Annotated in this window: 52 protein-coding genes (1 of these 52 only partly in view); 28 read left to right on the top strand and 24 right to left on the bottom strand. The window is 62.6% G+C overall.

Going from position 1 to position 56,544, the window contains the following annotated elements:
* Positions 1 to 422, top strand: partial view of an aldo/keto reductase gene (locus tag NKI18_RS12770; RefSeq protein ID WP_353019830.1) — the 3' portion only. 613 nt of this gene lie to the left of the window's left edge; 422 of the gene's 1,035 nt are visible here — the last part of the coding sequence; the start codon falls outside the window, past its left edge; its stop codon occupies positions 420 to 422.
* A 45-nt stretch (positions 423 to 467) separates the two neighbouring features.
* Here NKI18_RS12770 and NKI18_RS12765 read toward each other — a convergent pair whose 3' ends face one another.
* The gene (locus NKI18_RS12765; RefSeq protein WP_023678111.1) at positions 468 to 740 is read right to left on the bottom strand and encodes an usg protein; all 273 of its coding nucleotides are present in this window, start codon (positions 738 to 740) and stop codon (positions 468 to 470) included.
* Positions 741 to 1,045: 305 nt separating this feature from the next.
* Here NKI18_RS12765 and acs point away from each other — a divergent pair, with 305 nt between their 5' ends.
* Positions 1,046 to 3,001 carry an acetate--CoA ligase gene (gene acs, locus NKI18_RS12760; RefSeq protein WP_352618177.1) on the top strand — a complete coding sequence of 652 codons (1,956 nt, stop codon included), beginning with the start codon at positions 1,046 to 1,048 and terminating at the stop codon, positions 2,999 to 3,001.
* Positions 3,001 to 3,744, top strand: a complete 744-nt coding sequence (locus NKI18_RS12755; RefSeq protein ID WP_352618180.1) for an MOSC domain-containing protein — start codon at positions 3,001 to 3,003, stop codon at positions 3,742 to 3,744. The genes acs and NKI18_RS12755 overlap by 1 nt, the downstream gene beginning before the upstream one ends.
* Here NKI18_RS12755 and NKI18_RS12750 read toward each other — a convergent pair whose 3' ends face one another.
* From NKI18_RS12750 to NKI18_RS12740, 3 genes are all read right to left on the bottom strand, one after another.
* A complete protein-coding gene (locus NKI18_RS12750) occupies positions 3,745 to 5,013 on the bottom strand; it encodes a class I SAM-dependent methyltransferase (RefSeq protein WP_352569511.1) in 1,269 nt (422 codons plus the stop codon).
* Positions 5,014 to 5,400: 387 nt separating this feature from the next.
* Positions 5,401 to 6,762, bottom strand: coding sequence for a pilus assembly protein TadG-related protein (locus NKI18_RS12745; RefSeq protein WP_352618183.1), 1,362 nt, complete (start codon positions 6,760 to 6,762; stop codon positions 5,401 to 5,403).
* A gap of 316 nt (positions 6,763 to 7,078) precedes the next feature.
* A complete protein-coding gene (locus NKI18_RS12740; protein ID WP_352618185.1) occupies positions 7,079 to 7,948 on the bottom strand; it encodes a transglutaminase-like domain-containing protein in 870 nt (289 codons plus the stop codon).
* 177 nt (positions 7,949 to 8,125) lie between these two features.
* On the opposite strand from NKI18_RS12740, the gene NKI18_RS12735 reads away from it, so the two are divergent.
* Positions 8,126 to 8,797 carry an HAD-IA family hydrolase gene (locus tag NKI18_RS12735; protein WP_353019827.1) on the top strand — a complete coding sequence of 224 codons (672 nt, stop codon included), beginning with the start codon at positions 8,126 to 8,128 and terminating at the stop codon, positions 8,795 to 8,797.
* A gap of 17 nt (positions 8,798 to 8,814) precedes the next feature.
* Here NKI18_RS12735 and NKI18_RS12730 read toward each other — a convergent pair whose 3' ends face one another.
* Entirely contained in the window at positions 8,815 to 9,027 is a 213-nt protein-coding gene (locus NKI18_RS12730; protein ID WP_352451229.1) for a DUF1674 domain-containing protein, read from the bottom strand.
* Between the two features lie 116 nt (positions 9,028 to 9,143).
* Between NKI18_RS12730 and htpX the strand changes: the two genes are divergently transcribed.
* From htpX to purH, 5 genes are all read left to right on the top strand, one after another.
* Positions 9,144 to 10,160: a zinc metalloprotease HtpX gene (gene htpX, locus NKI18_RS12725; protein ID WP_352618190.1), complete on the top strand. Its 1,017-nt coding sequence runs from the start codon at positions 9,144 to 9,146 to the stop codon at positions 10,158 to 10,160.
* Positions 10,157 to 10,483 (top strand): hypothetical protein, encoded by a 327-nt coding sequence (locus NKI18_RS12720; RefSeq protein WP_352451231.1) that lies wholly within the window; start codon positions 10,157 to 10,159, stop codon positions 10,481 to 10,483. Before htpX ends, NKI18_RS12720 begins: the two co-directional genes overlap by 4 nt.
* Positions 10,480 to 11,826, top strand: a complete 1,347-nt coding sequence (locus NKI18_RS12715; protein WP_352618193.1) for an RsmB/NOP family class I SAM-dependent RNA methyltransferase — start codon at positions 10,480 to 10,482, stop codon at positions 11,824 to 11,826. Before NKI18_RS12720 ends, NKI18_RS12715 begins: the two co-directional genes overlap by 4 nt.
* Positions 11,827 to 11,972: 146 nt before the next feature.
* Complete coding sequence (locus NKI18_RS12710) at positions 11,973 to 13,721, top strand: heparinase II/III family protein (protein WP_353019824.1); 1,749 nt, start codon at positions 11,973 to 11,975, stop codon at positions 13,719 to 13,721.
* A gap of 84 nt (positions 13,722 to 13,805) precedes the next feature.
* Positions 13,806 to 15,422, top strand: coding sequence for a bifunctional phosphoribosylaminoimidazolecarboxamide formyltransferase/IMP cyclohydrolase (gene purH, locus NKI18_RS12705; RefSeq protein WP_352618197.1), 1,617 nt, complete (start codon positions 13,806 to 13,808; stop codon positions 15,420 to 15,422).
* Positions 15,423 to 15,461: 39 nt separating this feature from the next.
* Here purH and NKI18_RS12700 read toward each other — a convergent pair whose 3' ends face one another.
* Together NKI18_RS12700 and NKI18_RS12695 are read right to left on the bottom strand one after the other, a co-directional pair.
* A complete protein-coding gene (locus tag NKI18_RS12700) occupies positions 15,462 to 16,838 on the bottom strand; it encodes an MFS transporter (protein WP_352618200.1) in 1,377 nt (458 codons plus the stop codon).
* 188 nt (positions 16,839 to 17,026) lie between these two features.
* Positions 17,027 to 21,847, bottom strand: a complete 4,821-nt coding sequence (locus NKI18_RS12695; RefSeq protein WP_353019822.1) for an NAD-glutamate dehydrogenase — start codon at positions 21,845 to 21,847, stop codon at positions 17,027 to 17,029.
* A gap of 130 nt (positions 21,848 to 21,977) precedes the next feature.
* On the opposite strand from NKI18_RS12695, the gene NKI18_RS12690 reads away from it, so the two are divergent.
* Both NKI18_RS12690 and NKI18_RS12685 read left to right on the top strand, forming a co-directional pair.
* Positions 21,978 to 22,541 (top strand): peroxidase-related enzyme, encoded by a 564-nt coding sequence (locus NKI18_RS12690; protein WP_352618206.1) that lies wholly within the window; start codon positions 21,978 to 21,980, stop codon positions 22,539 to 22,541.
* A gap of 137 nt (positions 22,542 to 22,678) precedes the next feature.
* Positions 22,679 to 23,002 carry a YciI family protein gene (locus NKI18_RS12685; protein WP_023678126.1) on the top strand — a complete coding sequence of 108 codons (324 nt, stop codon included), beginning with the start codon at positions 22,679 to 22,681 and terminating at the stop codon, positions 23,000 to 23,002.
* A 9-nt stretch (positions 23,003 to 23,011) separates the two neighbouring features.
* Here the strand turns inward: NKI18_RS12685 and NKI18_RS12680 are convergent, their stop codons facing one another.
* Positions 23,012 to 23,626, bottom strand: a complete 615-nt coding sequence (locus NKI18_RS12680) for a LysE family translocator (protein ID WP_352618209.1) — start codon at positions 23,624 to 23,626, stop codon at positions 23,012 to 23,014.
* Positions 23,627 to 24,019: 393 nt separating this feature from the next.
* Here NKI18_RS12680 and NKI18_RS12675 point away from each other — a divergent pair, with 393 nt between their 5' ends.
* Complete coding sequence (locus NKI18_RS12675) at positions 24,020 to 24,646, top strand: DUF1062 domain-containing protein (RefSeq protein ID WP_352618212.1); 627 nt, start codon at positions 24,020 to 24,022, stop codon at positions 24,644 to 24,646.
* 110 nt (positions 24,647 to 24,756) lie between these two features.
* Here NKI18_RS12675 and NKI18_RS12670 read toward each other — a convergent pair whose 3' ends face one another.
* Together NKI18_RS12670 and typA are read right to left on the bottom strand one after the other, a co-directional pair.
* Positions 24,757 to 25,503, bottom strand: a complete 747-nt coding sequence (locus tag NKI18_RS12670) for a M48 family metalloprotease (RefSeq protein WP_353019819.1) — start codon at positions 25,501 to 25,503, stop codon at positions 24,757 to 24,759.
* Between the two features lie 241 nt (positions 25,504 to 25,744).
* Positions 25,745 to 27,574: a translational GTPase TypA gene (gene typA, locus NKI18_RS12665; protein WP_352618218.1), complete on the bottom strand. Its 1,830-nt coding sequence runs from the start codon at positions 27,572 to 27,574 to the stop codon at positions 25,745 to 25,747.
* 198 nt (positions 27,575 to 27,772) lie between these two features.
* Between typA and NKI18_RS12660 the strand changes: the two genes are divergently transcribed.
* Positions 27,773 to 28,054 carry a hypothetical protein gene (locus NKI18_RS12660; RefSeq protein WP_352618221.1) on the top strand — a complete coding sequence of 94 codons (282 nt, stop codon included), beginning with the start codon at positions 27,773 to 27,775 and terminating at the stop codon, positions 28,052 to 28,054.
* Positions 28,055 to 28,100: 46 nt separating this feature from the next.
* Here the strand turns inward: NKI18_RS12660 and NKI18_RS12655 are convergent, their stop codons facing one another.
* A complete protein-coding gene (locus NKI18_RS12655) occupies positions 28,101 to 29,675 on the bottom strand; it encodes an alkaline phosphatase D family protein (protein WP_352618224.1) in 1,575 nt (524 codons plus the stop codon).
* A gap of 276 nt (positions 29,676 to 29,951) precedes the next feature.
* Positions 29,952 to 31,235, bottom strand: a complete 1,284-nt coding sequence (locus NKI18_RS12650) for an MFS transporter (protein WP_352618227.1) — start codon at positions 31,233 to 31,235, stop codon at positions 29,952 to 29,954.
* Between the two features lie 82 nt (positions 31,236 to 31,317).
* Between NKI18_RS12650 and NKI18_RS12645 the strand changes: the two genes are divergently transcribed.
* Together NKI18_RS12645 and NKI18_RS12640 are read left to right on the top strand one after the other, a co-directional pair.
* The gene (locus NKI18_RS12645; protein WP_352540898.1) at positions 31,318 to 31,923 is read left to right on the top strand and encodes a TetR/AcrR family transcriptional regulator; all 606 of its coding nucleotides are present in this window, start codon (positions 31,318 to 31,320) and stop codon (positions 31,921 to 31,923) included.
* A 98-nt stretch (positions 31,924 to 32,021) separates the two neighbouring features.
* Entirely contained in the window at positions 32,022 to 32,612 is a 591-nt protein-coding gene (locus tag NKI18_RS12640) for a hypothetical protein (protein ID WP_353019816.1), read from the top strand.
* 17 nt (positions 32,613 to 32,629) lie between these two features.
* Here NKI18_RS12640 and ppa read toward each other — a convergent pair whose 3' ends face one another.
* The 6 genes from ppa to NKI18_RS12610 form a co-directional block, all read right to left on the bottom strand.
* Positions 32,630 to 33,160: an inorganic diphosphatase gene (ppa, locus tag NKI18_RS12635; RefSeq protein WP_352451245.1), complete on the bottom strand. Its 531-nt coding sequence runs from the start codon at positions 33,158 to 33,160 to the stop codon at positions 32,630 to 32,632.
* A gap of 116 nt (positions 33,161 to 33,276) precedes the next feature.
* A complete protein-coding gene (locus tag NKI18_RS12630) occupies positions 33,277 to 33,783 on the bottom strand; it encodes a GNAT family N-acetyltransferase (RefSeq protein ID WP_023678138.1) in 507 nt (168 codons plus the stop codon).
* Positions 33,784 to 33,899: 116 nt separating this feature from the next.
* Positions 33,900 to 34,538 carry a TPM domain-containing protein gene (locus NKI18_RS12625; protein WP_352618232.1) on the bottom strand — a complete coding sequence of 213 codons (639 nt, stop codon included), beginning with the start codon at positions 34,536 to 34,538 and terminating at the stop codon, positions 33,900 to 33,902.
* A 10-nt stretch (positions 34,539 to 34,548) separates the two neighbouring features.
* On the bottom strand, positions 34,549 to 35,391 hold the full coding sequence (locus NKI18_RS12620; RefSeq protein WP_353019866.1) for a TPM domain-containing protein: 843 nt from the start codon (positions 35,389 to 35,391) through the stop codon (positions 34,549 to 34,551).
* Positions 35,392 to 35,443: 52 nt separating this feature from the next.
* Positions 35,444 to 36,286: a TPM domain-containing protein gene (locus NKI18_RS12615; RefSeq protein WP_352622075.1), complete on the bottom strand. Its 843-nt coding sequence runs from the start codon at positions 36,284 to 36,286 to the stop codon at positions 35,444 to 35,446.
* Positions 36,287 to 36,453: 167 nt separating this feature from the next.
* Positions 36,454 to 37,098: a LemA family protein gene (locus NKI18_RS12610; protein WP_352470713.1), complete on the bottom strand. Its 645-nt coding sequence runs from the start codon at positions 37,096 to 37,098 to the stop codon at positions 36,454 to 36,456.
* A gap of 161 nt (positions 37,099 to 37,259) precedes the next feature.
* Between NKI18_RS12610 and NKI18_RS12605 the strand changes: the two genes are divergently transcribed.
* From NKI18_RS12605 to NKI18_RS12595, 3 genes are all read left to right on the top strand, one after another.
* On the top strand, positions 37,260 to 37,511 hold the full coding sequence (locus tag NKI18_RS12605; protein WP_023678142.1) for a hypothetical protein: 252 nt from the start codon (positions 37,260 to 37,262) through the stop codon (positions 37,509 to 37,511).
* An 8-nt stretch (positions 37,512 to 37,519) separates the two neighbouring features.
* Entirely contained in the window at positions 37,520 to 38,404 is an 885-nt protein-coding gene (pdxY, locus tag NKI18_RS12600) for a pyridoxal kinase PdxY (RefSeq protein ID WP_023678143.1), read from the top strand.
* Between the two features lie 62 nt (positions 38,405 to 38,466).
* A complete protein-coding gene (locus NKI18_RS12595; RefSeq protein WP_352622101.1) occupies positions 38,467 to 39,249 on the top strand; it encodes a DUF429 domain-containing protein in 783 nt (260 codons plus the stop codon).
* 11 nt (positions 39,250 to 39,260) lie between these two features.
* Here NKI18_RS12595 and NKI18_RS12590 read toward each other — a convergent pair whose 3' ends face one another.
* On the bottom strand, positions 39,261 to 40,463 hold the full coding sequence (locus NKI18_RS12590; protein ID WP_352622078.1) for an aromatic ring-hydroxylating oxygenase subunit alpha: 1,203 nt from the start codon (positions 40,461 to 40,463) through the stop codon (positions 39,261 to 39,263).
* A gap of 421 nt (positions 40,464 to 40,884) precedes the next feature.
* On the opposite strand from NKI18_RS12590, the gene NKI18_RS12585 reads away from it, so the two are divergent.
* The gene (locus NKI18_RS12585) at positions 40,885 to 41,289 is read left to right on the top strand and encodes a hypothetical protein (protein WP_023678146.1); all 405 of its coding nucleotides are present in this window, start codon (positions 40,885 to 40,887) and stop codon (positions 41,287 to 41,289) included.
* Positions 41,290 to 41,379: 90 nt separating this feature from the next.
* On the opposite strand, the gene NKI18_RS12580 is transcribed toward NKI18_RS12585, so the two are convergent.
* Both NKI18_RS12580 and NKI18_RS12575 read right to left on the bottom strand, forming a co-directional pair.
* Positions 41,380 to 43,467: a PAS domain S-box protein gene (locus tag NKI18_RS12580; RefSeq protein ID WP_352622080.1), complete on the bottom strand. Its 2,088-nt coding sequence runs from the start codon at positions 43,465 to 43,467 to the stop codon at positions 41,380 to 41,382.
* Between the two features lie 46 nt (positions 43,468 to 43,513).
* Positions 43,514 to 44,293 (bottom strand): response regulator, encoded by a 780-nt coding sequence (locus NKI18_RS12575; protein ID WP_198023578.1) that lies wholly within the window; start codon positions 44,291 to 44,293, stop codon positions 43,514 to 43,516.
* 46 nt (positions 44,294 to 44,339) lie between these two features.
* On the opposite strand from NKI18_RS12575, the gene NKI18_RS12570 reads away from it, so the two are divergent.
* Positions 44,340 to 45,026, top strand: coding sequence for a response regulator transcription factor (locus NKI18_RS12570; protein WP_023678149.1), 687 nt, complete (start codon positions 44,340 to 44,342; stop codon positions 45,024 to 45,026).
* Positions 45,027 to 45,099: 73 nt separating this feature from the next.
* Here NKI18_RS12570 and NKI18_RS12565 read toward each other — a convergent pair whose 3' ends face one another.
* Positions 45,100 to 45,267 (bottom strand): hypothetical protein, encoded by a 168-nt coding sequence (locus NKI18_RS12565; protein ID WP_023678150.1) that lies wholly within the window; start codon positions 45,265 to 45,267, stop codon positions 45,100 to 45,102.
* A gap of 599 nt (positions 45,268 to 45,866) precedes the next feature.
* Here NKI18_RS12565 and NKI18_RS12560 point away from each other — a divergent pair.
* The gene (locus tag NKI18_RS12560; protein ID WP_352458095.1) at positions 45,867 to 46,331 is read left to right on the top strand and encodes a L,D-transpeptidase; all 465 of its coding nucleotides are present in this window, start codon (positions 45,867 to 45,869) and stop codon (positions 46,329 to 46,331) included.
* A gap of 47 nt (positions 46,332 to 46,378) precedes the next feature.
* On the opposite strand, the gene NKI18_RS12555 is transcribed toward NKI18_RS12560, so the two are convergent.
* Entirely contained in the window at positions 46,379 to 49,513 is a 3,135-nt protein-coding gene (locus NKI18_RS12555) for an efflux RND transporter permease subunit (RefSeq protein ID WP_353019813.1), read from the bottom strand.
* On the bottom strand, positions 49,510 to 50,787 hold the full coding sequence (locus NKI18_RS12550; protein WP_502900691.1) for an efflux RND transporter periplasmic adaptor subunit: 1,278 nt from the start codon (positions 50,785 to 50,787) through the stop codon (positions 49,510 to 49,512). The genes NKI18_RS12555 and NKI18_RS12550 overlap by 4 nt, the downstream gene beginning before the upstream one ends.
* A 151-nt stretch (positions 50,788 to 50,938) precedes the next feature.
* Here NKI18_RS12550 and NKI18_RS12545 point away from each other — a divergent pair, with 151 nt between their 5' ends.
* The 7 genes from NKI18_RS12545 to NKI18_RS33385 form a co-directional block, all read left to right on the top strand.
* Positions 50,939 to 51,475: a TetR/AcrR family transcriptional regulator gene (locus tag NKI18_RS12545; RefSeq protein ID WP_352622087.1), complete on the top strand. Its 537-nt coding sequence runs from the start codon at positions 50,939 to 50,941 to the stop codon at positions 51,473 to 51,475.
* 139 nt (positions 51,476 to 51,614) lie between these two features.
* Positions 51,615 to 53,219, top strand: coding sequence for an inorganic phosphate transporter (locus NKI18_RS12540; RefSeq protein ID WP_353019811.1), 1,605 nt, complete (start codon positions 51,615 to 51,617; stop codon positions 53,217 to 53,219).
* Positions 53,220 to 53,305: 86 nt separating this feature from the next.
* The gene (locus NKI18_RS12535; RefSeq protein WP_352622091.1) at positions 53,306 to 54,331 is read left to right on the top strand and encodes a transporter; all 1,026 of its coding nucleotides are present in this window, start codon (positions 53,306 to 53,308) and stop codon (positions 54,329 to 54,331) included.
* Positions 54,332 to 54,500: 169 nt separating this feature from the next.
* Entirely contained in the window at positions 54,501 to 55,145 is a 645-nt protein-coding gene (locus tag NKI18_RS12530; RefSeq protein ID WP_352480025.1) for a carbonic anhydrase, read from the top strand.
* A 13-nt stretch (positions 55,146 to 55,158) separates the two neighbouring features.
* Entirely contained in the window at positions 55,159 to 55,566 is a 408-nt protein-coding gene (locus tag NKI18_RS12525; protein WP_352622093.1) for a nuclear transport factor 2 family protein, read from the top strand.
* 198 nt (positions 55,567 to 55,764) lie between these two features.
* Positions 55,765 to 56,274 carry a hypothetical protein gene (locus NKI18_RS12520; RefSeq protein WP_352622095.1) on the top strand — a complete coding sequence of 170 codons (510 nt, stop codon included), beginning with the start codon at positions 55,765 to 55,767 and terminating at the stop codon, positions 56,272 to 56,274.
* A gap of 150 nt (positions 56,275 to 56,424) precedes the next feature.
* A partial coding sequence (locus NKI18_RS33385; protein WP_502900692.1) for a DUF6959 family protein occupies positions 56,425 to 56,544 on the top strand: 120 nt, incomplete at its 3' end.

Below are 56,544 nucleotides of genomic sequence, written 5' to 3'. Positions count from 1 at the left end.
AGGGTGTCGGTGCGCTGGTGTGGAGCCCGCTCGGCTGGGCCCGCCTGACCGGCAAGATCCGCCGTGGCCAGAAGCTGCCTGAGAAAAGCCGGCTGCACGACACGGCAAGCTTCGGACCGCCCGTCGAGGATGAGCATCTCTATCGGGTCGTCGACGCGCTTGATGTTGTCGCCGAGGAAACCGGCAAGACCATACCGCAGATCGCCATCAATTGGCTGCTGCAGCGGCCGACCGTCGCCTCCGTCATCGTCGGCGCGCGCAACGAGGAGCAGTTGCGCCAGAATCTCGGCGCCGTCGGCTGGTCGTTGACAGCCGAGCAGATGAAGAAGCTCGACACGGCAAGTGAGGTCACCGCACCCTATCCGTATTTTCCCTATCGCCGGCAGGAGGGTTTTGCCCGGCTGAACCCGCCCGCAGTCTGACGCTCCAAAAGCTGGGCGGCGGCTCCCAGGCTGCCGCCCGCCCGGCTAATGCAGAACGAACTCGCCGTCGACCTTGCGCCATTCGTTAGGCGCGATCAACTTCTGGTGCGTGTAGCTGACCGAATGCAGCGGGCCTTCGAGCTTGGCCTTCCAGAACTCGATGAAGCGGATCAGCACCGGGAATTTCGGGGCGATGTCGTAATCCTGCCAGATGAAGCTCTGCAGCAGATGCGGATGATCTGGAAAGTGATAAAGAATCTTGGCCGTGGTCAAGCCATAGCCCTTGAGCATCAGGTCCATTTCGGAATGGTCGCGCATTGCGGTCCCCTGGTTGATTCTCCTTCCTCCCAGCCTGAAATTGTGCACCCCATTTGCTTAATCGTCTATTGATATTTCTGCGATCGAACCAGATTCCTCCCGCAAAAACATGCGCTTAGCAGCCGACTCACGAGAGTGCTGACACGACCCGGCAAAGCACCTGCGGCATCCCGCCGCGCGAATCCAACGTCTAATGTTGCCGTCGCGGCCGAACTGTTAATAATGCGCGCGAATTCGCGGCCGCATCGCCGCGATCCTGCCGGCAGTCAAGCCGGCGGTTTGGTTTTGGGGAGGAAGGCGAAGAAATGTCCGATGTTCATGTCCATCGCGTCCAGCCGGCGTGGAAGAAGAACGCGCTGATTGACAACGACACCTACCTGAAATGGTACGCCGACAGTGTCAAGAACCCGGACAAGTTCTGGGGCAAGCACGGCAAGCGCATCGACTGGTTCAAGCCCTACAGCAAGGTCAAGAACACGTCCTTCGACGGCCAGGTCTCAATCAAATGGTTCGAGGATGGCCAGACCAACGTTTCCTGGAACTGCATCGACCGGCATCTGAAGAAGCGCGGCGAACAGACCGCCATCATCTGGGAAGGCGACAATCCCTACGACGACAGGAAGATCACCTATAACGAGCTTTACGCGCATGTCTGCCGCCTCGCCAATGTGATGAAAAAGCACGGCATCAAGAAGGGCGACCGCGTAACCATCTACATGCCGATGATCCCGGAGGCCGCTTATGCGATGCTCGCCTGCACGCGCATCGGCGCCATTCATTCGGTCGTCTTCGGCGGCTTTTCGCCGGATGCGCTGGCCGGACGCATCGATGACTGCAAGTCGACCTTCGTCATCACCGCCGACGAAGGCCTGCGGGGCGGCAAGCCTATCCCGCTGAAGGAGAACACCGACAAGGCGATCGAGATCGCCGCCAAGGCCGGAACGAAAGTCGAAAAGGTCTTGGTCGTGCGCCGCACCGGCGGCAAGACCGGCTGGGCCGCCGGGCGCGACGTCTGGTACCATGACGAGGTCGCCACGGTTAAGGCCGAATGCAAGCCCGAGAAGATGAATGCCGAGGACCCGCTGTTCATCCTCTACACATCCGGCTCGACCGGCAAGCCAAAGGGCGTGCTGCACACCACCGCCGGCTATCTCGTCTATGTCTCGATGACCCACCAATATGTCTTCGACTATCATGACGGCGATATCTACTGGTGCACCGCCGATGTCGGCTGGGTCACCGGCCACAGCTATATCGTCTACGGGCCGCTCGCCAACGGCGCCACCACGCTGATGTTCGAAGGCGTGCCGAACTACCCGTCGCAGTCGCGTTTCTGGGACGTGATCGACAAGCACAAGGTCAACATCTTCTACACGGCGCCGACGGCGTTGCGCGCGCTGATGGGCGCCGGCGATGCCCATGTCACCAAAACGTCGCGCAAGTCGCTGCGCGTGCTCGGCACCGTCGGCGAGCCGATCAATCCGGAAGCCTGGGAGTGGTATTTCAACGTCGTAGGCAACGGCAAGGTGCCGATCGTCGATACCTGGTGGCAGACCGAGACCGGCGGCATCATGATCACGCCGGTTCCGGGCGCCACCCACCTCAAGGCGGGTTCGGCGACGCGGCCCTTCTTTGGCGTCAAGCCGCAGCTGGTCGATACCGACGGCAAGGTGCTCGAAGGCGAAGCCAGCGGCAATCTTTGTATTGCCGACTCATGGCCGGGCCAGACGCGCACCGTCTATGGCGATCACGACCGCTTCGTGCAGACCTATTTCTCGACCTACAAGGGCAGATACTTCACCGGCGACGGCTGCCGCCGCGATGCTGACGGCTACTACTGGATCACCGGCCGCGTCGACGACGTCATCAACGTCTCCGGCCACCGCATGGGCACCGCCGAGGTCGAATCGGCGCTGGTTTCGCATGAGAAGGTCTCGGAGGCCGCCGTCGTCGGCTACCCGCACGATATCAAGGGCCAGGGCATCTATTGCTATGTCACGCTGATGGCCGGCGAAACGCCAAGCGAGGAATTGCGCCAGGAACTCGTCGCCCATGTCCGCAAGGAGATCGGCGCCATCGCTTCGCCCGACAAGATCCAGTTCGCGCCCGGCCTGCCGAAGACGCGTTCCGGCAAGATCATGCGACGCATCCTGCGCAAGATCGCCGAGGATGATTTTGCCGCGCTCGGCGATACCTCGACGCTGGCCGATCCGGCGGTCGTCGACGACCTTATCGCTAACCGGCAAAACAAGAAGGGCTGATGCAACCCGCATTGGGCGCCGTCACCGAGCTTTGGCGCTATCCCGCGAGCTCGCTCGCCGGCGAGTTTCAGCAGGCGATCTCCGTCGACTGGCATACCGTCGAAGGCGACCGCCTGTTTGGTCTTGTCGATACCTCGACCGATGAAATCGCACGGCCCGACCGCGAAGCGAAATGGCACAAGGTGCCCCGCATCCGCACCCGGCTGTCGCAGGCCGGCAGGCTGGAGGTCGCCATCCCCGACGGACGCTGGCTTTCGGCACCTGGCGCGCAAAGTGATCGCGCCATTTGCGCCTATCTCGGCTTTGCGGCTTCCATCCGGCCGTTCCGTCGGGAAAATGCGGCTCCGGATTACGCCGGCCCTCTGCTGACGGAACGCTACGTCAAAGCCCCTATTCATCTGCTGACCAGCGCCTCACTGGCGCGTTTGAAAGTGCTGCATCCAGAGGGCACCGCCGACGCGCGCCGCTTCCGCCCCAACATCGTCGTCGATATGCCGGAGGTCGAGGGATCGTTCCCCGAGACGGAATGGATCGGGCGCAAGCTGGCAATCGGCGACCTGCTCCTGACCATCTCCGAGCCGTGCCGCCGCTGCGGCTTCACCATCATTGGCCAGGACGGGTTCGACCACGACCCGGCAATCCTGCGCAGCCTGGTCCGCCACAACGCCCATAACCTCGGCGTCTACTGCACCGTCGATCGACCGGCCCGCGTCGAGATCGGCGCCACGATGCGCCTCCTGTAGCTATCGGTACAAATCCGCCCGCGTCGGCGGCAGACCGCTCGGCCCACGCGCGCGCCTTGTGGCGACGGTCTGGAAAACCTGCGCCGAGGCGCGTTCGAAGGTAATCGAGCAGCCGGTGAGATAAAGCAGCCAGAGCCGCGCCTTGGCTTCGCCGACCTCGGCGATAGCTTCGTCGAAGCGTGCGTGGAGGCGCTCGGCCCATAGCCTGCAGGTGCGCGCATAGTGCTCGCGCAAATTTTCGACGTCGTAGACGAGGAAGCCGTGCGCCTCGAGATTGCCGAGCGTCATGCCGATCGTATCGAGTTCGCCGCCCGGAAAAATGTATTTGATCAGCGCCTTGAATTCCGGCCCCTTGCGCAGCGTCTTCTTCAAGCTGCCCTTGTCGCGCCGGGTGATGGCGTGGTGCAGATAGATGCCGCCCGGCTTGAGCAGGCGATGGATCCTCGAGAAATAGGCCGCATGGTTGGCAAGCCCCAGATGCTCGAACATGCCGATCGACGAGATCTTGTCGAAGGAGCCGGACAGCTCGGCATAGGACTTTATCTCGATGGTGATGCGGTCCTCCAGCCCCTCGGCGCGGATGCGTTCACGGGCGAGCTCGGTCTGTGCTTCCGATAGCGAGACGCCGTGGCCGACGACGCCATAATTCTTCACCGCATGGATGAGCATCGCTCCCCAGCCGCAGCCGATGTCGAGCAATCTATCGCCGGGCTTCAGCCGAAGCTTGCGGCAGATATGGTCGAGCTTGTCTCTCTGGGCCTGATCGATATCGTTGGCGAAATCCTTGAAGTAGCCGCAGCTATAGACCATGCGCTCGTCGAGGAAGAGCCGGTAGAATGCGTTGGAAATGTCGTAATGATGCTGGATCGCCTCCTTGCTCGAACCGCTGACGAAAGGATTGCGGCCGGAAAGATCGGTTCGCGTCGTCATCTGTTTTCGCGAAAACAGCACCGCCGGCAGGTCGCGCAGGATCGCCAGCTTCGGCAATGTCTTGAGCTTCGTCCTGAGCTTGCCGTGCGTGGGCAAGGCGTAGAAATCGAACAGCGATCCGTCTTCGACGTCGACCGCCTTGGCAATCCACATCTCGATCAGCGTCGATAAAGAGGGCCGACGTACGATCTGCCAGACGATGTCCTGGTCGTTGATGGTGAGCACCGGGCCGGCAGCCGGGCCGATCCGCTCGCCTGTCCACAGCCTCACCGCAAAACCCGGCTTCAGCGTCTCGATGACCGTCCGAACAATCCGGGCCGCTCTCTCGGCTGCCTCCATCCCCGTCCTCCCTTACCCGGCAAAATAGTGGCCCGGAACAATAGCGGCTCGATCTTGCCTGCCCGATCGGCCGGCCGCAAGCCGCCCGAGTGCACAAGCAGGCTTGTTCAGGATTTTCGGGTGCCGCGCCTTGCCATTTGCCGGATGACACCCCATCATGAGGGAGTGTTCAACAAATCGAAAGGAGGTGATCCGATGTCGAGTGATTTCGTTTTCCAGAACGTGGCCTCAGCGGATCGCACTTTCGGGAAGCAGTCTTCCCGCTAAGGCGCGAGATGCGCGGCTGGCGACCAGGGTCGCCGCCAGGAGCCGCGCCATGGACGGAAACACGGAAGGCCGCCGGCTTCGCGAGAAACGGCGGCCTTTTCTTTTTTGGGCTGTTGTCCCCTATTTGGTTACGGTTAACATCTCGACGTTGCGCGCTATATCCTGGAAAGCCTGGTTGAGTTCCGTTCCATTGGCCGCCTGATAAAAGTGCTTGATCTTGGCGGTGTCCGGGCTCGCGCAATCCTGGAGCGTCGCCTTGGCATTCGTTTCGTTTAGGTCAAACCCAATGGTGAAGACCTCGATGCCCTTGTCGCGCATGGCAGCGCAAAGTTTCTTGGCGGCCGTGCGGGTCGGCTCCTTGCCGGCGTCATTGTAGACGTCGCTCACCGTGCTCGCATCGAAGTAGGACAGGTTGAATTCGCCGTCGGTCATCAGGATCGCGATCTTGGCGACCTTCTTTGGATCCATCTTGGCCGGCCGCTGCGAAGTCCTCATGATGCCCCCCCAGTTCTCCGAGAGCATGTACCAGGTCCACTGCACGCCGATATGGCCGGCGGTGCCGCCGGAGGCGACGAAATTCTTGATGACCGTCTTGAGCGCCGTCGCATCCGCTGTCAGCGGCATCAGCGCGGCGCTCGGGCAGGCGGCGGTGCCGGTTTGCCAGGCGAAGGACGACAGCAGGTAGTCGCGGTTGACCATGCTGGCGTCGGGGCCTGCGTCCGAATATTGATAGATCCCCTTGCGCTCGGTGGCGCAATTATCGGGACGGATAAAGCCCGAGACATACTGCACGGCGTCATTGGCCGGCGCCTGTTTGCGTTGACTGGCGGTGGTTTCCACATAGACGCTGCTGACGGCAAGCGCGCCGGCATTCACCGAATTCGCGTAGGGCACGATGGAGACGCGCACTCGCGGGTTGGCAGGGTCCTGGCCGCCCAGGAAACTGTCGACGGCATTCGCCGCGGCCGCCCGTAGATCGATGATTTTCTGGCCGGCCATCGAACCGGTCACGTCCAGCATCATGGCGACTTCGATCTGCTTGTCCGAATAGAGCGCCATCGTCGATGCGGGGACGCGTTGCATGCCAACCGTGCTGAAAAGCGGGAAATAGTAGTTGACGTTGACATGGACGTCCGCCTGGACAGTCTTGGCTGTCCTGTCGACAACCAGATTGTCGAGGACGATCTGGTTGTCCTGGAGGATACCCGCCGTGCTGTTGGCATCGAGAAAGGCCTGCACCGATTTGCTGGCGTCGGCCTCGCTGATGACGCCGGTTGTCAGGTCGCGGGCCATCGAGGTGACCGCTGCATCGACCACGCCTTGCAGGCTCGATTTTACATTGTAGAGTTGGGACACGTTGACCGCAAAGCCGACACTCAGTGCCAGCACTGAGCCGATTATCCCAAACAGGACCGCGAAATTTCCGCTGCGATCCCCGGCAAAGCCGCCGATCGTCTGACCAAGACCCCCGAAACGCCGCATTCCTCCCGCCTCCATTCGCTACAGCCTGCAGCTGTCCGAACGCGCATTGCAGGAATCCGGCCGGATCGCGCCGCAAGGCCCGGGAAAGCGACCGGCCCGCGATCAGGTCATTGTTTCCAAACGGTTTCGAGCGGCGGCAGGGTAAACAGCGGGTAAACGAAAGCTGCGCCGGCACGGCTTTGATGACAAAGCGCTTACCACGAACAGGCTCGCAATTCAGGACGACTGGACTGCGTCCCAATCCGGTACAGACCCGGTTCAGCACGATCGCGGTGGCGGGAAATGGAAACACGGACTGTGAATGTGTCCCGAAAGACTAGGCCAGCATCCGTGCGCTGACCGTCTTGTCGACGCCACGATAAGGCGGCTTGAACAGATTACCTTCCTGCTCGTGCGTCCAGACCTTGAACAGGGTGAGCCGATGCGGGCCAAAACTGTGCAGCAGCGGCACGTCGGTGGCGTCGCGGCCGCGGGCGATGACGACGCGGCCGATCCTCGGCACATTGTGGCGAGGATCGAAAGTGTACCACCTGCCGTCGAGGAACACTTCCAACCAGGCCGAGAAATCCATCGGCGCCGGATCGGCGGGCACGCCGATATCGCCGAGATAGCCGTTCACGTAGCGGGCCGGGATGTTCATGCAGCGGCAGAGCGTGATCGCCAGATGGGCAAAGTCGCGGCAGACGCCGACGCGTTCCTCATGCGCCTGCGCCGCCGTGCGGGTCGAGCGCGCATAGCCGTAGCCGAAGGACAGGCGGTTGTGGACATAGTCGACGATGGCCTGCACCCGCGCCCAGCCCGGCGGAAGCTGGCCGAAAAGTTGCCAGGCCAGGTCGCCGAGATGGTCGGTCTCGCAGTAACGGCTACCGAGCAGATAGCCGAGCACCTCGTCCGGCAATTCGGCAACCGGGACTTCCCCGGCCAGCGTGTTGACTTCGTCCGTCTCGCCGCTGTCCTCGACCACCGCGTCATAGAGGATGCGAAAGCTTCCGGCCGGCGCCGTGAAGCGGCGGCAGCTATTGCCGAAAAGGTCGTGGTAGACCCTGGTCGGGACCGACGGCGAGGTCAGCACGCGCGTCTGCCGCTTGATGTCGGCCTGGCGATCCCTGTGGATATCGAGCAATGAAACGACCGGCGTTGCTGCAACGCATTCAATGGCAATTTCATAGCCGAGCCGAATCAGCATCGCCCTCCCCTACGATCGTCATGGAAGATAGTGCCGATCAACGCGGGACAGTGCGTGGCGGTTCCTTGTGGTCGTCAAAAACGACGCCTCGCGGCTTCCCATACGGACGCGGCAACGTTACGCTCGATTGACACGCGTCTTTCGAAATAATCCCTCCAAGATGACCCCGGGAAACCAATGTTTGCAGGCAGAAAATTCGCGGCCTTCCTGTTCGATATGGACGGCACGATTCTCAATTCGATCGCCGCGGCGGAAAGGGTCTGGGCAGCGTGGGCGCATCGGCAAGGTCTTGACGTCGCCGCATTCCTGCCGACCATCCACGGCGTGCGGGCGATCGAGACCATCGGCCGGCTGGCGCTCCCAGGCGTCGATCCTGCCCGCGAAGCCGATTCGCTTTTGCAGGCCGAGGCGGCCGATGTCGAGGGCATTCGCCCGATTGCCGGCGCCGCGGCCTTCCTGGTGTCGCTGCCGCCCGGAAGCTGGGCGATCGCCACTTCGGCACCGCGCGAGCTCGCCCTGCTGCGCCTGCAGGCCGCCGGCATTCCGGCTCCCGCCGTGATCGTTGCGGCGGAGGACGTGGCCCGCGGCAAGCCGGCGCCCGACTGCTTCCGGCTGGCGGCCGAACGGCTCGGCGTCGATGTGGGCGACTGCCTCGTCTTCGAGGACGCGCCGGCCGGCATAGCGGCGGCCGAAGCCGCGGGCGCTGCAATCGTGGTGATCAGCGCCACGCACCGGCATCCGTTGGAGACGCCGCATGCCGCCATCACCGGCTATGGCGCGATCGGCATCGCCGTCGATGACAACGGCTGGATTGCCATCGAAGCGGAACGGACCGCACAGCCTGCTTAACTAGCACCCTGCTTGCGCTAAAAGTCGCTGGTCAGGCCCTTGACCTCCCAGTCGCCATAGCGGCCAGGCTCCTTGCCGCCGCGCCCGCCGATCTCCCTCGGCAGCGTGGCTTCCTGCTCGCGATATTTCTCCCGCCGGGCCTCGGCCTCGACCAAGGCGCGCCTGGCTGCCGGGGTCAGCGGCTTTTGCGGCGAGCCGTTAGCATGCGTTTGGCTGGTTTTGTCGATCATGCGATCTTCCGCTAGATTGAAACAGGCCCCGATTGAAACGGGAACCGCTGTTTCCCATCATATAGCGATGGGCCCACAAGGATCGACCCCTTTGTTGGGCCAGAACGGAGCAGACGATGAACACCCTTCGCACCGCCATGCTTTTGGCCGCAATGACGGCCCTGTTCATGGGTGTCGGCTATCTCATCGGCGGATCCGGCGGCATGATGATCGCCTTGCTGATCGCCGCCGGCACCAATTTGTTCAGCTATTGGAACGCCGACAAGATGGTGCTGTCGATGCACCGTGCGATCGAAGTCGACGAACGCAACGCGCCTGAATATTACGCCATCGTGAAGGGTCTCGCGCAACGTGCCGGCCTGCCGATGCCGAGAACCTATCTCATCGACAATCCGCAGCCCAATGCCTTCGCCACCGGCCGCAATCCGCAAAATGCCGCTGTCGCCGCCAGCACCGGCCTGCTCGAGCGGCTATCGCATGAAGAAGTCGCGGCGGTGATGGCACACGAGCTCGCCCATGTGCAGCACCGCGATACGCTGACCATGACGATCGTCGCCACCTTTGCCGGCGCAATTTCGATGCTCGGCAATTTCGCCTTCTTTTTCGGCGGCAACCGCGACAATAACAATTCCTTTGGCATCGTCGGCGTGCTGGTGGCGATGATCGTGGCGCCCCTGGCCGCCATGATCGTGCAGATGGCGGTGAGCCGCACCCGCGAATATGAGGCCGACCGGCGCGGTGCCGAAATCTGTGGACACCCGCTGTGGCTCGCCTCGGCACTTGACAAGATCGCGCGGGGCGCCGAACGCATCCGCAACCCGGATGCCGAGCGCAATCCGGCAACCGCCCATCTCTTCATCATCAATCCTCTTTCCGGCGAGCGCATGGACAGTTTGTTTTCCACTCACCCGAGCACAGAAAACCGCATCGCCGCGTTGCAGAGGATGGCGAGCGAAATGGCCGGCGCACCCGAAGCGGCCGCGACGCCAAGGCCGGCGCCGGAAGGGACCGGGCAGCAGCCGTCTGGTCCGTGGGACAGGGCCGCGCGGCCCGAGAGGCCGCCTGAGCCGGCCAAGCCGAGACCCAATCCCTGGGGACGCAATCCGACCGGACCCAAAGGTCCGTGGTCGTGACGAGCGCGACAGACAAAAAAGGCGGGATCTCGCTGGCGGAAATGCGCGATCTTTGTGCAAGGCACTGGAACCCTATCGGCATACCGATGGCGAGCATAGCAACATCAAGTGATCTGGGCTTTCGCCCACTTCCTGAAGATGAATATGACACCTATCTCCGCCACATCGTCCGACTTGTCGGGGATGGTGCATCTCCAAAGCAAGTCGCGGACTATGTCGGCACGGTTGAAAAAGACTACATTCAGGTGATCTCCCCCCTAGGAAGCAAAGAAGATTTTGTCAGCGCTATATTTAAACTAGTCAACCGATCGCCGACACAATGAGGCCAACTCACAGTGAGGCTTCAGAAGCTCGCGGTCTCGCCGCGCGCAAGGCAGCCGCGCGCCTGCTTGCCGCCGTCATTGACGCGAGGACGCCGCTCGACGGGCTGACCGACCAAGAGAACGGCCATCCGCAGTACAAGGCGCTCGACCTGCGCGACCGCGCCTTGGTGCGCGCCATTCTGGTCACCGCCCTGCGCTACCGCATGACTATATCAGGCCTTTTGGCTCGCCGCCTGGAAAAGCCGCTGCCGCCCAACGCCACGGCGCTTTCGCACATTTTGCATGTGGCGGCAGCGCAGATCCTGTTCCTCGATGTTCCCGACAGCGCCGCCGTCGACCTCGCCGTGACACACGCCAAGTCCGATCCGCGCACGGCGCGCTTTTCCGGCCTCGTCAACGGCGTGCTGCGCACGCTGGCGCGGGCCAAGCAGGACGAGCTCGCCGCAGCACTTGCCGCTACCGACGAGGCGCCAAAATGGTTTTCCGACCGTTTGAAAACGGTCTACGGCCTCGACAAGGCCAGGCAGATACTGCTCGCCCATCGCCATGAGGCACCGGTCGATTTCTCGGTCAAGTCGGACCCGGCGCTGTGGGCCGAACGGCTCGGCGGCTTTGTCTTGCCGACCGGCACGGTGCGGGTGGAAAAGCTCAGCGCTTCCGTGACCGAACTGCCCGGCTTTGGGGAAGGCGCCTGGTGGGTTCAGGATGCAGCGGCCAGCCTGCCGGCCCGGCTGTTCGGCGACATCAATGGTTTGCGAATCGCCGACCTCTGTGCCGCGCCGGGCGGCAAGACCGCCCAGCTGATCCTCGCCGGCGCCCACGTCACCGCGCTCGACATGTCCAAAACGCGGCTGGCACGGCTGACGCAGAACCTCGAACGGCTCGGTCTGGCCGCCGAGATCGTCCAGGCCGATCTGCTCAAATACGAGCCGAAAGACCTCTTCGACGCCGTCCTCCTCGACCCACCATGCTCTTCGACCGGCACGGTGCGGCGGCATCCCGACGTCCCCTGGACGAAGACGGCGGCCGACGTCGAAAAACTGGCCGACCTGCAACGCCGGCTGCTTGCCCGCGCCGTCACCCTGGTCAAGCCTGGTGGACGCATCGTCTTTTCCAACTGTTCGCTCGATCCGCTGGAAGGCGAAGAGCTCTATCGCGACTTTCTCGCCGGCAATGCGGAGATTGTCGACGACCCGCTTCGGCCGGGTGAGATCGCCGGCATCGACCCGTTTCTGACGCCGCAAGGCACGTTGCGCACCACGCCTGCCGATCTGGAGCTAGGCTCGCCGGGCCGCTCCGGGCTGGACGGCTTCTTCGCCGCCCGCATGCGCAGAGCCGGCTAAGGGCCGATCTTGAAGCGCCGTCCGGCTTCTTGGGGCGAGGAGGCATGGAAAACAGGCTGAACGGCCCCACTGCCGCGGAATTCGCCTTCGCACAAGTTCTTGAATCATATAAACTTGTGCCTGGGTGAGGACGATCAGGAGGGGTTTTGGCAATCGCTGCCGGTAACACGACGCGTCTGTGGACGCTTGTCGCGAGGGAGTTCTGGCGCAAGACGCGCCGGCGCTTGCGCGCCGGGCCACTCTATCGCTGGCGCTACTCAGGCCGCACGCCGGAGCGCGTCCTGATCGCCCCACCGGACCTGCGGCTCGCCGATCCTCAGATCGCGCTCGAGATCTATTACGGCCGCTATCCGCTTTCGGGGCATCTGGTCGAGACCGGCGGCAAATCGCCCTTCCAGATCGACGTGCCCAATCCCGGCTGGCAAAAAACGCTGCATGGCTTTCGCTGGCTGCGCCATATGCGTGCCGCCGGTACCGAGCTCGCCGCCGCCAACGCGCGGGCGTTGGTTTCCGACTGGATTGCAATCCATGGCAGCCATATTTCCGGCGTCGCCTGGGAGCCTGGCACGACGGCCAAGCGTGTCATTGCCTGGCTGCAGCATTCCTCGATCGTGTTGCAGGGCGCCGAATTTCCGTTCTACCGCGCGTTCTTGAAATCGCTCGCCGTCCAGATCCGCTATCTGCGCGCCATGGTGCGCGAGATGCCGGACGGCAAGGACAGGCTGCGCGCCCGCATTGCGCTGGCCTTTGCCGCTTTGTCGCTGCCGGCGCCGGCCTCGGCGCTACGCGGTGCTACCCGCAATCTCGCCGAGGAGCTCGACCGCCAGATCCTGCCTGACGGCGGCCATATCTCGCGTAATCCGATGACCGTGCTTGAAATCCTCGCCGACCTTCTGCCGTTGCGCCAGACATACGCCAATCAGGCCGAGACGCCGCCGGCCGCCCTGATCGGCGCCATCGACCGGATGCTGCCGGCACTGCGCTTCTTTCGCCATCAGGACGGCAGCCTTGCCCGCTTCAACGGCATGGGCGCCACCATTCACGACCGTATCGCCAGCATCCTGCATCACGACGACACCGCCGGCGCACCGTTGCTGCACGCGCCGCATTCGGGTTATGAGCGCCTGTCGATGGGCGGTGTCACAGTGATCGCCGATACCGGCCCGCCGCCCCTCGTCGACGTATCCAATGCCGCTCACGCCGGATGCCTCGCCTTCGAATTGTCGTCGGGCCGCCAGCACTATATCGTCAACGCCGGAATAGACACTTATGGCGCCGCCGAGTTCCGGCCGCTTGCCCGCGCCACCGCCGCCCACTCGACCGCCACCATCAACGACACGTCGTCGGCGCGCTTCAATCACTCCTTGCGCGTCAACGACCTGCTCGGCACGCCTTTGATCGGCGGGCCGCAGCATGTGCCTTGCAAGCGCACCGACCAGAAGGGCAGCCAGGGCTTCATCGCCCGCCATGACGGCTATGTGGCGCGCTTCGGCTTCCTGCATGAGCGCGAGCTGAAATTATCGACCGAAGGCAATGTGCTTGCCGGCAGGGACCGTTTCCTGCGCCCGGGCGGCGCTTCTATCCGCAACAATGGCCGTGACTTCGTCACGGTGCGTTTCCATGTCCATCCCGATATAAGCCTGCTCCAGGATGAGCATGACCGTCTGGTGCTGGCCGCCGACCATGCCGACACCTGGGTGTTTACCTCTACCGAAGTGGTGCCCGAGGTCGAGGAATCGATCTATTTCGCAGGGCTTGGCGGCCCGCGCCGCAGCCGCCAGATCGTGCTTGCGTTCAAGGCCTCGGAAATTGCCGAGGTCCACTGGCAATTGACGCGCACCATCATCGCCGGCCGTCCCGAAAAAGCTGAAGCCGGTGGCAACGGCAGACACTGATCAAGTCTTGCGGCTTGATTTCCGGGCCTCATATGCTACGGCCCGCGGACGCTCTCCAACCAGAACTGGAAAGGCCGCCAGCCCATGGCCGTCGCCGCCAAGAACATTCCCGCGCCCGACCTTGTACCCATCCGTCGCGCGCTCCTTTCCGTCTTTGATAAGACCGGCCTGATTGATTTCGCCAGGGCGCTGGCTTCGGCCGGCGTCGAGCTAGTCTCGACCGGCGGCACCGCAAGGGCCCTTGCCGAGGCAGGCATGGCGGTGCGCGACGTGTCCGAGCTCACCGGCTTTCCCGAGATCATGGACGGCCGCGTCAAGACGCTGCACCCGTCGGTGCATGGCGCACTGCTTGGCGTGCGCGACGATCCCGAGCACGCCGCAGCGATGCGCGACCACGGCATCGAGCCGATCGATCTCGTTGTTTCCAATCTCTATCCGTTCGAAGAGGTGCGTCGCTCCGGCGCCGACTACGCGGCGATCGTCGAGAACATCGACATCGGCGGCCCGGCGATGATCCGTGCCTCGGCCAAGAACCACGCCTATGTCGGCATCGTCACCGATCCCGATGACTATGCCTCGGTGCTCAACGCGCTGGAGATGAATTTCGGGTCGTTGTCGCTGGATTTCCGCAAGAAGCTGGCAGCCAAGGCCTTTGCCCGCACCGCCACCTACGATGCGGCGATCTCGGGATGGTTCGCCGAGGTGCTTGAGATCGAGCATCCGACATGGCGCGCCTTCGGCGGCAAGCTGCAGTCGGTGATGCGCTATGGCGAAAACCCGCATCAGGGCGCCGGCTTCTATGTCAACGGCGACAGGCGGCCGGGCGTCGCCACGGCGCGCCAGCTTCAGGGCAAGCAGCTTTCCTACAACAACATCAACGACACCGACGCTGCCTTCGAGCTGGTCGGCGAGTTCGACCCGTCGCGCTCCGCAGCAATTGCCATCATCAAGCACGCCAACCCGTGCGGCGTCGCTGAGGACGCTTCGCTGCAGGCGGCCTATGCCAAGGCGCTGGCCTGCGACCCGGTCTCGGCCTTCGGCGGCATCGTCGCCATGAACCGCATCCTCGATGCCGGAACCGCCGAAGAGATCGTCAAGACCTTTACCGAAGTGATCATCGCACCGGAGGCGTCCGAAGAAGCAGTCCGCATCATTGCCGCCAAGAAGAACCTACGCCTGCTGGTCACCGGCGGCCTGCCCGACCCGCGCGCGGCGGGCCTTGGCTTGAAATCGGTTGCTGGCGGTTTGCTGGTCCAGGGCCGCGACAACGCGGTGGTGGATGACCTCGAGCTGAAAGTGGTGACCAGGCGCGCTCCGACGCCGGCCGAATTGGCCGATCTGAAATTCGCTTTTCGCGTGGCAAAGCACGTCAAGTCGAACGCCATCGTCTATGCCAGGGATGGCGCTACAGTCGGCATCGGCGCCGGCCAGATGAGCCGGGTCGATTCCTCGCGCATCGCGGCGCGCAAGGCGCTCGACGCGGCCGAGGCTGCCGGCCTGACGGAGCCTTTGACCAGGGGCTCGGTCGTCGCCTCGGATGCCTTTTTCCCGTTCGCGGATGGGCTTTTGTCGGCAATCGAAGCCGGCGCCACAGCCGTCATCCAGCCCGGCGGCTCGATGCGCGACGACGATGTCATCGCCGCCGCCGACGCTCACGGCATTGCCATGGTCTTCACCGGAGTGAGGCATTTCCGGCATTGAACGCGTTACCCTCCCGCTGTGGGAGAAGGCAAGAGCAGCTCACTCCGCCGGCCGATCCGCCGGATAGGGCGTGCCGATCAGGATCGCCATGCCGGCGCCAAGGAACAGCACGATCGCCGCCATGCCGAGCCGCGCCGAGCCGCTGGCCAGGGTGATCGTGGCCACCATGAAGGGTGCGGCAAAACTGGTTGCCCGGCCGGCCAGCGCATAGATGCCGAAATAGCGGCCCGATTCGGCAGCGGAGACGCTGCGCGCCATGTAGGAGCGCGACGATGCCTGCACCGGCCCGAAGGCAAACCCGATCAGCAGGCCGTAGAAAATGTAGGCTTTTTCCGCCGCCGTGCCAAACAATCCGCCACCATCCAGTCCGGGCATCACCCAGGCGCCGAACAGCGTATAGCCCGGTCCGGTCGAAACGATGCCGATCGTGGCAATGCTCAGCATGACCAGCGAAATCATCACTATGGTCTTGGAACCCAGTGCTGTGTCGAGGCGTGCGGCAACCAGGCAGCCGACGATGGCAACGACGTTGAGGATGATGCCGAACAGGCCGATCTCGGTAATCGACCAATGGAACATTGCCGCCGCAAACGTTCCGCCCAGCGCCAGCAGTGCGTTGACGCCATCCTGATAGATCATGCGGGCGACGAGAAAGCGAAAAATACCGCTGCGCTTGCGCACTTCGGCCAGCGTCGACTTCAGTTCCGATAGTCCCTCGCGCACCGCCGGCCCGATTGGAATGCCTTTGATCGCATCAGGCGTGAAGAAGAACATCGGCAGGATGAACAGGAAATACCAGGCCGCCGACAACGGCCCGGTAGCGCGCGCGTCCTCGCCGAGCCTGGGGTCGAGGCCGAAGATCGGGTCGAGCCCAACGACGGTCTTGCCGGTTTCAGGCGAGCCGGCCATGACGGTAACGACGAAGATCAGTGCGATCATGCCGCCGAGATAGCCGAGTCCCCAGGCCATGTTCGAGATCCTGCCGATGTCGCTCTTCGGCACCAGGCGGGGCATCATCGAATCATTGAACACAGTCGAGAATTCCGCCGCGACCGACGCCAGCGAGAATAACGCCACGACCAGAAAAAGATTAGAGCCGGGCGCGGCGAACCACAGCAGGGTGAGGCAGGTGATTTTAACCGCGGCGAAGAGGGCTATCCACGGTTTGCGTGGTCCGGTCTGATCGGCGATCGAGCCGAGGACCGGCGACAAAACGGCAATGACGAGGCCGGCGGCGGCAATGCCGTAGCCCCAGGCCGCTTGCCCGGTCTCCGGATTGCTGGCCATGCGCGAGACGAAATAAGGACCGAAGATGAAGGTGGTAACGACCGTGAAAAACGGCTGTGCCGCCCAGTCGAACAGCATCCATCCCCAGATGCCGCGTCCCGATGCCCGCTGCACTGCCATCTCAGCCATGTCCCCTCCGCTGGAGCTTGCTCCATGCCGATCGAATCGGAATGACGCTCCGTCTTCTGTTGAGCACGATCTTGTCCAAAAGCCGATCGTCACTTTTTGGGATCATGCTCCGGCGCCCCCCAAAGCAGGGCGCCGTTCGCTCAATAGCGCAGTTCTTCCCGGCAATCCCGCGCGATATGGAAGACGTCTCACAGCTGCGTCAGATCACTCATCAGGCCGGATGCCACCGACAGCCGCGACACGGTGATGTCACCGCCCTCGGTCAGCGCCTGCAACCGCTCGCGGATGCGTCCGACCCGTTCGCCGCCGGCCTCCAACCATGCTGTCACCGGATCCGCCGTCTCGGCATGACTGGTGAGTGCCGCCACGGCGATGCCGCGCCTGGCCGCGCCGATCGTGTCGGTGGCGCGGGAAAGCGCCAGTTGATCGTAATAATCCGAGGGCGTGATCGAGCGCGCCGCATCTTCGACGCGCGGGATGCGGAAGACATCGCTGACTGCAAAAAACGCCTTGGCGGCAGCGACGATGCCGGCATTTGCCGTCCGCGCCGTCAGCGCTATGTCGGGGATGAGTTCCGCCACATCGGTCAACGCCAGTTGCTCGGCAAGGCTCTCGGGCGCGCCGCCCTTCGACAGGCTGTGCCGCCGCTCCTCGATCCGCTCGCGCGAGAAGGCCGGCAGCAGCGAAACGAGCTTCGGCTCAAGCGCCTTGCGCGCATCCTGCAACTCGGCAATCCGCTGCCCGAGCAGTGCAGTGCCGGCATCGTTCTTCAGGTACCAGCCGCTCGTCACATAGATCAGCCGGCTGACCGCCTGATAGAGGTCGAGCTGGATCTGTCCGTCGATCTGGTTGTCGAGCGCGTCGGTCTGGCGATAGAGCGCCGGCAGTGCAAAGCCATCCCGCACCACGGCGAAGGTGCGCACGACATCGGCGGCACTGCGCCCGGTCGCTTCCTGCAGCCTGTTGACGAAGGACGGGCCGCCGCGATTGACTAGATCATTGGCGACGACACGAGCGATGATCTCGCGGCGCAGGCGATGGCCGTGGATTTCCGCCGCATATTTCTTTGCCATGCGGTCGGGAAAGTAACCCATCAGGTCGCGGTCGAAATGCGGATCGTCCGGCACGTCGCTGGCGACGATATCGGAAAACAGCACGATCTTGGCATAGGCAAGCAGCACGCCGAGCTCGGCCCGGGTGAGCGGCTCGCCGCGCGCATCGCGCTCGGCAAGAGCCGCCGGCGACGGCAGCGTCTCGACGGCACGGTCGAGCAGCCCGCGCGCCTCGAGCGCCTCCATGAAGCGGCTCTGATGGGCAATGTCGGCAAGGCCGCGCTTGCGAGCAAGGGACAGCGCCAGCGTCTGCTGGTAATTGTTGGACAGCACCAGGGCGCTGACCTCGTCGGTCATCTCGGCCAGCAATTTGTTGCGCGACGGCCGCGTCAGCGATCCCTTGCGCATGGCGGAAGCCAGCGCGATCTTGATGTTGACCTCGACGTCTGAGCAGTTCACGCCGCCCGAATTGTCGATCGCATCTGAGTTGCAGCGGCCGCCATTCAATCCGAATTCGATGCGCGCCCGCTGCGTGACGCCCAGATTGGCGCCTTCACCGATGACCTTGGCACGCAGGTCGAGCGCGGTGATGCGGATCGCGTCATTGGCACGGTCGCCGACGTCCTGGTTGGTCTCGCCCGATGCCCTGACATAGGTGCCGATGCCGCCGAACCACAAAAGATCTGCTGGCGCCTTGAGGATGGCACTCATGATCTCGACCGGCGTGGCCGTTGTCTTGCCGAGGCCGATAGCTGCAGCCGCGGCGGCCGGCAAGGTGATCGACTTCTGGCTGCGCGAGACGATGATGCCGCCTTCGGACAGCTTCGTCTTGTCGTAATCCTGCCAGCTTGAGCGGGCGAGAGCGAACATACGCCGGCGCTCGGCCATCGAAGCGGCCATGTCGGGATCGGGATCGATGAAGATGTCGCGATGATCGAAGGCGGCGATCAGCCGGGTCTGCTCCGACAGCAGCATGCCGTTGCCGAACACGTCGCCCGACATATCGCCAACGCCGACGACGGTGAACGGCGTGGTTTGGATGTCGCGGTTCATCTCGCGGAAATGCCGCTTGACCGCTTCCCAGGCGCCCTTGGCGGTAATGCCCATCTTCTTGTGGTCGTAGCCGGCCGAACCGCCGCTGGCGAAAGCGTCGTCGAGCCAGAAGCCGTGCCTTTCGCTGATGGCGTTGGCGATGTCCGAGAAGGTCGCCGTGCCCTTGTCCGCGGCGACGACGAAATACGGATCATCCTGATCGCGCCGCACGACGCCGGCTGGCGGGACGACGCCGTCCAGCCCGATATTGTCGGTGATCGACAACAGGCTGGAAACGTAATTCTTGTAGGCGGCCGTGCCGGCCTCGAAAATTGCGTCGCGCCCGGCGCTCATCGGCAGCTTTTTCGGGTAGAAGCCGCCCTTGGCGCCAACCGGCACGATCACCGCATTCTTGACCTGCTGTGCCTTGACCAGGCCGAGCACCTCGGTGCGATAGTCCTGCGCACGGTCCGACCAGCGCAGGCCGCCGCGCGCGACCGGGCCGAAGCGCAGATGCACACCCTCGACCTCGGAGCCGTAGACGAAGATCTCTCGCCATGGCCGCGGCGCCGGCAGCCCGTCGACCGATTGCGAATCGAGCTTGATCGCCAGCGATTGGCCTTTCTGTTTCGTATCGGCAACGAAATGATTGGTGCGCAGCGAGGCTTCGATCAGGTTCAGATAACGGCGGATGATGGTGTCGTCGTCAATGTTGGGAACGTCTTCCAGCGCATCCGTGATCTTGGCTTTCAGATGTTTGGCCTGAACGACGCCTTCCGTCTCGGCCGTCGGGCTGAGGCGGGCGACAAACAGCGCATGCAGGCCGCGGGCGATCTCGGGATAACGGTTGAGTGCGGCGGCGATGAAATCCTGGCTCTGCGGGATGCCGGCCTGCTGCAGATAGCGGCCATAGGCGCGCAGGACGGTGATCTCGCCCGACCACAGGCCGGCGGTCTGGGCAAGGCCGTTATAGCCGTCATTGTCGACATCGCCGCGCCAGACGGAAAGGAACGCATCCTCGAACAGCGCGCCGCCATTGCCGAGGTCGATCGGCCTGCCGTAGCTGTTCTCGAGTTCCATGTCGTGGATGAAGACCATGCCGGGCTGATCACTATTGATCATGCCGGATTGAATGTCGCCGACCTCGAAAGTGCGCTCGCTGATGACGCGGAAACCGATGTTTTCCAGCACGGGCACGCGCCGCGACAGCGCCACCGGGCTGCCATGGTGATAGATCTTCAGCGCCGCCTGATGCGGCTTCTGGACGGTGTGACGGTAATAGTCGATGGCGATCGGATTTGACGCATCGAGCTTGGCGATGCGCCCGGCGTCGGCCAGCGCCACGGCCGGCGGAAAACTGTCGCGATAACTTTCCGAAAAACGCGAGGCGATGGCCGTGAGTCTCGCATCGGCGCCGGTCTCTGTCGCGGTCTCGCGCAGTGCATCGTCCCAGGTCCGTACGATGTCGCGGATCGCCGCCTCGATCGTCGCCTGCTCGACCTTCGGCGTCCTGCCGCCGGAGCGGCCGATGATGAAATGGACGCGCGCCAGCCCGCCTTCCGGGAAGGCCGGATAATAGGCCGACAGCCGGCCTTCGAAGACGGTCTTCAGATAGGTGCCGATCTTCTCGCGCACGACGCTGTCGTAGCGGTCGCGCGGCACGAAGACGAGCACGGAGACGAAGCGGTCGAACTGGTCGACACGCACCAATGCCCTGACGCGCGGTCGCTCGATCAAGCCCAGTATGGCTTCGGCATGCTTGCGCAGGATCGGCACCGGAACCTGGAACAGCTCGTCGCGCGGATAGCTCTCCAGCACGTTGATCAAAGCTTTGCCGGAATGGTCGCTTGGATTGAAGCCGGATTTGGCAATGACGGTTTCCGCCTTCGAGCGCAGGTAGGGGATTTTCATCACCGAGCGCGTATAGGCAGTCGAGGTGAACAGGCCGACGATACGGAGCTCGCCTGAAAGCACGCCTTTGCCGGTGTAGGTCTTGACGCCAATGTAGTCGAGGTAGATGCGGCGGTGCACCGATGACTTGGCGTTGGCCTTGGTGACGATCAGCGGTTCCGGCCCATGCAGGAAGGCGCGGATTTCCGGGGTCGTGCTCACCGCTTCGGTGCCGCGCCTGAGCACCAGCACGTCGGGATCGGAAAGGATGCCGAGGCCGGGCTTTTCGGCGCGCTCGAGCATGCCGCTCGTCTCGCCGCCAGTGTAGTTGAATTCGCGCATGCCGAGAAAGGTGAAATTGTCGTCGCGCAGCCATTCGAGGAAGGCGATCGCCTCGGTGACATGGGCCTTGTCGAGCGGCACTGGCGAGTAGCGGAATTCCGAGATCGCCTGGTCGAGGCGGGCAAGCATCGGCTTCCAGTCGGTGACGGCGGCTCGCACCTGGCCGAGCAGCTTCGTCAGGCGTGCGGCCAGGCCTTCGGCCTGCTCGGCCGAAAGGCGGCCGATATGGACATGGATGACGCTCAGTCGGTCATGGCTGTGGTCGCCCTTGGCATAACCGCCATCGCCGAGGATTTCCTCGACGCCGTCCTTGCCGTGCCTGACGACTATGACCGGATGGGTAACCAGCAGCGGCTCGCCGGCGCTTTCTGTAATCTCGCCGAGGACGGAATCGAACAGGAACGGCATGTTGTCGTTGACGACGGTGATCACCGTCATCGGCCGGCGCTGGCGGACGACACCGGAATCAACGTCTATGGCAACGACGCAGTCGTCCTTCTTGTGCCTGGCCACTGCGCGGCCGGCGAGTTCGGCAGCGCGTTCGAGATCGATGACGTCGTAGGCGGCGACATCTTCGGCCGGAGCTCGGGCCAGCAAGTAGTCGGCAAGCCTGCCGGGCTTTTCGCCACCCGCGGCTTCACCCCTCGTCACGCCGGCTTTTTTCAACCGGCTCGCTGACTTTACGCTGGCCATGAGTCCCTCCCGTCACATGTTTTTGCGGCTATGCTAACAGATGACGGGTATTTGGCGACAAAGGTTTGACGGCTTGCGACGAAATGTCGGAATTCACCGGCAGCCTGGCGAAAACGAGGAGAAATCCGCCATGACGGAGAAAATTACCGCGCTTGACCTGGCACCGGCGGAGCCGAGCGACGCGACCAAGGCCTATTTCGCCAAGTGCCGGGAGAAGCTCGGCCTCGTTCCCAATGTGCTGCTCGCCTATGCCTTCGACGAGAAGAAGCTGCGCGCTTTCACCGACATGTACAATGATTTGATGCTGGGTGAATCCGGCCTGTCGAAACTCGAGCGCGAGATGATCGCGGTGGCCGTCTCGTCGGTCAACCATTGCTACTATTGCCTGGTCGCGCATGGCGCGGCGGTGCGCCAGCTTTCCGGCGACCCGGCCTTCGGCGAGATGATGGTGATGAATTTTCGCGCCGCCGAGCTGTCGGACAGGCAACGCGCCATGCTCGAATTCGCGGTGAAGCTGACCGGGCAGCCGGCAAAGATCGTCGAAGCGGACCGGGCGGCGCTGCGGCAAGTCGGCTTTTCCGACCGCGACATCTGGGACGTCGCCTCGACCGCGGCGTTCTTCAACATGTCGAACCGGCTGGCATCGGCAATCGACATGCGGCCGAACGATGAATACCATGCGATGGCGCGATAGGGCACCGCCGTTGCGAGCCAACCGCACATTATATTAGCTACTTCGCATTCTCGTTGCTTGTTTGCCGGTTTGGTCCGATGATCGGCATGCGGCATGACCGCATGCCGGTTCGATGCCGCCGATCAAAGGAGGAGAACATGGCGAAATTTCTCTACGTCTATCACGGCTCGGGCAAGATGCCGACCGAGGAGGCCGAACGGAAGGCAGCGATGGATGCCTGGAACGGCTGGTACGGCAAGCTTGGCTCAGCCGTGGTCGACGGTGGCAATCCAGTCGGCATGTCGAAGACCCTGCTGCCCGGCGGCAAGGTCGAGAACAATGGCGGTAGCAATCCGACCGCCGGTTACACCATCATCGAAGCGAAAGACATCGACGATGCCGTCGGCAAAGCCAAGGATTGTCCTATCCTGACGGACCCGGGTTTCAGCGTCGAGATTGCGCCGATAATCGAAATGGGTTGACGCACCGGCTCAGGACCGCGCCGCGATAGCCGCCGCAGCGCCGGCCATGGTTCCGGCGCTGACGCGGTTGGCGATCTTCATCGCCCGCTTGCTTTTGAGCAGCTTGCGCGCCTGTGATGCGGCGAGCACCCAGGTCAAATCGATAGCGACCAGGACAACGGCCATGGTCGCGGTCAGCTCGACCCAGCCGATCATGCTGACCGAACCGAGGTCGATGATGGTCGGCAGCAGCGCCAGGTAGAACATCATGATCTTCGGGTTGCCGAGCGTCACCGCCATGCCGGCAAAGAACAGCTTGGTGGGCGAATCTTCGCGCGGCAGCGAACCTTCTTTTGCCTCGACCGGCGCCGTCCACATCTTCCAGGCCAGCCAGGCGAGATAGGCGACGCCGACCCACTTCACGACGACGAAAGCAAAATGGAACGTCTGCGCCACCACGGCGAGGCCAAACACCGCCAGGGACAGCCAGATCGCTTCGCCGATCCACATCGCAAGCAGGAACGGGAACACGTCGCGAAACCCTTTTGCGATGACCCGCGCCACAAGAGCGGCGATCGATGGGCCGGGCGAGCCGGCGGCAACAAGCAGGGCGCCGGCAAAAATCAGAAGCGATGTGAAATGCATGACGCGGATCCCGTTTGAAATGTTTGGGTCGTTCAACATAACCCAACTGGTCCGACGACAGTAGCGTCCACGGAAAGAAGGCTTGTCGGCCAGGCACCTCGCGGCTAGAGATGTCGTCCCGACATCCTTTCGAGCTTCACTTTGCCTACGTAACCGCCGGTCTCGTCAACTCCCCCAACACAGAGCAGCGCGTCGCAATCGCGATGCCTGTTTTCACATCATGTGTTCCTCGGGTGGCGGTTCGAGACCGGTTTGGCACTGCTGAACCGCTGTCGCGCATAACCACCCGCGACACCTGATTTCCAACTGCCGCAGTCTCTCGCCACGCCGTGCCCGCATGGGTTCTCGATATCGCCGATCTGACGAACTTCCCGACGGGAAGGGCTTTTCGGCATGCCTTCGATACTGCGTATCCGCTGGGCGATCACACCCAAGACCGCACCTCGACCTCACCTCAACTGCAATCGCTGCGGCGGCTTGAAAGCCTATCGCTGCAGCGGCAAATTCCGCGTCAATGCCAATGGCAAGCGCATTGACGCCTGGTTGATCTACCGCTGCATCGACTGCGACAATTCCTGGAATTTCGGCATTCTGGAGCGCTGCAGCCGCCGCGATATCGAACCGGCAATATTGCAGGCGCTCGAAAGCAACGATCCGGTCCTGGCGCGGCGCCATGCCTTCGATGTTGCCGCATTGCGAAGCAGTATCGGGCGCGTCGAGGAGTTTCCCGAAGCCGTCGCTCATAAGCAGGTGCTCGGGGATAGACCGGAAAATACCAGCGCGCTCGAACTTCAGCTCTGGCTCGAAATGCCGACAGCGCTGCGGCTCGACCGGTTGCTCGCCAACGAACTCGGTGTCCCGCGATCGCGGCTACAGGTTTGGGAAGAGAAGCGATTGCTGGTGGTTGGTCCGGACCGGGCCAAAGCCTTGCGCCGGCCGGCGCGGGCGGGAACGGCGATCCGCGTCTATCTCGTCGGCGAGCCCGACCGGGAAGCCATCATCTCGGCTGCCGGCGGATGAAACAACGAGGGAAGGGAGCACACGAGTGCTCCCTTCCCTCGTTGTTGTAGACTACAAGAAAGAAACTTGCGCCGCGCCGACCACTTTCGCCGATTTCCCGAAACGCAATCCTAAGCTGTTTCCAAATCCTTGGCATTTTTCCTTCGGTGAAACGCGCCAAGGGATCGCAAGGGAAGAGTAAGCATCGATAGATTGGGATGTGCCTTGCGCATCATTTTCCATGCGTAACGGTCTGCCTGCCGTTCCTGATCAGGATCCTGTCCAGATTCGACATGCTGCAGCGCGTGGTGTCCTACCTCATGATAGAGCGTTTTCTCGATCATGAATCTCCGAACTACGTTCCCAATCCTGTGCTCGGATGGGCGTCGCCAGACAATCTCGATGACCGATACCGCCTGGAGGTAGGTACCGGCGAATTCGGGCTCGGGAGGTTCCGGGATTATGTAGATTCGCGAAATGCCAACCAGATCGGCTTCAGGTATATTTGCCAGCCAGCGGCCAACGTGCCGAGAGGCTTCAAAGCGACTGTCGAGCTTGCCATGCTCCAGAACAATGATGCCGCCGACCGAAGACCGCCGCCAGTCGTCCATTGTAAAGCGGACGATGCTGCGGAGCGCAGCTCGCATGAGGGGAGTTATCGGTCTTGCGAGCGAAGCCGACATATATCGTCGGGATGCGTCTTCGTTGATATCGTGCAGAGCAGTAGCGAGGCCCGCCACAAGCGTTGCGATTTCGTGATGGGAAACCTTGCCTAGATCGATCCTTGCAAGTTCGTGCTCGATCGCTGGCAATACTGCATTGCCAAATCCAACAAGATTCTTGTGAGCAACGAGCCTTCGCCGCATGTCATCTTGCATAAGGCTCCGGACGAAAGCCAGAACGGCATTTCCCACACCCGTTTCCCCGCCTTTACCCACAGCTAAACTACCGTGACAAAGAAGGAGAGAGCGAAAATATCATGGTATTGCGACGACTCCGCTGTAGCCTCTGAAGAGACACTGAGCGGCCGGCGCCACATTCCTTCTGGCGACAAGCCGTGTCCGCTCAGCGGGAAGGAACGCGTGTTTCGCCCCTCCATTCCGCCCAGAATAAAAGCTCTTACGCCGCGCCGACCACTTTCGCCGACTTCTCAAAACGCTTGCGCTCGTTCGGGTCGAGATAGAGCTTGCGCAGGCGGATGGTCTTCGGCGTCACTTCGACCAGCTCGTCGTCCTGGATCCAGGCCAGCGCGCGTTCCAGCGTCATGCGGATCGGCGGTGTCAGCTTCACCGCCTCGTCCTTGCCGGCGGCGCGGATGTTGGTCAGCTTCTTGCCCTTGAGCACGTTGACTTCGAGGTCGTTGTCCCTGGAATGGATGCCGATGATCATGCCCTGATAGACCTTGACGCCGGGGTCGATGACCATCGGGCCGCGGTCTTCCAGGTTCCACATGGCGTACGCCACCGATTCACCCTGTTCGTTGGAGATCAGCACGCCGTTGGTACGGCCCGGCAGCTCACCCTTGTAAGGTTCATAGGCGTGGAACAGCCGGTTCATCACAGCGGTGCCGCGCGTGTCGGTCAACAGTTCCGACTGGTAGCCGATCAACCCGCGCGTTGGTGCGTGGAAGACGATGCGCTGGCGATTGCCGCCCGAAGGGCGAAGCTCGACCATCTCGGCCTTGCGCTCCGACATCTTCTGCACGACGACGCCGGCATGCTCCTCGTCGACGTCGATGACGACTTCCTCGACCGGCTCCAGTAATTCGCCGCTGTCGCCCTTCTGCATGACGACGCGCGGCCGCGACACGGCGATCTCAAAACCTTCGCGGCGCATCGTCTCGATCAGCACGGCCAGCTGCAATTCGCCGCGGCCGGAGACGAAGAACGAATCCTTGTCCGGCGATTCCTCGATCTTCAGCGCGACATTGCCTTCAGCCTCGCGCAGCAGGCGGTCGCGGATGACGCGGCTGGTCACCTTGTCGCCTTCGGTGCCGGCCAGCGGGGAATCATTGACCAGGAACGACATCGTCACGGTCGGCGGATCGATCGGCTGCGCATGCAGCGGTTCCGTCACCGACGGGTCGCAGAACGTGTCGGCGACGGTGCCCTTCGACAGGCCGGCAATAGCGACGATGTCGCCCGCCTGCGCCTCGTCAATGGGCTGGCGCTCGAGCCCGCGGAAAGCAAGGATTTTCGAGATTCGGCCGGTTTCGACCTGGGTGCCGTCATGGTGCAGCACCTTGACCGCCTGGTTGGATTTCAGCGTGCCGGATTCGATACGGCCGGTGATGATGCGGCCGAGGAACGGATTGGCTTCCAGGATGGTGCCGATCATGCGGAACGAGCCGGGATGAACGGTCGGCGCCGGCACGTGCTTGATGACGAGGTCGAACAGCGGCGCCAGAGCCTGGTCCTTCGGACCTTCGGGGTTTTCCGAGACCCAGCCGTCGCGGCCTGAACCATAAAGGATAGGGAAGTCGAGCTGCTCGTCGGTGGCGTCAAGTGCTGCAAAAAGATCGAACACCTCGTTGACCACTTCGACGTGACGGGCATCGGGCCGGTCGATCTTGTTGATGACGACGATCGGCTTCAGTCCAACCTTGAGCGCCTTGCCGACGACGAATTTGGTCTGCGGCATCGGCCCCTCGGCGGCGTCGACCAGCACGATGGCCGAATCCACCATCGACAGAATGCGCTCGACCTCGCCGCCGAAGTCGGCGTGGCCGGGCGTGTCGACGATGTTGATGCGGGTGTCCTTCCAGTCGACCGAGGTCGCCTTGGCCAGGATGGTGATGCCGCGTTCCTTTTCGAGGTCGTTCGAATCCATGGCGCGCTCGGCGACGCGCTGGTTGTCGCGGAACGAGCCGGACTGTTTCAGAAGCTGGTCGACGAGGGTGGTTTTTCCATGGTCGACGTGCGCGATGATCGCGATATTGCGGATTTTCATGTTTCGGTCTCGGGAGCGTTGCAGGCAGCAGGCCAAAAGGCGCTGCCTCTTTCGGTTGGGCGGCTCATACAGGGTTTTTCGCAATTGCGAAAGAGGAGGCGAGCCACCAAATAAAGTCACCAAATCTTAAATGTCTTGGTGTGAAGTGGAATTATTAACCAAGGCGGAACCTTTCATGGTCCGGACAGTTCGAATTTCATGATCGAGATAGGCATCAAACTCCGGCCGATTTTGGCATGTACCGCGCTCGCCGTCCTCCTCGCGGCCGGCGCGGCGCAGTCGGCGGCGTCGTTCAAGGAGACGCGGTCTGCTTTGCCATCCGACAAGCCGTCGGCGGAGCAGCTTTTTGCCGATGCTCCCGATGGCGTCGATCCGGTGGTGACCGGGCCGGTCAGCGCCGCCTTGAAGCAGCGGCAGCAAAATGCCGGATGCGACAGCGCCGTCTGGCCCAACATTCCCGTCGTCTGCTATCCCGATTGATATACGTCCTACCCTCGGGCTGGCCCGAGGGTAGCGGCGCCGTCGCTCACGCCGACCGCACCGGATCGAGCGTGACCTTGTAGAGTTCGCTGTCGTCGCGATCCATCAGCCGCACCGTCAACTGCTCGGTGGCGCCATCGATTTCGACGAGCCCGAAGAACTGCAGGCCGGCCGAAGGCGGCAGGTTTTGACCCTGTTCGGCAGTTGGTGCCTTTATGAACTTCAGCTCCGGGCCGAATGTCATATCGAAACCATTAGGCCCGAACGTGCCGGAATGGATCGGACCCGAAACGAATTCCCAAAACGGATTGAAGTCCTGGAACTGCGCCTTGTCCGGATTGTAGTAATGCGCGGCTGTGTAATGCACGTCTGCGGTGAGCCAGACAGTGTTGCTGATACCCGCATTCTTTATATAGCGAAGAAGGTCGGCAATTTCCAGCTCACGCCCTTTGGCCGGGCCATTGTCGCCATTGCTGACCGCCTCGGCCCCTACCTTCTTGGTGCCGTCGTTCCAGACGACGAGGCCGAGCGGCATGTCGGCGGCGATGATTTTCCAGGTTGCGTTGGAATTCGCCAGTTCGCGCTTCAGCCACTTGATCTGCTGTTCACCGAGGATGCGCGATTGGGGCGTCATCGTCTCCTGCATATCCGGACCGTTGGGGCCGCGGTAGGAACGCATGTCGAGGAAGAACACGTCGAGCAGCGGACCATAGGCGATCTTGCGGTAGACGCGGCCGGGCTCCGACGGCTCGTAACGGATCGTCGTCATTTCGTGGAAGGCGCGCGCCGCACGTGCCGCCAGCACATGGATGGATTTTTCAGTGTAGCGATCGTCGGCGCTCAGGTCCTTCGAGTCCGACCAGTTGTTCAGCACCTCGTGGTCATCCCACTGATAGAAGGTCGGACAGATGGCGCTGAGCGCCAGCACATGCCTGTCCATCATGTTGTATTTCCACTGCGCCCGGTATTCGTCCAGCGTCTCGGCAACCTTGCGCTTCTCATCGATCAGCACTTTGTTTTTCCACTTGCCGCCGTTGGGCAGGTCGACCTCGTCCTTCATCGCACCATCGGCATAGATCGTATCGCCCGAATGCAGGAAGAAGTCGGGCGTGTGCTTGGCAATGGTGGCGTAGGTCTTCATGCCGGTCTCGTCGATGCCCCAGCCTTGGCCGGCGGTGTCGCCCGACCAGGCAAAGCGAATGTCGCGCTTCGAGGCAGGTGCCGTGCGGAAGCGGCCGACGACCGGCTCGGAAACGGCGTTGATGTCGGCAAGATCGGCCGCGACCATGCGGTAGAAGATGTCCTGGTCGGAGGCGAGATCGGTAAGCAGCCGCTTCACCGTATAATCGCTGGCCGGCGAGGTATCGAGCGGCGCCAGGCGGACGGCATTGGTGAAGCTTTCGGTCGACGACACCTCGAACATGACGCGCGACGGCCGGTCGGTGCGTGTCCAGACCATGCTGCTGGTGGCGTCGACGTCGCCGGACTGGATGCCATGGGTGAAAGCCGGGCGCTGATTGGCGCGCGAGTAATAGGGAAGGGCGAGGCCCGAGGCGCCGACCAGGCCAACGGCGCTGGCCGACGTGACGAAAGCGCGCCGCGTCATCGAAATCTTGTTCATGGCTGTCTCCTGGATGGCATTGAACGTCGCCGCCAAGCTCCAGCTTCAATGTTTCAGGCACATTTCGAAACGATGAAGGTTTGATAACAGTGAACAGGCTGGCGAATCTCCCTCCTTGAGGGGGAGATGTCGCCGAAGGCGACAGAAGGGGGTCGTCTCGCATGGAGCACCGACCTCTTGCGCCTGCGATAAGGGGCCGAGCCCGGTTGCACCGACCCCTCAGGCTGCTTCGCGGCCATCTCCCCGTCGGGGAGATTAGCGCTCAGCCGTCGCAGCTCAAGCCGGCTGCGGTTCCGGATCAAACGCCGGGCGGCTGGTGTTGATCAGCAGCGAGATGCAGGCGGCGGCTATTGCCGTCATGCCGGCGATCAGGAAGGCAAGCTGATAGTTGCCCTGAAGCTCACGCATGGTGCCACCGAAGGCAGCGGCGGTTGCCGCACCCACCTGGTGGCCGGCGACGATCCAGCCGAAGACGATCGGCCCGCTGCGGTCGCCGAACGCCTCGTTGGAAAGCCTGAGCGTCGGCGGCACGGTGGCGATCCAGTCCAGTCCGTAAAACACCGCGAAGATGATCAGGCTGGTCGCCGAGAAGCCGGAATAGGGCAAATAGATCAGCGACAGGCCGCGGATGCCGTAATAGACGCCGAGCAGCTTGCGCGGGTCGAAACGGTCGGTGAGCCAGCCCGACAGCGTCGTGCCGATAAGATCGAAGATGCCCATCATCGAGAGCAGGCCTGCAGCCTGCACTTCGCCAATGCCCATATCGCCGCAAAAGGCGATCAGGTGCGTGCCGACCAACCCGTTGGTGGTGAAGCCGCAAACGAAGAAGGTGGCGAACAGATACCAAAAGACGCGCGTGCCGGCGGCGCGGCGCAGCGTGCTCATCGTATGCGCGAGGAAATTGCCTTGCGCAGCAGGTGGTGCCGGCGGCACGTCGTCGAGCTCGGCGCCATAGCGCACCATGCCGATGGAGGCCGGCCGCTCCGGCACCAGCAGCCAGACCAGCGGCAGCAGGCAGGCGGTGGCAACCGAGACCGCGATGACAACCGGCTTCCAGCCACCCGACTGAGCCAGCGCGGCGATCAGCGGCAGGAAGACCAGCAGCCCGGTGGCACTGGACGCCGACATCAGTCCCATCACCAAGCCGCGATTGGTCTTGAACCAGCGGTTGACGATGGTCGCGCCGAGCACGGTGGCGACGGCGCCCGAGCTGACGCCGGAAAACACGCCCCAGGTGAGGAGCAGATGCCACGGTTTGGTCATCAACAGGCTGAGCGCGGTCGATCCCGACATCAACAGCAGCGCGGCAAGCAAGGTGCGGCGCAGCCCGATCCGCTCCATCAGCGCCGCGGCAAACGGCCCGGTCAGGCCATAGAGGAAGATGCCGGTGGCCGCCGCCAGCGACACCACGTCGCGCCGCCAGCCGAAACTGTTCTCCAGCGGCAGCATCATGACTGCCGGCGCCGAACGCAGGCCCGCTGCGATCAGCAGGCAGAGGAAGATGACGGCGACCACGACGAAAGCGTAGCGCTGGCCAAACGAGCGGGATTGAGCTATCATGTTACTGACCGGTACGTTGCAGGAGCGCGAAACATACGTACCGACCGGTAACATTGTCAACCAGCTAACCGGCAGACCAGGCATGAAAAGCATTGAACCAACGATCAAGGCGAATGACGCACCCCCGCCTCGCGCCGCCGAACGGATTCTCCAGGTGGCGCGCGATCTGTTCTACCGGCAAGGCATCAGGGCGATCGGCGTCGACGAGATCGTGCGGCGTGCCGGCGTCACCAAGCCCAGCCTCTACCGCAGCTTTCCGTCCAAGGACGAGCTGGCCGCATCCTACCTCCGGCACTATGACCTCGAATTCTGGGAGCGTTTCGACGAGGCGGTGGATGCCCATCCCGGCGATCCGCGCGCGCAGATCGTCGCCTTCCTGACGCGTGTCGGCAAGCGTACGCAAAGGCCCGATTATCGTGGCTGCGGCATGACCAATGCCGCGGTCGAATATCCCGAACATGGCCATCCGGCCCGCGTCGTGAGTGAGGCCAACAAGCAGGAACTGCGCCGCCGCTTGCGCGCCATGGCGGCGGCGATGGGCGCCGGCGACGCCGAGACGCTGGGCGACGGGCTGCTGCTGCTGATCGAGGGCGCCTATATTAGCGGCCAGCTGTTCGGTGCCGGCGGACCGGCGCAGTCGGTGGCCCGCAACGCCGATCTTCTGATAGAGGCAAGTTTGAAGAAATAGTGTTCCGTTTTACCAGACCACTGTGCGCAGCCTGACTTCCTCTAGGCTGCTGCTAAATTTGACGGTACGCTGCGCCCCCCGAACTGAGTTGTTCCGCCATGCGCGCTCTCTTGATCCCGCTTGCCCTCGCCGGCTTCTGCAATGCCGCCCGGGCCGGCGACATATCCAGCGTCTATACCGATCTCGTCTGGGAGAGGGACTGCGTGACCTATGCCCAGGCGGAGGAAGGCGACGGCGACTGGGCCGATCTCGCCTGTTCGGGCTACCGCGGTTACCCGGTGCTGGTTTCCTACGACGATGCGCGGGAATCGCTGTTCTACGGCTTTCCACCTGGCGATATGACCACGGTCTGGGAAAGCTTTTCCGGCCTCAATTCGGCTGGACCCAAAGTCGAGTGGCGGATCGAAACCAACGGCAAAACTGCCATTCCCTTCGCCGTCATTCATCGTCGCTCGATCAGCGATACCGAGGGCGAGAACAAGTCGACGGAAGTGCTGATCGTCGCCAAGGTTGCCCAGCCTGACGCCCACGAAGGCTGCACGATCGGCCTTGTGCTCGCCACCGGCAATCCCGCCGCCAACGATCAGGCGCGCAAGCTTGCCGACGAGAAGGCACGCACCTTCGCCTGCGGCAAGGACAAGCGTGAGGTGCTTGGCGACGCGCCCGCTTTCGGCCGCGTCGACAACTGATTATTTGCGCCCGACAATTACTTGCGCCTGGCCCGCTCGATTGCCTCGACGATCATCTTCTTGGCATAGGCCGCATCGTACCAGCCTTCGATCTTGACCCATTTGCCGGGTTCGAGATCCTTGTAGTGCTCGAAAAAGTGCTGCACTTGCTGGCGGGTGATGTCGGGCAATTGCGTGTATTCGTGGACGTCCTCGTAACGCAAGGTCAGCTTGGGTGAAGGCACCGCGATGACCTTCTCGTCCTGGCCCGCATTGTCCTCCATCACCAGCACGCCGATCGGCCGCACATTGATGACGCAGCCTGGCACCAGCGCGCGCGTGTTGCAGACTAGCACGTCGATCGGGTCGCCGTCGCCCGACAGCGTATGCGGTACGAAACCGTAATTGCCGGGATAACGCATCGACGTGTGCAGAAAGCGGTCGACGAACAGGGTGCCGGCTTCCTTGTCCATCTCGTACTTGATCGGCTCGCCGCCGATCGGCACCTCGATTATGACGTTGACGTCCTCGGGCGGGTTCTTTCCGCTGGCAATCGCTTCGATACGCATCGCTTTATCCCTCTCTCGATTGGAGATCGATAGCGGGCGACGGCGAATGGTGCAATGCGGCGAATGGTACGGGGAGATCCTCCGAACCGAAAACCGGCCGGATCATGCGCTGTCCGTCATTCCCAGACGAAAGCGACCTTCTTCAGCGCCTTCTGCTCGAATATCTCGACGCCTTCGGCAACATCGCGGCCACCGGCGCCGGCATAGAAGGCAAGTGCGTTCTGATTGTCTTCCAGCGCCCAGACCACCATGCCTTTCAGGCCATGGTCGGCCAGCCGTGCCCGCGCGGCCGAGAACAGCCGGCTCCCGAGCCCGATGCCTTGATATTCCGGCCGCAGGTAAAGTTCGTAGATCTCGCCCTGCTGCCTGAGTTCGCGGGCGCGGTTCTTGCCGATCGTCGCATAGCCGGCAATTTTGCCGCCGATTTCGACGACCAGGACGGTGGCAGCGCGGCGAATGGCATTCGCCCACCAGTCGGCGCCGCGGCGGTTGATCATCGATGTCAGCGTGCGGTGCGGGATGATGCCCGAATAGGCGCCGCGCCAAGCCTCGAGATGCACGTCGGCAATGGCGGCTGCATCGCGTGGTTCGGCTTTCCTGATGTCGATGCTCAGCGTATTCATGATTGGTTAACCATAAACCCGCCGCGCCCGATTGCAAGAGTCCGGTAAACCGCCGCGATGCTTTCACACAGCCGGACGGTGCGTCCTTGAGACGCTGCGAAACCGCTTTGGCGAGATCAAATCTCGACCAGATGGTCGTCCAGTTCGTTGCTGTCGCCGGTCGAGACCGGAAAATGCTCGGCCAGTACCGCACCGACTGCTTGGATCGCCTTGACGAACCCCTCGGCAAGCCGATCGTCGCCGGCATGCGCCGTAAGGTCGCGGACGACACCGTCCCAGACATGCTGGCCGACACGAGAATCGATCCCGCTGTCGGCGACCACCTCGGCGTAGCGCTCGGCAATCGAGACGAACACCAGCACGCCAGTGCGCGCCGTGGTGCGGTGGACGTTGCGGGCGAGGAACTGCTTCATCGCATTGGCGTGGGCGGCCTGGTAGCGCAGCCGCCTCGGCACCAAATGGATGCGCAATGCCGGCAATGCCCACAACAGGATGAGCACACTGGCAAGCGCCAGAAGCTCGGCGATGACGAAATGCGGCAAGCGGATCGACAGCCACCAGGCTTCCAGCCCATAACCGACGGCGAGGCTGACGACGAGCATGCCGAGCATCGCCATGAAAGCGGCCGGGAAGAAATAGCCGTCGCTGGCATGCGCCACGACGCAGTAGATCTCGCCGTCGGTCTTTGATTCGGCAGCGCGGATCGCACCGGCGATGCGCTCATGATCCTCGGGGCTGATCGGTCGTGTTGCCATGATTGATGTCTCACCAGCTTCCTGAAGAACCGCCGCCGCCGGACGAACCGCCGCCGCCTGAAAACCCGCCGCCGGAACTTCCAGACGACCAACTGCTGCCGGAACTTCCAGACGACCAGCCACTGCCAGACGAGGTCCCAGACGTCCACCCACCGCCACCGGAGGATGACGAAGCTGGCCCACGGCCGTAGCGGAACGTCATGCCCAGCCACTTGTACACGCCCGGCGACAGTTTCGTGCCGAAGATCGGCGGCAGGAACGCCATTGCCAAGCCGCCGAAGAACATCGTCGCCCACAGGACAATGAACAGCATGAAGATGGGATCGACAGGATTGTCATTCGCCGGATTGCGCTTGCCGCGCGCCTCCAGTTCTTCGGGATTGCCTTCCAGCACCATGATCATGTCGTCGACGGCCTTGCTGATGCCGCCTGAGAAATCGCCGGCACGGAAGGCCGGCACCATGTCGTTTTCGATGATCAGCTTGGTGTGCAGGTCGGTCAGCGTGCCTTCCAGCCCATAGCCGACTTCGATGCGCATCTTGCGGTCGTTCGGCGCCACCAGAAGCAGGACGCCGTTGTTCTCCTTCGCCTGGCCCAGTTTCCAGGCGCGGAACAGCCGGTTGGCGTAAGGCTCGATCTCCTCGCCGTCGAGGCTGGGGATGGTCGCGACGACGATCTGGTCGGACCCTTTGGTCTCGAACTCGGCAAGCTTCTGCGTCAGCGCCGCCTTGGTCGCGGCATCGATGATGCCGGCATTGTCGACGACCCGTCCGGTCAGCGCCGGCAGTGCGGCGGCGAAGGCCGCGAAGCCGACCAGCAGCACCGCCATGGCCAACAGCGCGGTGCCGATCATTTTGATGAAACGGCCGGATTCCACCGGGCTGATGGCGTGTCTTGTCATCTCGTCACCAACTTCCCGAGGAGCCGCCGCCGCCGGACGAACCGCCGCCGCCGGAAAACCCGCCACCGCTTGAACCCGACGACCATCCCCCGCCGGAACCTCCCGACCAGCCGCCGGACGACCGCCGGTTTGGCTCGAAGGTCATGCCCAGCCAGCGATAGCGGCCGGGACCGATCTTCTGGCCGAAGATCGGCGGCAGGATGGAGGCTGCGAGGCCGCCGAAAAAGATGATTGCCCAGATGGCTATGAAGATCGTGAAGAACAGATCGTCGCTGTTGAACGGCGGCTGCTGGTTGCGTTCGCCGCGCGCCTCCAGTTCTTCGGGATTGCCTTCCAGCACCATGATCATGTCGTCGACGGCCTTGCTGATGCCGCCTGAGAAATCGCCGGCACGGAAGGCCGGCACCATGTCGTTTTCGATGATCAGCTTGGTGTGCAGGTCGGTCAGCGTGCCTTCCAGCCCATAGCCGACTTCGATGCGCATCTTGCGGTCGTTCGGCGCCACCAGAAGCAGGACGCCGTTGTTCTCCTTCGCCTGGCCGAGTCTCCAGGCGCGGAACAGCCGGTTGGCGTAAGGCTCGATCTCCTCGCCGTCGAGGCTGGGGATGGTCGCGACGACGATCTGGTCGGACCCTTTGGTCTCGAACTCGGCAAGCTTCTGCGTCAGCGCCGCCTCGGTCACGGCATCGATGATGCCGGCATTGTCGACGACCCGTCCGGTGAGGGTTGGCAGGTCGGCGGCGAAGGCGATGAGAGGGAGGAGGAGAAGGCTTTGGAAGACGAGCAGGAAGGCCAGGCTGGCGTTCTGTCGCGCCCCCCTCTGTCCTGCCGGACATCTCCCCCTCAAGGGGGGAGATCGGCTGTCACGGCTGTTTTCGCCAATCTCCAACGTTGCAGGACGGGCGGTGAGGCCAAAGCTGCCAATCTCCCCCCTTGAGGGGGAGATGCCCGGCAGGGCAGAGGGGGGCGCTACGGAGTGCAAGGCCAATAGGGACCACGCTCACCGGCTGTTCTTCACCCGCCTTGCGTGGTGTTGGTGCCGAAATCGACCTTCGGCGGCTGCATCTTGTCCTCCTCGATGGTGAAATTCGCAAACGGCTGGTTGCCGCGGAACCACAAGGTCGCCCAGATCACCGACGGGAAGGTCCTCAGCGTCAGATTGTACTCTCTCACTGCCTGGATATAGTCGCGGCGGGCGACCGTGATCCGGTTCTCGGTGCCTTCGAGTTGTGCTTGCAGCGCCAGAAAGTTCTGGTTGGCCTTGAGATCGGGATAGTTCTCCACCACCGCCAGCAGGCGCGACAGCGCGCTGGTCAGGCCGGCCTGGCTGTCCTGGAATTTCTTGAAGGCTTCCGGATTGTTCAGCGTTTCCGGCGTCACGGTCACCTGCGTCGCCTTGGCGCGCGCTTCGACCACGGCATCGAGCGTGTCCTTCTCGTGCGCGGCGTAGCCCTTGACCGTGTTGACCAGATTGGGGATGAGATCGGCGCGGCGCTGGTATTGATTCAACACCTCGCTCCATGCGGCCTTGGCGTTTTCCTCAGCCGTCGGAATGGTGTTGTAGCCGCAGCCGGCAAGCAGCGGCAGCATGACGGCCATGACCAGGAACGCAGCTAGATTACGAAAGATTGGCGGCGAAGAAAGGCGCTGGGCAAGCATGATAAGTCCCCTCGATAGCATTGGCAGGCGAAGCATTAGCACAATCCTTGCGTAAGAAAATGACTTCGGCCGAGAAGTGTTACTGGTTTCTGCCATTCGCCGTCGGGCCCTGTGACAGACGAGGCGAACGGGTTAAGCTCGGCATAAAACGGGACATCACCATGGCGAAACGCCACGACAGCGACGCGGAATCGCGCCGCATCATCGAACGGGTGGCGCGCGAGACCGACCCGGGGGGCACCTCGTTCCTTGCACGAACCACTAAAGGCGCGCGCGACCACGTCACCGCGGCCGATGCCGACCGGTCGGACCCGATCGAATATTGGGGCACCCGCATCGGTCGGGCAGCGGGCTTGCTTATTGCCATCGGCCTGTTGATCTGGCTCGTGCTTTTCGTCACCAGGGGCAGTTAGGAAAATCAATGAGTGCCGAAAAAACCGAGGCGCCGCGCGCGGTCATCGTCGTCTCCAGCCATGTCGCCCGTGGCTCGGTCGGCAACCGTGCCGCTGTCTTTGCGCTGGAGACCCTCGGCTTTCCGGTTTGGGCGGTACCGACCGTCATCCTGCCCTGGCATCCGGGCCATGGCCGGGCCACCCGCATCGTGCCGCCGCTGGACCAGTTCAAGGCGCTGATGGCCGACCTTGAGCGCGCGCCGTGGCTGGGCGAGGTCGGCGCCGTGCTGTCCGGCTATCTCGGCGAGGCTGGCCAGGCCGAAGCCGTCGCTTCGCTGGTCGGCGCAGTGAAGGCGAAGACGCCGGACGCCCTCTATATCTGCGATCCGGTGATGGGCGATTCGGGCGGGCTCTACGTACCTGAGCCGACCGCAATCGCCATGCGCGACCGGCTGATGCCGATCGCCGATATCGCCACGCCCAACCGCTACGAGCTGGAATGGATGGCCGGAGCGCCGCTGCCCGACTTGAAATCGGCAATGGCTGCCGCCCTGCAGGCCGGCCCACCGGCCATGCTGGTCACATCGGCGCCGGCGATGATGGCCGGCGGCACCGGCAATTTACTGCTCGCCGGCAGAGAGGCACTGCTTGCCGAACACCGGCTCATCGACAAGCCGCCGAATGGGCTCGGCGACCTGACGGCGGCCGTCTACCTGGCGCGGATCCTGTCCGGCCAGCCGGCCGCCAAGGCGCTGCAATCGACCACGGCGGCGGTCTACGAGATCCTGGCGCGCACCGCCAAGCGCGGCGGCGACGAGTTGCAGCTCGAGACCGATGCCCAGAGCCTGTCGCACCCGATGGCGATGGTGCAGCTTCGCCATCTCCTGCATCCGGAACGGGACCGCCGGGCGTGACGCAGGCCGAAGACGCCGTGCCCCAGGATGGTGCGCCCAAGGATGTTGCGCCCGACGATGTTATGCCCTGGGGTGTTGTGCCCTGGGGTGTTGTGCTTGTCGGCGTCGACGGTTGCAAGGCCGGCTGGATAGCCGTCCGCCGCAATCCCGGTGCGGCACCGTCGACAGCCGTTTTCCCAAGCTTCGCGGCGTTGCTCGACCGACTGCCCGCCGACTCGTTGGTAGCGGTCGATATGCCGATCGGCCTGCCCGATTTCTCGCAAAGAGGCGGTCGCGGCCCGGAGGCGCTGGTGCGGCCGCTGCTCGGGACCCGGCAGTCCAGTGTCTTTGCCATCCCCTCCCGCGCCGCGCTCTACGCCGAGGTCGAAGCCTTCACCACGGTCGATGCCTGGTACGCCGCACATCGCAAGGCAAGCGAGGTGGCCAGGACAACCTCAGATCCGCCGCGCGGTGTCTCGATCCAGGCCTTCGGCATCTTCGCCAAGATCCGCGAGATCGATTCGCTGCTGATCGCGCGCCCCGAACTACGCAGCCGCGTGTTCGAATCGCATCCGGAAGTTGCCTTCTGTAAACTGAACGGCGACCGGGCGATGCGCCTGCCAAAGAAGATCAGGGGCAACATCAATCCGGCCGGCATGGCCGAACGCAAGGCGCTGCTTGCCCGGCATGGTTATAGCCAGGATTTTCTCGACCGGCCGCCGCCGCGCGGCGCGGCCGCCGACGATTTCCTCGATGCCGCTGCGATGATGCTGGTTGCCGGACGCATCGTCAAAGGCGAGGCAATGCCGTTTCCGGATCCGCCGCTCGCCGATCGTTTCGGCATTCCCGTCGCCATTTGGGCCTGAGGACCAGGGCGTCAGGAGCGTGATCTGAGCGCCTCGTTGAGTGCCCACATGTCCTTCTCCTCGGGCGCGGTCTCCAATCCGAGCACGGGAACTTGTTTGCGCAAATGGTCGTGGTGGGTGCGCACGCCATATTCGAGATCGGAGAGGTAAAAACCTCCGAAGGCTTCGGACAGCATGGATTCGTTGGACCATATCGAAAGCTGTACATCCTCGGCCAGCGTGTCGCGGTCGATGCGGTAGGATAGGTAGCGGGCTGCCGCCTGTTCCCTGGTCTCGTCGCGATAGCGGTAGATGGCGCCGCGCAGCAGCGTCTCACCCGTCGACAGCGGAAATTCCTGATAGAACTGCACCGATTCCGGCATGATCGACAGCACGTTGTTCGGGAAGATGCCGTAGTAGATCCAGGCCTTGCGCAGGTGTTCCGGCAGGTGCTTCGCCTCGGGTGCGAGCTTGATGTACTGCGCGACGCTCCAGCGCCGTCCGGCATGCGGATTGTAGGTGGCGAACGAGCGCGACACGCCGTTGACGAACGGCTCGTCGAAATAGGTCGCACCGTAAAGGTCCTGCAGCGCCGGATGCGCCATGGCGACGTGGTAGCCTTCATTGTCGACATCGCGCACCGACTTCCAGTTGACCGGCGTCTTTTGGGTCCAGATGCCCCAGGACGGCACCATCTCGGCGACGCCGTAATGGGCAATCTCGGCTTCGATCGGCTTCAACAGCTCGGCCACCGATGGCTGCGGCCCACCCTTGCGGAAACGGATGAAGATGAAGCCCATCCAGATTTCGAGCTCGAGCGGCATCAGGCCGAATTCGGTCTTGTCGAGGTCGGGGAAGGAACGGGGGCGGGCAGCACCGCGCAGCGTGCCGTCGAGATTGTAGACCCAGCCATGAAAGGGGCAGACCAGCGCATTCTTGCAAGTGCCCTGGCTGTCGGCAACGACGCGACTGCCGCGGTGGCGGCACATATTGTTGAAGGCGCGCACGACGCCATCCTTGCCGCGCACGATCAGCGCCCGCTCGCCGACCACATCCATCGTCAGATAGTCGCCGGCATTCGGCACGTCGCAGACATGGCCGGCGATCTGCCAATGGTTGCGGAAGACGTGCTCTTTCTCGAGTTCGAGCAAGGCGTCGGAATGATAGCTCCAGCCCGGCAGCCCCCGCCGATCCCAATCGTTGGGGATTGCCACGTCACGCAGATGCGGGTTCATTAAAGGCTCTTTATTTATTGAATGATCGTTCAATAAAAGCATATTTTCCGTTGAAATGCAATGGTTTGGGAAAATGGGGCGAATTCTCGACGGGAAATCGAGCGGGATTCGAGAGCCCAGTCCGAACGATCGAAGCCGGGAAAATCCCGGGAATTCCAGACGTTAATCCCCTTAACACTTGTTAAGCGCCCGACGCTCCGTGGGCCTAGAAAGGCGACGTGGATCTGGTGCCGTGGGTAGCGGAAAACGAGCACAGAATGCCACCGGTGCTGCCAGCTACGCCGGATCGGTTTGCCCGGGAATGGCCGCGGGCTTGGTTTCATGCCGGTTACACAATCGTTAATCCATCATCGTTGGCCGGTTACAAGGTGCGATTAAGTTCGTTTCAACAGGGAAAAGAAGAAGACCGAAGGAAACGACGATGCGTACGAAAATCCAGATCACCGATACCGACCTTCGCCAGCAGGGTCCCCAGCGTAACGACCGGCGCCCGAAGCTGGCGCTGCGCCAGCGCGCCAGTGATCATCCGATGGCGATGTTCATGCTGCTGGCGGCTGCCGCATTTGCCGGCATGGCGTTGACGCCGACCGTCGGTCCGGCCTTCGCCTCACTGAACCCGCCGGCCAACCTCATCGATGGCGCGACAACCACCACCAAGACGGCGCGCCTGCCGATGCCGGAGATCGATTTTGCCTGCAAGGGGCAGGCCTGGGGCGCCGAGAGCCTGGATTGCCTGCGCGTCATCGCTGCCCAGTCGGGCAAGGCACGACCGGTCCGCATGATCGCCAATGCCGCCCCGCTGGCTGATACGCCGAACGTTTTTTGATTTTTTTGCGAGCGCCCTCCAGCACTCCAGTCAGGCTCCCGCCGCAATGTCGGCCGGGAGCCTTTTTCTTCCGGGGCGAGATCGCGGAGTCTAGCCGCCCAGAGCGGCTTGCTCGGCAATGGCCGAGAGCACGCCGCGCACATCCAGCGTGCTGAACGGTTTTTCGAGGATCGGCGGTCGCTGCTGCGCCGGCAGCGCTTCGATCTCGCCTTTCGCGCCGATCAGATCGCCGGTGACAAGCACGAAACGCCGCGCCAGACCCGGCATTTCGGCGAGTAGCTCGCGATAGGCGGCTATGCCGCTGGTGCCGGGCATGCGCAAGTCGGAAAACACGATGTCCGGCGGCACATGGCCGCTCAGCGTCGCGGCGGCCGAGACCCAGGCCGGCACGACCCGCGACTTGATGCCCATCAGCTCCAGAATATCGGACAGCGACGCGGCGACATCCGGCTCATCGTCTATGATCAGCGCGTGACGCAAGCCGCTGGACCGCGACGGAGCTTCGCCGGCGGCGGCCGCGCCGGCAGCGATCGCCGGCAGCTGCACGACAAAACGCACACCTCTCGGCGAAACCTCCTCGAACCAGATATTGCCATTGTGCCGCTCGATGATCGATTTCGAGATCGACAGGCCGATGCCGGTACCGACACCGACCGGCTTGGTGGTGAAATAGGATTCGAATATGCGTGAGCGTATCGCTTCCGGCACGCCTGGCCCGTTGTCCTCGACCGAGAATCCGGGATTGCCGCGGTCGCTGCGAAACGTCCGGACCTTGATCCGGCGGTCGCCGGCAACGCCGGCCAAGGCGTGCTGGCTGTTGATGAGGAAGTTGGCGGCCACCTGCGTCACGTGGTCGGCATCGGCCATGGCCAGCAACGGGCCGCTGGCGAAATCGGTGTCGATGATGATGCCGCTCGACCGTGCACCATAGGCGGTCACTTCGAGTGCGGCGCGGATCACCTGGTTGAGGTCGGTTTCGGCTTGTGCGGCCGCGTGCAGGCGGACCATCGACAGGAAGCTCTTGACGATACGGCCGCAGCGCTCGGCAGCGGCGCGCACCTTTTCGGCGCGCACCTTGGTCTGGGGATCGGCGGCGAATTCGTGCAGCAGCGTCGACTGGGCGACAACCACGGCCAGCGGATTGTTGAGCTCGTGCGAAACGCCGGCAAGCAGCGAGCCCATTGCCGCCATCTTCTCGTTCTGGTGCAGTTTTTCGCGCTGGCGGTTGATTTCCTCCTCGGCCCGCAACTTGTCGCGCAGGTCGCGGATGGAGCCGAAGATCAGCTGGCGATCGGCGACCCGCATCTCGGTTGCCGTCAGCTCGATCGGAAAAACCTCGCCGGCGGCATTCTGGGTGACCGTTTCAAGCCGTTGGCCGACCATCGGCGCGCCGCGGCCCGACATGTATTCGGCACCCGACGCATAGCCCTTGCGGTAATATTCCGGCACGACCGTATCGAGCAGGTCCTTGCCGAGGATATCGCTGCGCCGATAGCCGAACATCTTCTCGGCGGCCGGATTGAATTCGATGATCGAGCCGGTCTCGTCGATGACGATGATGGCGTCGAGAGAGGCCTGCAGCATGGTGCGGCGAATGACGTCGCTGGCATGCGCGTCGGAGGGCGACCGTTCGATGGCATCGCCGATGGCGAGTGCCACCATGTGCAGCGCCGCCTCTTCCTGGTCGGTCCATTCGCGTTCGTGGATGCAGTCGTTGACCGCCAGCGTGCCCCACAAATTGCCGTGCGAAAAGACCGACACCGACAGGAACGACTTGATGTTCTGCTTTTCGAAATCGGTCCGCAGAAAGCCTTCGAGATCGCGTGTGTGCCCGGCGAAGATCTTGCCTTGACGCTCGTCCTCCGCCAGCCGTTCCAGCAATGGGTCCGAATCGACGACCGACTGCATGATGACGGTCGGTGACGCCAGTTCGCCGCCAAACCGGGGGGCGATCCAATAAGCGGCGACCGACTGGGCGAAGCCCTGGCCGGGCAGTTCGCGCAGGCGAAACAGGATGCCGCGGTGACAATCCATGGCTTCGCAAAGCGTTTGGAGAATACCTTCCATCTCGCGCTGCCAATCGCCGGCTTCGCGCAGCCGGCGAACCACATGCACGGCCACCATCGCCGCGCCCTGCCTGGCGCCCTGCATGTCCGCGCGTGTTGTTTCAGCCGTCATGGTCAGCCGTCATTTCCTGGCCGTGGCTTGCTCAAGCCGCCGGGCCTTAGTTGTTTTCCCCGACTGGCAGCGAGAAGATATAGCCTTCGCCGCGCACCGTGCGCAGGAATTTCGGATTGGCCGGATCCGCCTCGATCTTCTTTCTCAGCCGCATGATGCGGATGTCGACGGCGCGGGACGACTCCGGGTCCTCGACGAAACCGATCGCCTCGGAGATCGCCGCCCGCGTCAACAGCCGGTTGGCGCGCGTCAGGAACACCTCCAGCACGTCGAACTCGCTCTTGGCCATGTCGATGACCGCGCCGTTGGCGCCGGTGACGAGCCTGCCGTCGAGATCGGCGTGAAAGGGTCCGAAGCTCACGGACCGGCGGCCGCCGGATGTTTCAGCCTTGGCCTTTTGTGGCTCGGTCGGCTCCGGAACGCGGCGCAGCACGCTGCGCACCCTGGCCAGCACTTCGCGCAATTCGTAAGGCTTGACGATGTAGTCGTCAGCGCCGAGCTCCAGTCCGACGATGCGGTCCAGCGCGGTACCGGCCGCCGTCGCATAGATGATGCCGATCGGCATTTTCGACCGCATCCAGCGGCCGAGCGACAGGCCGTCCTCGCCCGGCATGGCAATGTCGAGAATGGCCAGATGGAAGGACTGGGTTTCCAAAAGGTCGCGCGCCGCCGCCGCACTTTCGGCCGTGGCCACATCATAGCCGCTGGCGCCGAGATACTCGGCGACCGCATCCCTCAGGTCGGGCTCGTCCTCGACAATGACAATTCGTGCCCGCACGATGCTTTCGCTCCCGCTTTCAGCGGAAAGTAGATTGGGTATAAACATGATGTCCAGCACTCTTCTTGGGTTGCCGTATGCGGGGTAGAAAAACATGGCTGCACGATCCGTTATCGCGCTTGTTTCCGTCGCTGAAGTAATTGCGACCGATCTCGCCGATCATCTCGAGCGGCGCGGTCATGACGTCCGCGCGGCGCGACAGCCGTGGGAGGCCGAATCGCTGCTTTCGGAAAAGGGAATCGATGTCGTGGTTGTCGGCGACAGCGTCAGCCAGGCAGAGGGGCGCGACCTGCTCAGGCGACATGGCGGCGAAGGTGGACCGGATTTCATCCTGATCTGCCGCCCGGCCGATCTGGTCGACAAGGTTCTGGCGCTCGAACTCGGCGCCGCCGACGTCGTCGAAAGCCCGCTCAATGTCAGGGAGCTTGCCGCTCGCGTAGGCGGCCTTCTGGCTCGGCGCGGCAGGAGCGCCGGGGAACTGATCGTGCTGGAGAACGCGACCGTCGATCTCCGATCGGCCATCGTCATGCACCGCTCGGGCACGGAAGAACAGCTGTCCCCCGGGCAGGTGGCGCTGCTCAGGCTGTTCCTGGCCAGCCCGCGCAAGGTGCTGACGCGGGACGACATCATCGCCGCCGCGCCCGCCGAAAATGCCGAAGCCTTCGATCGGTCGATCGATTCGCGCATCGTGCGGCTGCGTCGCAAGCTCGATACCGAAACCATCACCACCATACGGGGTGCGGGCTACCGGTTCGATCCGCCCACGCAATTCACCGATTGAAGGCAGGACGGCCACCCTTTTGTCTTGAGCATCGATTTTCCCAAAACCGTTCCACTTTGGGGTCCGATGCTCTTCAGCGCACCACGAGAAGCGACGGGCCGGACAGCATGTCACTGTTCGTGCTGACCTCGCCGGCATGGGCACGTTCCTTCAGCAGGACGGTGGCGAGGCCGGCAATGCCGAGCAGCCCCTGCACGTAAAGCAGCGCGGAAAGCATGGAAGCGGCGAATTTCGTTTTCATCCTGTTCGTTCCTCAAAATTGGAATTTACGGGCACTTCAGGGGAACCCCCGAAGCGCCCGCGCCGCCAGCGGAGCCCCCCGTTGCGGCGCGGGCCTTCGGTCCTCTCGGCTGCAAGTTGCCGGAGGCGCCGCGCATCCTCAACGGCCCTAAGCCGCCCCCGCCAGAGGGGCTTGAGCCGGTCGACGCGCAGGCTGGAAACTGTCCAGACCAATCCAGACCGTAGCGAAAACAGTGTTGGCTTCCGATCATTCGTTGACCGCTGTTTTCGTTAGGTCAACTTTGCCTGTTCGCTGTATCCGGATCATGCCGCCGAGGCTGCGCTTTGTTGCAGCTCGGTTTCGGAGTCAGGTGAATCCCTATCAAACGAAAGGCAATCGCGTATTCGTGCCGCGGTTTGCCGATCCGCCTAGGCAAACACGCCCCCGTCATGACGACGTCGTGCAACTGCAAGCTACTTTTGCACGGACCTTTTCTGTTAACCAGGGAAACAGAACCGAAACACAAACGAGCATCTAGCGAAATCGGCTTGAAACATGACGCCCCGATAAGCCGGTCATCGAATTGAGCCGGCCCCGACCGGCAGAATAGGGGAGACATCATGTACACTGCCATTTCCGCCAAGCTCATCAACATCGCCGCCGCCGTCATCACCGGTACTGCCTTGCTTGTCAGTGCCGGCAACGGCGCAGCCCACGCCGCCGCCAACAAGATCGTCGCGCGTGTATCACTGTCACAGCAGACCATGGAAATCCTGGTCGACGGCCGGCCGACATTCGCCTGGAAGGTCTCGACCGGCGACAGGACGCACGTCACGCCGACCGGTTCGTTCAAGCCGACCCGCATGCATGAAATGTGGTACTCGAAGAAATACGACAACGCCCCGATGCCGCATTCGGTGTTCTTCAGCGGCGGCTACGCCGTACATGCGACAAGCGCCATCAAGCGCCTCGGCCAGCCGGCCTCACATGGCTGCGTGCGTCTGCATCCGGACAACGCCGCCGATTTCTACCAGCTCGTCGAGGTCTTCGGCCCGGCCAACACCAGCATCGTCATCGTTAAATGAGCGATGCTTCTCGTCGCTCCCAGGAAAGGGCCGGAAATTAGTACAGTCTAATCCGGCATTACCGGCATCAGGTTCGGATCCGGCTTTTCAGCGTGATGCGGCAGGTCCTTGCTGGCGATAAAGGTGTAGAACATCGGCACCACGAACAGCGTGAACATGGTTCCGACCAGGATGCCGGTGAAGATCACCAAGCCCATCGAATAGCGTGCCGCGGCACCCGCGCCGCTGGAGATGATCAGCGGCACCACGCCGAGCGCCATCGCCGCCGTCGTCATCAGGATCGGCCGCAGCCGCACCCTGGCCGAGGCGATGATCGCATCGCGCCGCCGCATGCCGTGCATTTCACGCTGCTGGTTGGCGAACTCGACCAGAAGGATGCCGTGCTTGGTGATGAGGCCGATCAGCGTGATCAAGCCGACCTGCGTGTAGATGTTGAGCGTCGCGGGTGGAATGCTGAACTGCAAGCCGCTGATCATGAAAATCAAATTGAGATTCGGAATCATGTTGAGCGGCAATATGGCGCCGAAGATCGACAGCGGCACCGACATCATGATGATCAGCGGATCGCGGAAGCTTTCGAACTGCGCCGCCAACACCAGGTATATGACCAGCACCGCCGCCGCGAAGGCGATCAGGATGGTGTTGCCCTGTTCCTTCTCCTGGCGCGATTGGCCGGAATAATCGATAAAGAAAGTGTCCGGCAGGCTCTCCTTGGCGATATCCTCGATTGCTTTCAAACCGTCGCCGGTGGTGACGCCAGGCAGCGGCAGGGCGGAAATTGTTGCGGAATTCAACTGATTGAACTGCTCGATCACAGCAGGCGACGCGTTGGTCGAGATCTTCACCACCGCCGAGAGCGGCACCATCTCGCCAGACACGCTGCGCACGAAATACTCGCCCAGTTTTTCGGGATTGTCGCGAAATTGCTGCGGCACCTGCGGGATGATGTCGTAGCTGTTGGATTCGCGGCCGAACTGCGCCACCTCGGCGCCACCGACCAGAAGCGTCAGCGTCCGGCCGATGTCGGCGACCGGCAGGTTGAGCGCGGCGGCGCGGTCGCGGTCGATCGTCACCGTCACTTGCGGCGCGTCGTAGGACATCGAATTCTGCACGGCGAGGAAGCGACCGGAGGCCTGCGCCTTGTTCTTGATGTCCTCGGCCGCCTCGTACACTCGGGAGGCCTCGCCGGTCGAGCGCACCACCATTGTGATCGGCAGGCCGCCGCCCGAGCCGGGCAGCGTCGGCGGTGCGAAGACGAAAGCATCGACGCCTGCCACCTTGGCAAGGCGGGCAGTGATGTCTTCCTGAAGTTCCTTCGAGCTGCGCGCGCGCTCGGCCCAGTCCTTGAACGCAAAGCCGACGAAAGCGCTGTTCGTCGGGCCTTGGAACGCGACGGCGGAGAACCGCGCCCTGGTTTCGGGGATATCATTCACCAGCCCGAGAATCTGGTTCACATAGGTCTCGGTGTAGTCCGAGGTCGCATAGCGCGGCGCGTTCACAATAGACAGCAAGAAGCCTTGGTCTTCTTCCGGCGCCAGTTCGCTCGCGGTCTTGGTGAACATGAAACCGGTCGTGGCGACCAGCGCGAGGACGATCATCAGCGTCACCGGGCGATAGTTCAACGAACCGGTGACCAGCCGCTCATAGATGTGTTCGAAGCGCCCGAACGTATTGTCGACAATGCGCTGAAAGCGGCTGTGCGAGCCGGACCTCAGGATACGTGCCGACATCATCGGTGTGATGGTGAGGGCGACGACACCCGAAAGCACCACCGAGCCGGCAAGCGTCACCGCGAATTCGCGAAACAGCGCGCCGGTCAGGCCGCCGGTGAAGGCCAGCGGCGCGAACACGGCGGCCAGCGTTATCGTCATGGCGACGACGGCGGAAGAGATCTCCCGCATGCCGTTGAAGGCTGCCTGCATCGGTGACAAGCCGTCTTCCTCCATGTGGCGGTGGATGTTTTCCACCACCACGATGGCATCGTCGACGACGAGGCCGATCGCCAGCACCATGGCCAGCAACGACAAAAGATTGATCGAATAGCCCACCGAAAACAGCAGGAAACAGACGCCGATCAGCGACAGCGGAATGGTCACGATCGGCATCAGCACCGAGCGGAACGAGCCGAGGAAGAGCAGGATGACGACGATGACGATGGCGACCGCCTCGCCGATGGTCTTGAACACCTCCTCGATCGACGCACTGATCTGCTCGGTTGAATCGTAGACGATCTCCATCGTCATGCCTTGCGGCAGCGTCTCCTGGATGGTCGGCACGATCTTGTGGATTGCCGCCGCGGTGGTCAGCGGATTGGCGGCCGGCGTCGGAAAGATGGCGAGAAAGATGCCGGGCTTGCCGTTGAAGGTGACCCTGGTGTCGGTGTTCGCCGCGGCGAGCTCGACGCGGGCCACGTCGCGCAGTCTCACCACATTGCCGTCCTTCGAGCGGAGCGGAAGGGCAGCGAAAGCCTCCGGCGTCTGCAGGGTCGAGCGAACCGTGATCGAGGAAGCCACATATTCGTTTTCGGTATCGCCGGGCGCGGAGAGGAAATTCGATTCGTTGATGGCGGTCAGCACTTCCGCCGCCGTCACGCCGCGGGCCGCCAGTTTGATCGGGTCGATCCAGACACGCATCGAGTATTCGGCGGCGCCGAAAATCTGCACGTCGGCAACACCTTCGACCGTCGAGATACGCGGCCGCACGACGCGCTCGATATATTCGGTGAGTTGTTCCGGCGTCATGTTCGGGTTCTGCATCGAGATGTACATCATCGCGAACTGCTGGCCGGTGCCCTTGACGATCACCGGGTCTTTGGTTTCGTCCGGCAGATCGCCGCGCACGCTCTGGACCTTCGACAAGACTTCGTTCAGCGCCACGTCGGGGTCGGAGCCGAGTTTCATCTGCACTGTCACGGTGCTGGATGACGGCCGGCTCGCCGACGTGACATAATCGATGTTTTCGGTCGACGCGACGGCACGCGCGATCGGCGCGGAAATGAACCCCTGGATCAGGTCGGCGCTGGCGCCGGGATAGGCCGTGGTGATGGTGATGGCCGTTTCTTCAACCTCTGGATACTGCCGGATCGAAAGGTTGAAGATGCCTTGGAAACCCAGAAGCAGGATCATGCAGGCAAGCACGGTCGAAAGGACCGGGCGGCGGATGAAGAGGTCGGAAAAGCTCATTGCTGGGCTGCCTGCTGGTTCCCCGGCTTGCTCGGATCGATCGTGTTGTCGACGGCAACGGACATGCCGTTGGAGAGCCGGTTCTGGCCGGCGGTAACGACTTCGTCGCCGGGCGCGATGCCCTCCAGGATCTCGACCAGGCCGGCGTTGCGGCGGCCTGGCTTGACGAACACCTGGGCGAGCACGAGCTGCGGCTTCTGTTCTTCCGCTGCCGGCTTGGCCTCCTCTGCCGGTTTGGCTGGGGTAGCAGCCGGCTTTTCGTCGGGTTTTGCCGCGGGTGCTTCGGCCGCGGGCTTGGCAGCATCTGCAGCCGGCTTTTCTTCCGGCTTTGCCTCGGGCGCCGCGCCGTTGGCTTCGGCGGATTTGGCCGGGCGCACCACGAAGACGAAGTCGCCGTACAGACTGGAGGTCAACGCCGTCTGCGGCAACGCCAGCACGTCGTTCTCCTCGGGCAGTTCGACGCGCACCTGGACGAACTGACCGGGCGTCAGCTTGCCTTCGGGATTGCCGACCTCCGCCCTCACCGTCACCAGCCGGCTCGTCGGGTCGATCTTCGGATCGATACCGCGGATGCTGCCGGTGAACGGCATGTCGCCGCCGCCGACGCCCAACCGCACCGTCTGTCCGATCTTCAGCTGCGGAAGCTGCTGCTCCGGGACGGTGAAATCGACACGCATCGTGTCCATGTCCTGCAAGGTCACCACGGCGGTGCCGGGTGTGAGATACTGGCCAATGTCGATTTTCGGAATACCGACGGTACCCTTGAAAGGGGCCGTCAACTGCTTTTGGTCGAGCACCGCTTGCAGCTTGTTTACCTGCGCTGCGGAGACCGATGCTGCTGCCTGCGCCGTGTCGAGCGTAGCGTCGGTGCCGACCCCGCGCTTCTGCAGCTCAAGCGCGCGCATCAGCGTCGTCTGGTCGGATGTGGCTTGCGCCTTCGATGCCACGAGGTCGGCTCGCTCGACTTCATCGTCGAGCTGCAGCAGCACGGCGTTGGCGGCGACCTTCTGATTGGCATGGAACAGGATGTCCTTGACGATGCCCGCGGTTTCGACGGTGAGGTCGACGCCGCGTACGGCACTGACCGTACCGATTGCCTCGATGCCGGGCGTCCAGGACATCGGTTTGACGATGACTGTCGACACGGTCGCGGCCGGCGGCTTCATGGTGGCGAAAAACTGTTTGGTTGCCATCTCGTGAAACAGGTTGAACCCGACGATGCCGCCGCACACCAGCACGAGCAGAATGAAGGCGATGATGAAGCGCTTGATCACGAACAGTCCCCTCGGCCACGGCCCAGCATAACGGTCGGACGACCGGAACACATACCTGTGACTGGTCCCAATTTCAAATGACGGCGATCTTACTGTACCGTCTGGACGGTCTTGTCAATTCCACCTAAGCTAATGAAAGGGGGAACGCTTGATGAAGACCCGCAGAGCAAATTCGCGCGAGAAGATTCTCGCCGCCGCCGCCGCCGTGGCGCGCGAGACGGGTCCTGGCAGCCTGTCGTTGGATGCGGTCGCCAGCCGTGCCGGCGTGTCGAAGGGAGGTCTTCTCTACAATTTCCCAACTAAGGCGAAATTGATGCAGGCGCTGGTGGAGGATTACCTGCGCGCCTTCGAGCAGGCGCTGGAGTCCGCCCGCACCGCTGGCATCAGCGGCGAAAGCTCGCTTGCAACTTACATCAAGCTTTCGGCCGAGCATGCCGAGGAATCGAAACCGTCGGCCTCCTGGATATTTTCGGCGATTGCCGAGGATCCCGATTTCCTGACGCCGATAAAATCGTTCAGGCGGCAGCTATTCGAGCGGCTGAAGCAGGAAACGCCGAACCTTAGGGCGCTGCTGGTCTGCTATCTCGCCATCGAAGGGCTTCGCAGCATGAACCTGTTCGGTTCGGACATTCTCTCCACCGAAGAGCGCCGGCTGCTGATATCGACCCTGCTGGACATCGCGGAATAGTCTACGCCGGCTGGGTTCAGTTGCCTCGCTCGCTTCGATCGCCCGTTTGCGTCAACCCAAAGTGCCCGCCGTCACACAGCCTTCATCGTGCCGACATAGCGTTCTCCCATTCTTTGCTGCAACGCAGGAGGAGTGGGGTGTGGTCGATATTGTTTCAAGCGAGGCAGGAATTCCAAGGCCGGAGCATCCGCTTGACCGGCCAAACGGCACCGGTAAATGGTTTCTGCCGGCCTTTGCCGCCATCATTCTGGGCGGCCTTGCCTATGTCGGCTACGCGCTCAGCCAGGACCTGACCAGCACCGTCGCGGTGCCGTGGATCCTGCTTGGGCTGGCGCTGCTGATCGCGCTCGGCTTCGAATTCGTCAACGGTTTTCACGACACTGCCAATGCGGTGGCAACGGTGATCTACACGCATTCCATGCCGGCCGAGCTTGCAGTGATGTGGTCCGGCTTCTTCAACTTCCTCGGCGTGCTTACCGCCAGCGGGGCGGTCGCCTTCGGCATCATATCGCTGCTGCCGGTCGAATTGATCCTTCAGGTCGGATCGAGCGCGGGGCTAGCCATGGTCTTCGCGCTGCTGGTCGCAGCGATCATGTGGAACCTCGGAACCTGGTATCTCGGCCTGCCGGCCTCGAGCTCGCACACGCTGATCGGTTCGATCATCGGCGTCGGTCTCGCCAACCAGTTCATGGCCCCGGCCGGCTCCGTCACCAGCGGCGTCGACTGGTCGCAGGCATCCAATGTCGGCCTGTCGCTCCTGATCTCGCCGCTGGTCGGTTTTGGCCTGGCTGCACTGCTGCTTCTGGTGATGAAGCTGCTGGTCAGGAACCGCGAGCTCTACGAGGCGCCCAAGTCGAGCGCGCCGCCGCCGCTGTGGATTCGGGCGCTGCTTATTTTCACCTGCACCGGCGTCAGCTTTGCCCACGGCTCCAATGACGGGCAAAAGGGCATGGGCCTCATCATGCTCATCCTGATCGGCGTCGTGCCGACCGCCTTCGCGCTCAACCGCACACCGGACGTGAACTATCTCGAAGCTTACAAATCGGCGGCGACGCAGGTCGAAACGGTACTCGGCAAATACGTCAAGCCCGGCGTCGCCGTGACCGATGCGGCAACCGTGGTCGGCGACGCTGTTCGCACCAAGACCTGGAAGGACGAGACCACGCCTGCCCTGCGGAGCTTCATCCACGACACCAGCGCCATGTTGTCGCCCTATCCGTCCGTGGAAAAGCTGCCGACAACGCTGGTCAGCAACGCCCGCAACAACATCTATCTTATCGGTGAAGCGCTGAAGCTGATCGACAAGAAGAAGCTGCTGCCGATGGAGGCAGACGACCTGAAGGCGGTGACGACCTACCATAAGGCGGTCGACAACGCGACGAAGTTCATCCCGCTCTGGGTCAAGGTCGCCATCGCGCTGGCGCTCGGCCTCGGCACCATGGTCGGCTGGAAGCGCATCGTCGTCACCGTCGGCGAGAAGATCGGCAAAAGCCATTTGACCTACGGTCAGGGTGCGTCCGCCGAGCTTGTCGCGATGGCGACGATCGCATCGGCCGACTATCTCGGCCTGCCGGTCTCGACCACCCATGTGCTGTCCTCGGGCGTTGCCGGCACCATGGCGGCGAACGGCTCGGGCCTGCAATGGTCGACGGTGCGCAACATGCTGATGGCCTGGATACTGACCCTTCCGGTCTCCATCTGTCTTGCCTTCGTGTTGTTCGTCATCTTCCGCCAGGTGTTCTGAGCGGGGGCAGGGTTTGACCAGAATGTCGCGGCACCGGCCCCGGCGCCGCCCGGATCACCTGAACGTGCATCGTTTCGGCGGCGGCCATGAATGACGCATCGCATCTGACATTGCTTGCCGCGGACGACCAGCATCATGCTCCCGGGCTGGTCTGGGCCTATCATGCCGCTCCCGGCAAAGCTCCCGAACCGCTGGCGCCCCGAGACATAGAGGCCGCGCTGGCCTCAGCGGGCGGCTGGGTCTGGCTGCATGTCGACCTTGTCGACCGGCGCGCCCATTCCTGGGTCAGCCATGCCTGCGCGCTGCCGGCGTCGGCTCATGCAATCCTCGAAGGACATGAGGACAGCCTAGTGCTGGCGCATGAGAATGGCGTCGTCCACGGCATTTCGGCCGATCTGCATGGCGAGATCGCCCATCAGTCGACGACCATCGGCAGATTGCATTTTGCGGTCTCGGAACGGCTGCTGGTCACCGGCCGCCGGCATCCGCTGGCGGCAGTGGAGGAAGTGCACACGGCCCTTGCCGCGGGGCTGCGGCCGGCCACGGCATTCGAGCTGTTCGAAACGCTGGTCATGGCTTTTTGCAAGACCACCAGCCTGCGGCTCGCCGCGGCAACGAAGCGGCTGGATGCAGTCGAGGATCATCTCGTGACCGAGCGGCTTGCCGACGAAAGACGGCAGCTGAAGGATGTGCGCCGCCTTGCCGTATCCCTGCATCGGCCGATCTCGGCCCTGGCAGCGCTTTTCCAGGATGAAGACCGTTCCGCCTGGAACCTTTCCGCCGGCGCACATGAAGTTCTGCGCCGGCTTGCTGCGCGCCTTGAACGGCTCGACCGCGAGGTCGTCATGATCAACGACCGGGCAAGGCTGCTGCAGGAGGAGCTTGCGGCTGAGCTTGCCGACGAATCGAACCGTAGCCTCAAGGCGCTGGCGGTGATGAGCGCGCTGCTTTTGCCAGGAACGCTGATCGTCGGCATTTTCGGCATGAACACAGGCGGACTGCCATTTGCCGAGAGTCCCAGCGGCTTCTTCCTGGCGATGCTGCTGGCGGTTGGCGCGACCGGCCTGTTCTACTGGCTTCTACTGCGCGCCGGCGCCAATCTGCGGTTCTGAGGCCGATTAATGGCGGCGTTCGTTCACCTGTGTCAAAATACGGGCTGGCACGTCGAAACCACGCCATCCCGCCTTCCGAAAATCGGTTCCGATTTTCGGGCCGATGCGCTAGAGCCTTTCGGGATTGAACCGAGCTGCCTTCAACCCGGAAAGGCTTCCACCGCTGCCCATGCCCCATCTTCCCGAGCATCTTCTCACCGGCTACCGCAGTTTCATGAGCGGCCGCTATCTCACCGAAAGCGGCCGTTATCGCTCGCTGGCGCGGGAGGGCCAGGCACCGGAAACGATGATCGTCGCCTGCTGCGATTCGCGGGCCGCGCCCGAAGCGATCTTCGATGCCGGGCCCGGCGAGCTGTTCGTGCTGCGCAATGTCGGCAATCTGGTGCCGCCGTATGCGCCCGACGATCAGTTCCACTCGACATCGGCGGCGCTCGAATTTGCCGTGCAGAGCCTCAAGGTCAAGAACATCGTGGTGATGGGCCACGGCCGCTGCGGCGGCATCCGCGCGGCACTCGACACCACGGCCGCACCCTTGTCGCCGGGCGATTTCATCGGCAAGTGGATGAGCCTGATCGCGCCTGCGGCCGAGACCGTATCGTCCAGCACCTTCATGACCGCGACCGAGCGCCAGACGGCGCTGGAGCGCATCTCGATCCGCTATTCCATAGCCAATCTGCGTACCTTCCCTTGCGTCTCGATCCTCGAAGGCAAGGGGCGACTGTCGCTGCACGGTGCCTGGTTCGATATTTCGACCGGCGAGCTTTGGGTGATGAACAAGGACACAGGCGATTTCGAGCGGCCGGAGACGGAGTAGGAGACGAGGCATAATGCGAGCTCGGTTCGCGTTCGCGGCGGCGGCACTGCTGTGCTCGGCAAATGTCGCCCGCGCCGACGATAGCGCGATCATAGACCGCTGGTATTCGGCACTCCTCGTCGCCGACCGCAGCGAATTGTCGGACCTGCTCGCCGACAACGTCCGCATCAAGCTCGACGACCTCGGCGTCGTGCAAAGCAAGCAGGAATTCATCGCCTCGATCGCCGAGTGGCAAGGCGCCGTCGCCGGGGCCGAAATCCGCCATCGGATCGAGAAATCGGAGGGCGGTGTCACCACTGTGATCGCCTGCTATGATTTTCCCAGCAACGACATGCTAATGCAGGAGACTTTCGTGATCGCCAACGACCAGATCAGCGCCAGTTCGCAAGCCGCGATCGCCGAAAACTGCGACGGCTACTGACGAAATTTGGTTTTGAGCTTCTCGGGGGATGGGCGCTGGAATTGCCGGCCTCATTTCGGACCTGTCCACGTCACGTTGTTACGCAGGTGGGAACGCCAATGCGACAAGCCATGCGGTCAATCCACTCACAACGACGCTCGCGCCCTGCAAAAGTGCACTGTTACCGGAATTCGAAATCTTATGTGATGGAGGGCAATGATGGGCAAGCAATTCAATCTTTTCCTGTCGCACAGAGATGAAATCGTTTTCAACCATGCCTTGTCCAAGGGTGTTGAGAATATAGTATTCGTCAAGCCGTCCATCGAAGATGGCGATGCCCTCATTTTTTGGGAGCTCATCCGAGAAGAAGAACGGTCTTTTAAAAACAGAAGAGTACTGATATCGTCAAAGGATTTTTTAAACAACATAGTCCTTGAGCGTGACGCTGAAAATAAATGTTTGCAAGTTAATTCAAGATTATCTCCGGTAATTGAATACGATATAAATCTGTGGCGCGGCGATGTAATGTTGCCTGGCAGAATGTATTATAATTTAGACTGGTCGGAAGGCGATATAAGGAAAACATACGACGCATACTTTAGTCATATTTTCAAGTTGTCTAAATATAACCTAAATAAAATTAGAAATAGTCACGGAAGCGTCATCTATCTCGGAAACGAAATGATGCCTGAATTTTACAACGAGACCATGGATTTTAGATTATTATAGATTGGGAATTACCGTTACAGTGCACTTTTTGCTGCGCTGCGCGCGAGTGGGCATCCTGGTTCGCATACGAGTCGTGGGCACGCATTAGGTCGTGAACCCATAAAGGGTTGCGGAGTGAGCGGGCTCATGCTCTGACGGTGCAGCAAGCCGATCCGCGAGACACTGAGGCGTAGCGAGAACGTCGAGATACTATCGGACAAGACCAATGCCGCTGTCATGCGGCATCCTGGTCGGGCCTTCCCCGGCGTTCTCGTTCAGGGTGACAGCCTT

Source organism: Mesorhizobium sp. M0800, from assembly GCF_040320095.1.
In the GTDB taxonomy this organism is placed as follows: Bacteria; Pseudomonadota; Alphaproteobacteria; order Rhizobiales; family Rhizobiaceae; genus Mesorhizobium.
The sequence above is the reverse complement of the archived record's forward strand: the minus strand, read 5'-3'. Positions and strand labels throughout refer to the sequence as shown.

What these genes read in the sequence shown, in the direction of transcription:
- NKI18_RS12675 (WP_352618212.1), top strand. Translation starts at nt 24,020, where the DNA reads ATGCCTTCGATACTGCGTATCCGCTGGGCGATCACACCCAAGACCGCA.
- NKI18_RS12555 (WP_353019813.1), bottom strand. Translation starts at nt 49,513, where the DNA reads ATGAGCTTTTCCGACCTCTTCATCCGCCGCCCGGTCCTTTCGACCGTG.
- htpX (WP_352618190.1), top strand. Translation starts at nt 9,144, where the DNA reads ATGAACACCCTTCGCACCGCCATGCTTTTGGCCGCAATGACGGCCCTG.
- NKI18_RS12690 (WP_352618206.1), top strand. Translation starts at nt 21,978, where the DNA reads ATGACGGAGAAAATTACCGCGCTTGACCTGGCACCGGCGGAGCCGAGC.
- NKI18_RS12735 (WP_353019827.1), top strand. Translation starts at nt 8,126, where the DNA reads ATGTTTGCAGGCAGAAAATTCGCGGCCTTCCTGTTCGATATGGACGGC.
- NKI18_RS12620 (WP_353019866.1), bottom strand. Translation starts at nt 35,391, where the DNA reads ATGATCGGCACCGCGCTGTTGGCCATGGCGGTGCTGCTGGTCGGCTTC.
- NKI18_RS12530 (WP_352480025.1), top strand. Translation starts at nt 54,501, where the DNA reads ATGCCCCATCTTCCCGAGCATCTTCTCACCGGCTACCGCAGTTTCATG.
- acs (WP_352618177.1), top strand. Translation starts at nt 1,046, where the DNA reads ATGTCCGATGTTCATGTCCATCGCGTCCAGCCGGCGTGGAAGAAGAAC.
- NKI18_RS12590 (WP_352622078.1), bottom strand. Translation starts at nt 40,463, where the DNA reads ATGAACCCGCATCTGCGTGACGTGGCAATCCCCAACGATTGGGATCGG.
- NKI18_RS12535 (WP_352622091.1), top strand. Translation starts at nt 53,306, where the DNA reads ATGAATGACGCATCGCATCTGACATTGCTTGCCGCGGACGACCAGCAT.
- NKI18_RS12740 (WP_352618185.1), bottom strand. Translation starts at nt 7,948, where the DNA reads ATGCTGATTCGGCTCGGCTATGAAATTGCCATTGAATGCGTTGCAGCA.
- NKI18_RS12560 (WP_352458095.1), top strand. Translation starts at nt 45,867, where the DNA reads ATGTACACTGCCATTTCCGCCAAGCTCATCAACATCGCCGCCGCCGTC.
- NKI18_RS12595 (WP_352622101.1), top strand. Translation starts at nt 38,467, where the DNA reads ATGCCCTGGGGTGTTGTGCCCTGGGGTGTTGTGCTTGTCGGCGTCGAC.
- NKI18_RS12585 (WP_023678146.1), top strand. Translation starts at nt 40,885, where the DNA reads ATGCGTACGAAAATCCAGATCACCGATACCGACCTTCGCCAGCAGGGT.
- NKI18_RS12765 (WP_023678111.1), bottom strand. Translation starts at nt 740, where the DNA reads ATGCGCGACCATTCCGAAATGGACCTGATGCTCAAGGGCTATGGCTTG.
- NKI18_RS12680 (WP_352618209.1), bottom strand. Translation starts at nt 23,626, where the DNA reads ATGCATTTCACATCGCTTCTGATTTTTGCCGGCGCCCTGCTTGTTGCC.
- purH (WP_352618197.1), top strand. Translation starts at nt 13,806, where the DNA reads ATGGCCGTCGCCGCCAAGAACATTCCCGCGCCCGACCTTGTACCCATC.
- pdxY (WP_023678143.1), top strand. Translation starts at nt 37,520, where the DNA reads ATGAGTGCCGAAAAAACCGAGGCGCCGCGCGCGGTCATCGTCGTCTCC.
- NKI18_RS12660 (WP_352618221.1), top strand. Translation starts at nt 27,773, where the DNA reads ATGATCGAGATAGGCATCAAACTCCGGCCGATTTTGGCATGTACCGCG.
- NKI18_RS12715 (WP_352618193.1), top strand. Translation starts at nt 10,480, where the DNA reads ATGAGGCCAACTCACAGTGAGGCTTCAGAAGCTCGCGGTCTCGCCGCG.
- NKI18_RS12525 (WP_352622093.1), top strand. Translation starts at nt 55,159, where the DNA reads ATGCGAGCTCGGTTCGCGTTCGCGGCGGCGGCACTGCTGTGCTCGGCA.
- NKI18_RS12575 (WP_198023578.1), bottom strand. Translation starts at nt 44,293, where the DNA reads ATGTTTATACCCAATCTACTTTCCGCTGAAAGCGGGAGCGAAAGCATC.
- NKI18_RS12750 (WP_352569511.1), bottom strand. Translation starts at nt 5,013, where the DNA reads ATGGAGGCAGCCGAGAGAGCGGCCCGGATTGTTCGGACGGTCATCGAG.
- NKI18_RS12730 (WP_352451229.1), bottom strand. Translation starts at nt 9,027, where the DNA reads ATGATCGACAAAACCAGCCAAACGCATGCTAACGGCTCGCCGCAAAAG.
- NKI18_RS12685 (WP_023678126.1), top strand. Translation starts at nt 22,679, where the DNA reads ATGGCGAAATTTCTCTACGTCTATCACGGCTCGGGCAAGATGCCGACC.
- NKI18_RS12655 (WP_352618224.1), bottom strand. Translation starts at nt 29,675, where the DNA reads ATGAACAAGATTTCGATGACGCGGCGCGCTTTCGTCACGTCGGCCAGC.
- NKI18_RS12650 (WP_352618227.1), bottom strand. Translation starts at nt 31,235, where the DNA reads ATGATAGCTCAATCCCGCTCGTTTGGCCAGCGCTACGCTTTCGTCGTG.
- NKI18_RS12580 (WP_352622080.1), bottom strand. Translation starts at nt 43,467, where the DNA reads ATGACGGCTGAAACAACACGCGCGGACATGCAGGGCGCCAGGCAGGGC.
- NKI18_RS12630 (WP_023678138.1), bottom strand. Translation starts at nt 33,783, where the DNA reads ATGAATACGCTGAGCATCGACATCAGGAAAGCCGAACCACGCGATGCA.
- NKI18_RS12745 (WP_352618183.1), bottom strand. Translation starts at nt 6,762, where the DNA reads ATGCGGCGTTTCGGGGGTCTTGGTCAGACGATCGGCGGCTTTGCCGGG.
- typA (WP_352618218.1), bottom strand. Translation starts at nt 27,574, where the DNA reads ATGAAAATCCGCAATATCGCGATCATCGCGCACGTCGACCATGGAAAA.
- NKI18_RS12700 (WP_352618200.1), bottom strand. Translation starts at nt 16,838, where the DNA reads ATGGCTGAGATGGCAGTGCAGCGGGCATCGGGACGCGGCATCTGGGGA.
- NKI18_RS12570 (WP_023678149.1), top strand. Translation starts at nt 44,340, where the DNA reads ATGGCTGCACGATCCGTTATCGCGCTTGTTTCCGTCGCTGAAGTAATT.
- NKI18_RS12670 (WP_353019819.1), bottom strand. Translation starts at nt 25,503, where the DNA reads ATGCAAGATGACATGCGGCGAAGGCTCGTTGCTCACAAGAATCTTGTT.
- NKI18_RS12625 (WP_352618232.1), bottom strand. Translation starts at nt 34,538, where the DNA reads ATGGCAACACGACCGATCAGCCCCGAGGATCATGAGCGCATCGCCGGT.
- NKI18_RS12695 (WP_353019822.1), bottom strand. Translation starts at nt 21,847, where the DNA reads ATGGCCAGCGTAAAGTCAGCGAGCCGGTTGAAAAAAGCCGGCGTGACG.
- NKI18_RS12640 (WP_353019816.1), top strand. Translation starts at nt 32,022, where the DNA reads ATGCGCGCTCTCTTGATCCCGCTTGCCCTCGCCGGCTTCTGCAATGCC.
- NKI18_RS12545 (WP_352622087.1), top strand. Translation starts at nt 50,939, where the DNA reads ATGAAGACCCGCAGAGCAAATTCGCGCGAGAAGATTCTCGCCGCCGCC.
- NKI18_RS12755 (WP_352618180.1), top strand. Translation starts at nt 3,001, where the DNA reads ATGCAACCCGCATTGGGCGCCGTCACCGAGCTTTGGCGCTATCCCGCG.
- NKI18_RS12645 (WP_352540898.1), top strand. Translation starts at nt 31,318, where the DNA reads ATGAAAAGCATTGAACCAACGATCAAGGCGAATGACGCACCCCCGCCT.
- NKI18_RS12605 (WP_023678142.1), top strand. Translation starts at nt 37,260, where the DNA reads ATGGCGAAACGCCACGACAGCGACGCGGAATCGCGCCGCATCATCGAA.
- NKI18_RS12610 (WP_352470713.1), bottom strand. Translation starts at nt 37,098, where the DNA reads ATGCTTGCCCAGCGCCTTTCTTCGCCGCCAATCTTTCGTAATCTAGCT.
- ppa (WP_352451245.1), bottom strand. Translation starts at nt 33,160, where the DNA reads ATGCGTATCGAAGCGATTGCCAGCGGAAAGAACCCGCCCGAGGACGTC.
- NKI18_RS12565 (WP_023678150.1), bottom strand. Translation starts at nt 45,267, where the DNA reads ATGAAAACGAAATTCGCCGCTTCCATGCTTTCCGCGCTGCTTTACGTG.
- NKI18_RS12520 (WP_352622095.1), top strand. Translation starts at nt 55,765, where the DNA reads ATGGGCAAGCAATTCAATCTTTTCCTGTCGCACAGAGATGAAATCGTT.